Annotated in this window: 51 protein-coding genes (1 of these 51 only partly in view); 22 read left to right on the top strand and 29 right to left on the bottom strand. The window is 69.6% G+C overall.

Annotated elements, in window-relative coordinates; all coding sequences use genetic code 11:
• The 4 genes from IEX18_RS03620 to IEX18_RS03635 all read right to left on the bottom strand — a co-directional run.
• Positions 1-581: the 5' portion of a CPBP family intramembrane glutamic endopeptidase gene (locus IEX18_RS03620; protein ID WP_188657261.1), read on the bottom strand. 106 nt of this gene lie to the left of the window's left edge; only the first 581 of its 687 coding nucleotides appear in the window; the start codon lies at positions 579-581; the stop codon falls past the left edge of the window.
• The gene (glpX, locus tag IEX18_RS03625) at positions 578-1,543 is read right to left on the bottom strand and encodes a class II fructose-bisphosphatase (RefSeq protein ID WP_188657262.1); all 966 of its coding nucleotides are present in this window, start codon (positions 1,541-1,543) and stop codon (positions 578-580) included. Before glpX ends, IEX18_RS03620 begins: the two co-directional genes overlap by 4 nt.
• Positions 1,544-1,794: 251 nt before the next feature.
• On the bottom strand, positions 1,795-2,622 hold the full coding sequence (gene dapD / locus IEX18_RS03630) for a 2,3,4,5-tetrahydropyridine-2,6-dicarboxylate N-succinyltransferase (protein ID WP_188657263.1): 828 nt from the start codon (positions 2,620-2,622) through the stop codon (positions 1,795-1,797).
• Entirely contained in the window at positions 2,619-3,284 is a 666-nt protein-coding gene (locus IEX18_RS03635) for a pyrimidine 5'-nucleotidase (protein WP_188657264.1), read from the bottom strand. Before IEX18_RS03635 ends, dapD begins: the two co-directional genes overlap by 4 nt.
• A gap of 117 nt (positions 3,285-3,401) precedes the next feature.
• Between IEX18_RS03635 and IEX18_RS03640 the strand changes: the two genes are divergently transcribed.
• Entirely contained in the window at positions 3,402-5,729 is a 2,328-nt protein-coding gene (locus tag IEX18_RS03640; RefSeq protein WP_188657265.1) for a S8 family peptidase, read from the top strand.
• 193 nt (positions 5,730-5,922) lie between these two features.
• Positions 5,923-6,918, top strand: coding sequence for an LLM class flavin-dependent oxidoreductase (locus IEX18_RS03645; protein WP_188657266.1), 996 nt, complete (start codon positions 5,923-5,925; stop codon positions 6,916-6,918).
• A gap of 163 nt (positions 6,919-7,081) precedes the next feature.
• Here IEX18_RS03645 and IEX18_RS03650 read toward each other — a convergent pair whose 3' ends face one another.
• The 4 genes from IEX18_RS03650 to IEX18_RS03665 form a co-directional block, all read right to left on the bottom strand.
• The gene (locus IEX18_RS03650) at positions 7,082-8,389 is read right to left on the bottom strand and encodes a sensor histidine kinase (RefSeq protein WP_229664404.1); all 1,308 of its coding nucleotides are present in this window, start codon (positions 8,387-8,389) and stop codon (positions 7,082-7,084) included.
• A gap of 244 nt (positions 8,390-8,633) precedes the next feature.
• A complete protein-coding gene (locus tag IEX18_RS03655) occupies positions 8,634-9,299 on the bottom strand; it encodes a response regulator transcription factor (protein ID WP_188657267.1) in 666 nt (221 codons plus the stop codon).
• A 90-nt stretch (positions 9,300-9,389) separates the two neighbouring features.
• Complete coding sequence (locus IEX18_RS03660; RefSeq protein WP_188657268.1) at positions 9,390-9,935, bottom strand: PEPxxWA-CTERM sorting domain-containing protein; 546 nt, start codon at positions 9,933-9,935, stop codon at positions 9,390-9,392.
• Positions 9,936-10,317: 382 nt separating this feature from the next.
• Complete coding sequence (locus IEX18_RS03665; RefSeq protein ID WP_188657269.1) at positions 10,318-10,623, bottom strand: hypothetical protein; 306 nt, start codon at positions 10,621-10,623, stop codon at positions 10,318-10,320.
• 73 nt (positions 10,624-10,696) lie between these two features.
• Between IEX18_RS03665 and IEX18_RS03670 the strand changes: the two genes are divergently transcribed.
• A complete protein-coding gene (locus IEX18_RS03670; RefSeq protein ID WP_188657270.1) occupies positions 10,697-12,475 on the top strand; it encodes an ABC-F family ATP-binding cassette domain-containing protein in 1,779 nt (592 codons plus the stop codon).
• A 156-nt stretch (positions 12,476-12,631) separates the two neighbouring features.
• Here IEX18_RS03670 and IEX18_RS03675 read toward each other — a convergent pair whose 3' ends face one another.
• From IEX18_RS03675 to prsK, 3 genes are all read right to left on the bottom strand, one after another.
• Positions 12,632-13,432, bottom strand: coding sequence for a DUF815 domain-containing protein (locus IEX18_RS03675; protein WP_188657271.1), 801 nt, complete (start codon positions 13,430-13,432; stop codon positions 12,632-12,634).
• Between the two features lie 73 nt (positions 13,433-13,505).
• Complete coding sequence (gene prsR / locus IEX18_RS03680) at positions 13,506-14,855, bottom strand: PEP-CTERM-box response regulator transcription factor (RefSeq protein ID WP_188657272.1); 1,350 nt, start codon at positions 14,853-14,855, stop codon at positions 13,506-13,508.
• The gene (prsK, locus tag IEX18_RS03685) at positions 14,852-16,915 is read right to left on the bottom strand and encodes an XrtA/PEP-CTERM system histidine kinase PrsK (protein ID WP_188657273.1); all 2,064 of its coding nucleotides are present in this window, start codon (positions 16,913-16,915) and stop codon (positions 14,852-14,854) included. Before prsK ends, prsR begins: the two co-directional genes overlap by 4 nt.
• 150 nt (positions 16,916-17,065) lie before the next feature.
• Here prsK and IEX18_RS03690 point away from each other — a divergent pair, with 150 nt between their 5' ends.
• Complete coding sequence (locus IEX18_RS03690) at positions 17,066-18,115, top strand: mannose-1-phosphate guanylyltransferase/mannose-6-phosphate isomerase (RefSeq protein ID WP_188657274.1); 1,050 nt, start codon at positions 17,066-17,068, stop codon at positions 18,113-18,115.
• Positions 18,116-18,317: 202 nt separating this feature from the next.
• Here the strand turns inward: IEX18_RS03690 and IEX18_RS03695 are convergent, their stop codons facing one another.
• The 5 genes from IEX18_RS03695 to IEX18_RS03715 all read right to left on the bottom strand — a co-directional run bounded on the left by IEX18_RS03695 (position 18,318) and on the right by IEX18_RS03715 (position 23,028).
• Positions 18,318-18,767 (bottom strand): DUF3429 domain-containing protein, encoded by a 450-nt coding sequence (locus IEX18_RS03695; RefSeq protein WP_188657275.1) that lies wholly within the window; start codon positions 18,765-18,767, stop codon positions 18,318-18,320.
• Positions 18,768-18,803: 36 nt separating this feature from the next.
• Positions 18,804-19,364, bottom strand: coding sequence for a Uma2 family endonuclease (locus tag IEX18_RS03700; RefSeq protein ID WP_188657276.1), 561 nt, complete (start codon positions 19,362-19,364; stop codon positions 18,804-18,806).
• A gap of 155 nt (positions 19,365-19,519) precedes the next feature.
• Positions 19,520-21,163: a chaperonin GroEL gene (gene groL / locus IEX18_RS03705; RefSeq protein WP_188657277.1), complete on the bottom strand. Its 1,644-nt coding sequence runs from the start codon at positions 21,161-21,163 to the stop codon at positions 19,520-19,522.
• Between the two features lie 69 nt (positions 21,164-21,232).
• Positions 21,233-21,520 carry a co-chaperone GroES gene (gene groES / locus IEX18_RS03710; RefSeq protein ID WP_188657278.1) on the bottom strand — a complete coding sequence of 96 codons (288 nt, stop codon included), beginning with the start codon at positions 21,518-21,520 and terminating at the stop codon, positions 21,233-21,235.
• A 110-nt stretch (positions 21,521-21,630) separates the two neighbouring features.
• Positions 21,631-23,028, bottom strand: a complete 1,398-nt coding sequence (locus tag IEX18_RS03715) for an MATE family efflux transporter (RefSeq protein ID WP_188657279.1) — start codon at positions 23,026-23,028, stop codon at positions 21,631-21,633.
• Positions 23,029-23,434: 406 nt separating this feature from the next.
• Here IEX18_RS03715 and sppA point away from each other — a divergent pair, with 406 nt between their 5' ends.
• Positions 23,435-25,387: a signal peptide peptidase SppA gene (gene sppA, locus IEX18_RS03720; protein WP_188657280.1), complete on the top strand. Its 1,953-nt coding sequence runs from the start codon at positions 23,435-23,437 to the stop codon at positions 25,385-25,387.
• The gene (locus IEX18_RS03725; RefSeq protein ID WP_188657281.1) at positions 25,384-25,944 is read left to right on the top strand and encodes a GNAT family N-acetyltransferase; all 561 of its coding nucleotides are present in this window, start codon (positions 25,384-25,386) and stop codon (positions 25,942-25,944) included. Before sppA ends, IEX18_RS03725 begins: the two co-directional genes overlap by 4 nt.
• A gap of 105 nt (positions 25,945-26,049) precedes the next feature.
• Here IEX18_RS03725 and IEX18_RS03730 read toward each other — a convergent pair whose 3' ends face one another.
• The gene (locus IEX18_RS03730; RefSeq protein ID WP_188657282.1) at positions 26,050-27,432 is read right to left on the bottom strand and encodes a helix-turn-helix domain-containing protein; all 1,383 of its coding nucleotides are present in this window, start codon (positions 27,430-27,432) and stop codon (positions 26,050-26,052) included.
• Between the two features lie 156 nt (positions 27,433-27,588).
• On the opposite strand from IEX18_RS03730, the gene IEX18_RS03735 reads away from it, so the two are divergent.
• Complete coding sequence (locus tag IEX18_RS03735) at positions 27,589-27,744, top strand: hypothetical protein (RefSeq protein WP_188657283.1); 156 nt, start codon at positions 27,589-27,591, stop codon at positions 27,742-27,744.
• A 252-nt stretch (positions 27,745-27,996) separates the two neighbouring features.
• Complete coding sequence (locus IEX18_RS03740) at positions 27,997-29,595, top strand: isocitrate lyase (RefSeq protein ID WP_188657284.1); 1,599 nt, start codon at positions 27,997-27,999, stop codon at positions 29,593-29,595.
• Positions 29,596-30,102: 507 nt separating this feature from the next.
• Here IEX18_RS03740 and IEX18_RS03745 read toward each other — a convergent pair.
• Positions 30,103-30,465, bottom strand: coding sequence for a response regulator (locus IEX18_RS03745; protein ID WP_188657285.1), 363 nt, complete (start codon positions 30,463-30,465; stop codon positions 30,103-30,105).
• A gap of 37 nt (positions 30,466-30,502) precedes the next feature.
• Here IEX18_RS03745 and IEX18_RS03750 point away from each other — a divergent pair, with 37 nt between their 5' ends.
• The 4 genes from IEX18_RS03750 (at position 30,503) to IEX18_RS03765 (ending at position 33,233) form a co-directional block, all read left to right on the top strand.
• Complete coding sequence (locus IEX18_RS03750) at positions 30,503-30,778, top strand: DUF3572 family protein (RefSeq protein WP_188657286.1); 276 nt, start codon at positions 30,503-30,505, stop codon at positions 30,776-30,778.
• On the top strand, positions 30,775-31,386 hold the full coding sequence (locus IEX18_RS03755) for an HAD family hydrolase (RefSeq protein ID WP_188657287.1): 612 nt from the start codon (positions 30,775-30,777) through the stop codon (positions 31,384-31,386). The genes IEX18_RS03750 and IEX18_RS03755 overlap by 4 nt, the downstream gene beginning before the upstream one ends.
• A gap of 213 nt (positions 31,387-31,599) precedes the next feature.
• Positions 31,600-32,076: a RidA family protein gene (locus IEX18_RS03760; RefSeq protein WP_188657288.1), complete on the top strand. Its 477-nt coding sequence runs from the start codon at positions 31,600-31,602 to the stop codon at positions 32,074-32,076.
• Positions 32,077-32,102: 26 nt separating this feature from the next.
• Positions 32,103-33,233 (top strand): GNAT family N-acetyltransferase, encoded by a 1,131-nt coding sequence (locus IEX18_RS03765; RefSeq protein ID WP_188657289.1) that lies wholly within the window; start codon positions 32,103-32,105, stop codon positions 33,231-33,233.
• Here IEX18_RS03765 and IEX18_RS03770 read toward each other — a convergent pair.
• Positions 33,197-34,834 (bottom strand): hypothetical protein, encoded by a 1,638-nt coding sequence (locus IEX18_RS03770; RefSeq protein WP_229664343.1) that lies wholly within the window; start codon positions 34,832-34,834, stop codon positions 33,197-33,199. The genes IEX18_RS03765 and IEX18_RS03770 overlap by 37 nt on opposite strands.
• Before the next feature lie 644 nt (positions 34,835-35,478).
• Between IEX18_RS03770 and IEX18_RS03775 the strand changes: the two genes are divergently transcribed.
• On the top strand, positions 35,479-36,672 hold the full coding sequence (locus IEX18_RS03775; RefSeq protein WP_188657290.1) for a glycosyltransferase family 87 protein: 1,194 nt from the start codon (positions 35,479-35,481) through the stop codon (positions 36,670-36,672).
• Here IEX18_RS03775 and IEX18_RS03780 read toward each other — a convergent pair.
• Positions 36,620-37,843 carry an argininosuccinate synthase gene (locus IEX18_RS03780; RefSeq protein ID WP_188657291.1) on the bottom strand — a complete coding sequence of 408 codons (1,224 nt, stop codon included), beginning with the start codon at positions 37,841-37,843 and terminating at the stop codon, positions 36,620-36,622. The genes IEX18_RS03775 and IEX18_RS03780 overlap by 53 nt on opposite strands.
• Before the next feature lie 90 nt (positions 37,844-37,933).
• Between IEX18_RS03780 and IEX18_RS03785 the strand changes: the two genes are divergently transcribed.
• Positions 37,934-38,329, top strand: a complete 396-nt coding sequence (locus tag IEX18_RS03785; RefSeq protein WP_188657292.1) for an EF-hand domain-containing protein — start codon at positions 37,934-37,936, stop codon at positions 38,327-38,329.
• Positions 38,330-38,344: 15 nt separating this feature from the next.
• Here the strand turns inward: IEX18_RS03785 and IEX18_RS03790 are convergent, their stop codons facing one another.
• The 6 genes from IEX18_RS03790 to IEX18_RS03815 form a co-directional block, all read right to left on the bottom strand.
• A complete protein-coding gene (locus tag IEX18_RS03790) occupies positions 38,345-39,598 on the bottom strand; it encodes an SAM-dependent methyltransferase (RefSeq protein WP_188657293.1) in 1,254 nt (417 codons plus the stop codon).
• 33 nt (positions 39,599-39,631) lie between these two features.
• Positions 39,632-40,375, bottom strand: coding sequence for a molybdopterin-dependent oxidoreductase (locus tag IEX18_RS03795; RefSeq protein ID WP_188657294.1), 744 nt, complete (start codon positions 40,373-40,375; stop codon positions 39,632-39,634).
• Entirely contained in the window at positions 40,372-41,079 is a 708-nt protein-coding gene (locus tag IEX18_RS03800; RefSeq protein WP_188657295.1) for a cytochrome b/b6 domain-containing protein, read from the bottom strand. The genes IEX18_RS03795 and IEX18_RS03800 overlap by 4 nt, the downstream gene beginning before the upstream one ends.
• 156 nt (positions 41,080-41,235) lie before the next feature.
• Positions 41,236-41,994 carry a sulfite exporter TauE/SafE family protein gene (locus IEX18_RS03805; protein WP_188657296.1) on the bottom strand — a complete coding sequence of 253 codons (759 nt, stop codon included), beginning with the start codon at positions 41,992-41,994 and terminating at the stop codon, positions 41,236-41,238.
• Between the two features lie 82 nt (positions 41,995-42,076).
• Positions 42,077-43,285 (bottom strand): dual-specificity RNA methyltransferase RlmN, encoded by a 1,209-nt coding sequence (rlmN, locus tag IEX18_RS03810; RefSeq protein ID WP_188657297.1) that lies wholly within the window; start codon positions 43,283-43,285, stop codon positions 42,077-42,079.
• A 53-nt stretch (positions 43,286-43,338) separates the two neighbouring features.
• Positions 43,339-43,845, bottom strand: coding sequence for a hypothetical protein (locus tag IEX18_RS03815; protein WP_188657298.1), 507 nt, complete (start codon positions 43,843-43,845; stop codon positions 43,339-43,341).
• A gap of 147 nt (positions 43,846-43,992) precedes the next feature.
• Here IEX18_RS03815 and IEX18_RS03820 point away from each other — a divergent pair, with 147 nt between their 5' ends.
• From IEX18_RS03820 to recF, 5 genes are all read left to right on the top strand, one after another.
• Positions 43,993-44,649 (top strand): outer membrane protein, encoded by a 657-nt coding sequence (locus IEX18_RS03820; RefSeq protein WP_188657299.1) that lies wholly within the window; start codon positions 43,993-43,995, stop codon positions 44,647-44,649.
• A 276-nt stretch (positions 44,650-44,925) separates the two neighbouring features.
• Positions 44,926-46,044, top strand: a complete 1,119-nt coding sequence (gene dnaN, locus IEX18_RS03825; protein ID WP_188657300.1) for a DNA polymerase III subunit beta — start codon at positions 44,926-44,928, stop codon at positions 46,042-46,044.
• Positions 46,045-46,047: 3 nt separating this feature from the next.
• Positions 46,048-46,302 carry an AbrB/MazE/SpoVT family DNA-binding domain-containing protein gene (locus IEX18_RS03830; RefSeq protein WP_188657301.1) on the top strand — a complete coding sequence of 85 codons (255 nt, stop codon included), beginning with the start codon at positions 46,048-46,050 and terminating at the stop codon, positions 46,300-46,302.
• A complete protein-coding gene (locus IEX18_RS03835; RefSeq protein WP_188657302.1) occupies positions 46,289-46,636 on the top strand; it encodes a type II toxin-antitoxin system PemK/MazF family toxin in 348 nt (115 codons plus the stop codon). Before IEX18_RS03830 ends, IEX18_RS03835 begins: the two co-directional genes overlap by 14 nt.
• A 56-nt stretch (positions 46,637-46,692) precedes the next feature.
• On the top strand, positions 46,693-47,736 hold the full coding sequence (gene recF / locus IEX18_RS03840; protein ID WP_188657303.1) for a DNA replication/repair protein RecF: 1,044 nt from the start codon (positions 46,693-46,695) through the stop codon (positions 47,734-47,736).
• Between the two features lie 314 nt (positions 47,737-48,050).
• On the opposite strand, the gene IEX18_RS03845 is transcribed toward recF, so the two are convergent.
• Entirely contained in the window at positions 48,051-48,473 is a 423-nt protein-coding gene (locus tag IEX18_RS03845; protein WP_188657304.1) for a YMGG-like glycine zipper-containing protein, read from the bottom strand.
• Positions 48,474-48,641: 168 nt separating this feature from the next.
• Here IEX18_RS03845 and gyrB point away from each other — a divergent pair, with 168 nt between their 5' ends.
• The 3 genes from gyrB (at position 48,642) to IEX18_RS03860 (ending at position 53,286) form a co-directional block, all read left to right on the top strand.
• On the top strand, positions 48,642-51,173 hold the full coding sequence (gene gyrB / locus IEX18_RS03850) for a DNA topoisomerase (ATP-hydrolyzing) subunit B (RefSeq protein ID WP_188657305.1): 2,532 nt from the start codon (positions 48,642-48,644) through the stop codon (positions 51,171-51,173).
• A gap of 311 nt (positions 51,174-51,484) precedes the next feature.
• Positions 51,485-52,522 carry an LLM class flavin-dependent oxidoreductase gene (locus IEX18_RS03855; protein ID WP_188657306.1) on the top strand — a complete coding sequence of 346 codons (1,038 nt, stop codon included), beginning with the start codon at positions 51,485-51,487 and terminating at the stop codon, positions 52,520-52,522.
• Positions 52,519-53,286 (top strand): class I SAM-dependent methyltransferase, encoded by a 768-nt coding sequence (locus IEX18_RS03860; RefSeq protein ID WP_188657307.1) that lies wholly within the window; start codon positions 52,519-52,521, stop codon positions 53,284-53,286. Before IEX18_RS03855 ends, IEX18_RS03860 begins: the two co-directional genes overlap by 4 nt.
• A 579-nt stretch (positions 53,287-53,865) precedes the next feature.
• On the opposite strand, the gene IEX18_RS03865 is transcribed toward IEX18_RS03860, so the two are convergent.
• Both IEX18_RS03865 and ftsH read right to left on the bottom strand, forming a co-directional pair.
• On the bottom strand, positions 53,866-54,246 hold the full coding sequence (locus tag IEX18_RS03865) for a hypothetical protein (RefSeq protein ID WP_229664344.1): 381 nt from the start codon (positions 54,244-54,246) through the stop codon (positions 53,866-53,868).
• 81 nt (positions 54,247-54,327) lie between these two features.
• Positions 54,328-56,292: an ATP-dependent zinc metalloprotease FtsH gene (ftsH, locus tag IEX18_RS03870; protein ID WP_188657308.1), complete on the bottom strand. Its 1,965-nt coding sequence runs from the start codon at positions 56,290-56,292 to the stop codon at positions 54,328-54,330.
• Positions 56,293-56,351: the final 59 nt, after the last annotated feature.

Genomic DNA, 56,351 nt, shown 5'->3' on the forward strand with positions numbered 1-56,351 from the left:
AGATATACCGCCGCCATCACCCCGCCGAACACCGTCGTCGCGATCATGCCCCGCCATCCCTGATACCGGTGCATCGCCCCGAACAGCAGCGTCGCCAGTACGAACCCCGCCGTCGCGCTCCCCGTCACCTCGGCGATCAGCAGCGGCAATAGCAGGCGGAAGAACGGCTCCTCGGTCCCGCCGGCCACCAGCGCCACCGCCGCGCCCCAGCCGAGCTCGCCGCGATGCCGCGGCATCAGCGCGCCCGGCCGTCCGATCGGCCGCCCGCCCCGCCGCGCCCGGATCGCCGCCGCGGCCAGACCGAGCAGCACGCCCGCCAGGGCTCCCTCGATCAGATCGGGCGGCGCCATCGCCGGCAGCCACGCCCGCGCATCTGCGAAGTCGGGCGGCAGGATCCAGAGCGCCTCGATCCGGCCCAGCAGCGCCAGCGCGACCAGCGTCGGCAGCAGGAACGCACCCGCCGCCCGCGCCATCCACCGGCGATAGCGCGCCGTACCGGCCGCCTCGCCGCGCCCGCCGAACAGGAACCAGCCGGCCGCCGCCAGCGCCGCGATCAGCAGCAGCGGCGCGGCCGCGCTCACCCCAGCCGGTGCTCGCCCTTTACCCAGCGCACCGTGCCGGACGAGGCGCGCATCACCACGCTCTCGGTCGTCATCTTGCGACCCTGCCGCTTCACGCCGGCGAGCAGCGAGCCGTCGGTGACGCCGGTGGCGGCGAAGATGCAGTCGCCCCGCGCCAGGTCGGTCAGGTCGTACTGGCGGTCGAGGTCGGTCACGCCCCATTTCGCCGCCCGGGCGCGCTCGTCATCGTTGCGGAACAGCAGCCGCCCCTTGAACTGCCCGCCGACGCAGCGCAGCGCCGCGCAGGCCAGCACCCCCTCGGGCGCGCCGCCCGAGCCCATATAGACGTCGATCGTCGTGTCCGGGTCGGTGGTCGCGATCACGCCGGCCACGTCGCCGTCGCCGATCAGCACCACGCCGCAGCCGAGCGAGCGCAGCTCGGCGATCAGCGCCTCGTGCCGCGGCCGGTCGAGCACGCAGGCGATGATCTCGGCCGGCTCGACGCCCTTCGCCGCGGCGATCGCGCGGACATTCTCCGACGGCGACCGGTCGAGGTCGATCACCCCGGCCGGATAGCCGGGGCCGACTGCGATCTTGTCCATATAGACGTCGGGCGCGTTGAGCAGGCCACCCTTCTCCGCGATCGCCAGCACGGCGAGGCTGTTCGGCCCCGCCTTGGCGCAGATTGTCGTGCCCTCCAGCGGATCGAGCGCGATGTCGATCTCCGGGCCCTTGCCGGTGCCGACCTTCTCGCCGATGAACAGCATCGGCGCCTCGTCGCGCTCGCCCTCGCCGATCACGACGGTGCCGTCCATGTACAGCTCGTTGAGCGCCGCGCGCATCGCCTCCACGGCGGCGGCATCGGCCGCCTTCTCGTCGCCGCGCCCGACGAGCGTCGACGCCGCGATCGCCGCCGCCTCGGTCACGCGCACCATTTCGAGGACGAGAACCCGGTCGAGGACGTTGCTGACGGTCATGGCCATGGAACTCTCCGAAGCGTTGAACATGTTAAACGCCGGGATAGGCGCGGTTGGCGGCCGGGGCAAGCGAAGAGGTAATCTCTCCGCGAGACAATGGTGTGACCAAAGATCCTCCCCGCTCCGCGGGGAGGGGGACCGCCGGGCGCAGCCCGGTGGTGGAGGGGGAGCGCCACAGGCGCTGCACTCGCGGCCATCCCCCCTCCACCACGACCTTCGGTCGCGGTCCCCCTCCCCACCTTGTGGGGAGGATCTATTCAATCCCGCAGCAGCTCGTTGATGCTGGTCTTCGACCGCGTCTGCGCGTCGACGCGTTTGACGATCACCGCGCAGTACAGCGCCGGCTTGCCCTCACCGCCGCCGGTCGAGCCCGGCACCACCACGCTGTAGGGCGGCACGTGCCCGCGGAAGACCTCGCCGGTCTCGCGATCGATGATCTTGGTCGACGCGCCCAGATACACGCCCATCGACAGCACCGCGCCCTCGCCGACGCGCACGCCCTCCGCCACCTCGGCCCGCGCACCGATGAACGCGCCGTCGCCGATGATGACCGGGTCCGCCTGCAACGGCTCCAGCACCCCGCCGATGCCGGCCCCGCCGGAGAGATGGACGTTCTTCCCGATCTGCGCGCAGCTGCCGACCGTCGCCCAGGTGTCGACCATCGTCCCCTCGCCGACATGGGCCCCGATATTGACGAAGCTCGGCATCAGGATCGCGCCCTTGCCGATGAACGCCCCGCGCCGCACGACGCTGCCCGGCACCGCGCGGAAGCCGGCGGCGCGGAACGCGTCCTCGCTCCAGCCGGCGAATTTGGACGGCACCTTGTCGAACCAGTGGCCGCCGCCCGGACCATTGTCGATCAGGGCATTGTCGTTGAGGCGGAAGGACAGCAGCACCGCCTTTTTCAGCCACTGGTTGACGCGCCAGCCCTCGCCGTCCGGCTCGGCCACCCGCGCCTCGCCGGCGTCGAGCAGCGCCAGCGCGCGGTCGACGGCGTCGCGCACCGCGCCTCGCGTATCGAAGGACAGGCTCGCCCGGTCTTCCCAGGCGGCATCGATGGTCGCGGCGAGGTCGGTGGTGGTCATACGGTCTCCCAGATCGATTCGAGCCACGGCGCAAGGTCGCGCACATGGAAATCCACATAGTCGCGGGTCGTGTCGGGATCCTGTTCGGACCCGTTGTCGACCCAGACGGTCGTCATGCCGATCGCCTTGGCGGGCTTCAGGTTGCGCGCCATGTCCTCGACGAACAGCGCCCGCATGGGGTCGATGCCGAAGGCGCGGCACAGCCCGTCATAGGCGGCGGGATGCGGCTTGGGCACCAGGTCCATCGCATGGATGTCGTGCACCGCCTCGAAGCTGCCGCCCAGCCCCAGCCGGTCGAGCACCTTCAGCGCATAGGGCTTGTCGCCATTGGTGAAGACCAGCTTGCGTCCCGGCAGCCGCGCGATCGCGGCGGCCAGCGGCGCATCCTCCTCCAGCACGTCCATCTCGATATCGTGGACATAGGCCAGGAACGCCTGCGGATCGACGTCATGCTCGGCCATCAGCCCCGCCAGCGTCGTGCCATGGCCGATGAAATAGGCCTTCTGCACCCGATGCGCCTCCTGCGCATCGACGCCCAGCAGGTCGGCGATATAGGCGGTCATCCGCGCATCGATTCGCGCGAACAGATTGGCCCGCGCCGGGTAGAGCGTGTTGTCCAGATCGAAGATCCAGGTGTCGATATGGGCCAGGCGCGCGATCATCGGCCGCGGGCTGTAGGATGCGGCGCGCGCACGGGCAACGGGGCTTGCGCAAGCCCGCTTGGGTCCGCGGCGATTTGACGCTAAACCCGGCCTAAAGGGTGGATGAGTAGCGCGTAGATGACAGCGGTTCCTTTCTCACGCACGCTGCTGCGCGGCGCGGCCTTCACCCTTCCGCTGATCCTCATGGCCTGCGGCGGCAGCGGCGGCGGCGGGGTCAACAGCACGCCCGTGCCCACGCCGACGCCCACCCCGCCCGCGGCCCAGATCCCGGAACCGGTCGCCACCCCGGCGCCCGCCCCCACCCCCGCGCCGACCCCCGCGCCGACGCCCTCGACAAACTACGACACCACCGAATATCGCGCGACGGTGGGCGCGGTGTCGATGAACGCGCTGGCCGCCTATAATCGCGGCGCGACCGGCAACGGCATCCGGATCGGCATCATCGACACCGGCATCGACCAGCAGAGCGAGGAGTTCACCGGCCGCGTCTCGTCCGCCTCGCAGGACGTGGCCGGCAATACCGGCTATGACGACGAGGACGGCCACGGCACCGCGGTCGCCTTCACCGCCGCCGGGCGGCGCAACGGCGCGGGAAGCCACGGCGTCGCCTTCGACGCTACGGTGATCGCCCTGCGCGCCGATCGTCCCGGCAGCTGCGCGACCGAGACCGCGAGCGACCCGGACAGCGGGTGCAAGTTCGGGTCCGACGCGATCGCCCGCGGCGTCGATGCCGCGCGCGTGGCCGGCGCGCGGGTGATCAACATGTCGCTCGGCGGCACCGCCATGCCGCTGCAGCTCCAGAACGCGATCGCCCGCGCCACCGCGGCGGGAATCGTGATCGTCATCTCGGCCGGCAACGACGCGGCCGAGAACCCCGACAGCTTCGCGGCAGTGGCGACCAATACCGCGGTCTCGCGCGGGCTGGTGGTGATCGCCGGCTCGGTCGGCAGCGGCGATGCGATCTCCTCGTTCAGCGACCGGGCGGGCAACGCCGCCGCCTACTTCCTGACGGCGGTCGGCGAGCGGGTGCGCGCGCCCGACGAGAACAACACGCCCTATCTCTGGTCGGGCACCTCCTTCGCGGCGCCGCAGATATCGGGCGCGGTGGCGCTGCTGGCGCAGGCCTTTCCCAACCTGTCGGGCGCGCAGATCGTCGACCTGCTCTTCCGAACCGCCCGCGATGCGGGCGCGGCGGGCGTCGACGGCGTCTACGGCAATGGCGTGCTCGACATCACCCGCGCCTTCCAGCCGGTCGGCACGATGCGCGCCGCGGGCAGCGATGCGACCATATCCGCGATCACCAACGCGACGCTGTCGGCGCCGATGGGCGATGCGCGCAGCAGCGGCCTCGGCGCCGTCATCCTCGATGGCTATGACCGCGCCTTCGCGATCGATCTCGCCACCACCATCGCCCGCGCCCGGCCGACGCCGATGCTGGCCGGCGCACTGCGCATGGGCGCGCGGCAGGTCGGCATGGCGACCGGCGACACCAGCGTCTCGGTCACTCTTGCCCCGCGAGACGGCCGGCTCGACACCGAACCGACCCGGCTCAGCATGGCGCAGGGCCAGGCCGCGCGGGCGATCGCCGGCATGGTGACCCAGCGGCTGGGCAGCAGCCTGTCCTTCGGCCTCGGCTTCGCGCAGGGCTCCGGCGCGCTCACGGCGCAGCTCGCCGGCCGCCGCGATCCCGCCTTCCTGATCGCCGATCCACGCGGCAACGGCTTCGTCTCCTCGGCCCGCGGCGCGGGCGCGATCCGGCAACAGTTCGGCGCGACGGGCGTAACGATGGCGGTCGAGGACGGCGCGATCCTGCACCGGATCGGCGACCCGCTCCGCCGCGACGCACGCTTCACCCGCATGGCGATGACGCTCGACCGCCGCATCGGCGCGCTCGGCCTGTGGCTGTCGGGCGAACGGCTGGCGGAGCAGGACACGGTGCTCGGCGCCAGCTTCGGCAGCGGCCTCGGCGCGGCGCGCGCGACCAGCTGGTTCGCGGTCGGCGAGGCGCGGCTCGATGCCGGCGATGGCTGGTCGCTCGGCGGCAGCTGGCGGCGCGGCTGGACGACGGCGCAGGTTCGCGCCGGCCTGAACGGCACCGGGCTGATCCGCACCAGCGCCTTCGCCGTCGATCTCGGCAAGGACGGGATCTTCGGCGGCGACGGTTTCGGTCTGCGCCTCGCCCAGCCGCTGCGCGTCGCCGCCGGCGGCCTCGACCTCGCCCTGCCGACGCTGTGGGACTATGATCGCCGCGCCGTCGCGCAGTGGACGACCCAGCGCCTCAACCTCGCACCCGACGGCCGCGAGCTGGATGTCGAGGCCCGCTATGCCCGCCCGCTCTGGCTGGGCACGGTCCAGACCAATCTCTACTGGCGGCGCGATCCCGGCAACGTCCAGGCGCTGCCGGACGATTACGGCATGGCCTTGAGGTGGTCGCTGGGCTTTTGAGGGCTCGGTTTCGATGCAACTTCTCCCCTCCCCTTCAGGGGAGGGCCGGGGGTGGGGCGCTTCCACAAGCGAGGCGTTGACGGACACGCCCCACCCCAACCCCTCCCCTGAAGGGGAGGGGCTCGACCGCCGACACCACCCCCAAGTTTTCCTTCACTGGCGCGTCCCCGGTCCCGCCCCCATCTCCGTTGGCATGACCCGTCTTTCCTTTCTCGATCTCGTCCCCGTGGTGGAGGGCGGCAGCGTCGCCCAGGCGCTGGCCCGCGCCGCGGACCTCGCCGCCCATGCGGAGCGGGTGGGCTTCTCCCGCTACTGGGTGGCCGAGCATCACGGCATGACCGGCATTGCCTCCGCCGCGACCGCGGTGGTGATCGCGCATGTCGCCGCCGCGACGCGCACGATCCGCGTCGGTGCGGGTGGCATCATGCTGCCCAACCACGCCCCGCTGGTGATCGCCGAGCAGTTCGGCACGCTCGACGCCCTGTATCCGGGCCGCGTCGACCTGGGCCTCGGCCGGGCGCCGGGCAGCGACCAGCGCGTCGCCCGCGCGCTGCGCCGCCTGCTCGACACCGATCCCAACGCCTTCCCGCAGGACGTGATGGAGCTGCAGTCCTATTTTGCGGGAGAGGCCGCCGGCGGCATCGTAGCGACGCCCGGCGCGGGCGCGAAGCCGGAGCTGTGGATCCTCGGCTCCAGCCTCTACGGCGCGCAGGTCGCTGCCGCGCTCGGTCTGCCCTATGCCTTCGCCTCGCATTTCGCGCCCGACGCGCTCGACCAGGCGCTCGACGTCTATCGTAGCCATTTCCGCCCATCGGCGGTGCTCGACAAGCCCTATGCCATGGCCGGCTTCAACGTCTTCGCCGCGGACACCGATGCGGAGGCGGAACTGCTCGCCTCCTCCCAGCAACAGTCGTTCGTCGCGCTGCGCACCGGCAATCCGCGCCAGCTCCCCCCGCCCGTGCCGGGCTACCGCGCCTCGCTCGGACCGCAGGGTGCCGCGATCCTCGACCATGTCCTGTCCTGCTCGGCGATCGGCAGCCCCGACACGGTGGCGCGCGGCATCGACGCCTTCGTCCGTCGCACGGGCGTCGACGAGGTCATGGTCACGAGCGCGATCTACGATCAGGAGGCGCGCAAGCGCAGCCTGACGCTGACGATGGAGGCGGTGCGCGCGCCGGTCGCCGCCTAGTCCACTCCCGTCATCCCGGCGTAGGCCGGGATCTGTCTCGATCGTGAGTAATTCATTCGCGAGAGGCCCCAGCCTGCGCTGGGGCGACGAACCGCGAGTGAACGGTCATCCCGACGCAGCCCCCAATGCTTCGCGATCGCAGGCCGGGCGCTTCTCCGCGGCTCTATCCCGCGACCGGCAGCCTCAGCCGCACCAGCAGCCCGCCGAGATCCTCGCTCTCCTCGAGCGACACCGTACCCTCGTAGATCTCCGCCACGTCGCGCACGATGGCGAGGCCCAGCCCGGTACCAGGCTTGCCGGTGTCGAGCCGCACCCCGCGGTCGAAGATCCGCACCCGATCGGCTTCCGGAATCCCGGTGCCGTCGTCCTCCACCATGATCTCGACGAAGCCGGCCTGCGACGAGACGGTGACGAAGACGCTGCCCCCGCCATATTTCGCCGCATTCTCGATCAGGTTGCCGAGCATCTCGTCGAGATCCTGCCGCTCGACATGGACCGACAGATCCTTGGGGCCGGTCACGTCGATGCGGACATGGCGATAGAGGCGGCCGACCGCACGCTCGACCGACTCGAGGCTCGGCCACACCTCCGCCCGGCTGTGCGCCGATCCGCGCCGCCCGACCGCCCGCGCGCGGGCGAGATGATGGTCGACCTGGCGCCGCATCGTCCGCGCCTCGCGGATCACCGTGTCGGCCAGATCGTCGGCCTGCGCGGTCGCCGCGTTCATGATCACGGTCAGCGGCGTCTTCAGCGCATGGGCGAGGTTGCCGGCGTGCCGTCGCGCCTCCTCCGCCTGCTTCTCGTTATGCTCGACCAGCGCGTTGAGCTCGTCCACCATCGGCCGCACCTCGTCGGGCATCGCGGTCGAGACGCGCGTCGACTGGCCCGCCCGCATCCGCGCGATCTCCGCCCGCACCCGGCGCAGCGGCCACAGGCCGTAGAAGGTCTGGAGCGCGGCCAGCGCGATCAGGCCGAGCGCGAGCAGCGCGAAGGAGCGGACGAGCGTCCGCCGCAGCACCGCGATCTGCCCGTCCAGCCCGTCGCGGCTCTGCGCGACCTGGAAGCGCCAGCGCACCGGCGATCCGGGCAGCCGCACGTCGCGCTCGACGATGCGCAGCTTCTCGCCGGGAAACTGGTTGCTGTCATAGGCATGGACCGCGCGGTCGGAATGGGCGGTGCCATAGGCGAGCCGCCGGTCCCAGAGCGAGCGCGACGGGAACGGCTCGCGGCCGGGCGCCGAGACCTGCCAGTAGAGGCCGGAATTGGGCTCGAGGAACTGCTGGTCGGCCGCCTCTCGGGTAAAGATCACCTCGCCCTCCGGCGCGATCTCGGCCGACAGGATCAGTGCCTTCATGACATATTCGAGCTGGTCGTCGAAGTTGCGCGTCACCGCGTCCTTCAGCACCTTGTCGAGCGCGAAGCCGCCGCCGAGGAGCAGCACCCCGATCCAGCCCGCCGCGATCAGGATCATGCGACGCGACAGCGATCCCGTCGAATGGCCCGACAGCCGATAGGCGCGTGTCTCCGTCACCACCCGGCCCAGCGCCCAGGCCAGCATCAGCCCGCCCGCCAGCATCAGGAACGAACCGGCCAGCCACACGCCCTGCATCGCCTGCACCCCGCCAAAGGCGAGCAGGGCCATACCCGCCAGCGCCACGAGGGCGCCGAAGCCGCGGCGGGTGACGGTCATCGCTGTGTCGGCCGCAGCCGCCCGTTCACGCCGCCGGATCCTCCAGGCTATAGCCCAGGCCGCGGATGGTGGTGATCACGTCCTGCCCCAGCTTCTTGCGGATGCGCGTCACGAACACCTCGATCGTGTTCGAATCCCGGTCGAAATCCTGGTCGTAGATATGTTCGATCAGCTCGGTGCGGCTCACCACCTTGCCCTTGTGGTGCAGAAGATAGCTGAGCAGCTTGTATTCCTGCGCGGTCAGCTTCACCGGCTCGCCCGCCTTGGTGACCTTGCCCGAGCGCGTGTCGAGCCGCACGTCCCCGGCGGTCAGCTCCGACGAGGCATTGCCGGAGGCGCGGCGGATCAGCGCGCGCAGCCGGGCGATCAGCTCCTCGGTCTGGAAGGGCTTGGCGACATAGTCGTCCGCGCCCGCGTCGAGCCCCGCCACCTTGTCCGACCAGCTGTCGCGCGCGGTCAGCACCAGCACGGGCGTGGTGCGGCCTTCCTTGCGCCAGCGGTCGAGCACGGTCAGCCCGTCCACCTCGGGCAGGCCCAGGTCGAGCACGATCGCGTCATAGCTTTCGGTGGAGCCGAGATAATGCCCCTCCTCGCCATCGGTGGCGAGATCGATGGCATAGCCCGCCCCCTCCAGCGTGTTGCGCAGCTGCTGGCCCAGATTGGGTTCGTCCTCGACGATCAGTACGCGCATGGTCTCTCCTCAAACCAACGAAAAACGGCCGGCATCCGCTACCACGGAGCCGGCCGGTACGGAAACGCCGCTGTCCCGCGGCTTAACGGATCAGGCGAAGGCCGCCGCGCGGCGACGGCGCATCGCTCCGCCGACCAGGCCGAAGCCCAGGATCAGGAGCGCCCAGGTCGCCGGCTCCGGCACGGCCGTCACCGTCACGTCGCCCGCGGTCGCGATCAGGTCGCCGACCGAGATGAAGTAGCCGACGTCCGCCAGCGACAGCACCAGCGGCGCGTTGCTGTTGGTCAGGCCGAGCGCGACTTCCAGCAGGGCGGCGCTGTCATCGAAAGTGACCAGCTGGTTGAGCGCCAGATCTCCGCCGACGGTGCCCAGCGATCCGTCCAGCGTGTAGGTCAGGACGCCGCCGACCGACACGGTGCCGGTTCCGCCGGTGATCCCGTACACCCGAAAGGCCTGACCGGTGTCGGCATCGACACCATCCACGCCGTCGTCGGTGAAGAACACGCCCGACCCTTCGAGCGTCTGGTTCGATCCCGTCGTGCCCGAGAAGGAGAAGCTGAAACTGGTCGCCGCCGACGCGACCTGAGCGGTCATCGCCATCGCCAGTGCCATCACGGCCGTTACGAGCTTGTTCATGTCATCCCCTTTTTACCCGTTCGCGCAGATGGTTAGCCGAAATCGTTACGCGAACAGCTTAATCGTGGATTAACAGGATTCGATCCCGCAGGAAACGCAAAAGCGCGAAAAATCCTTGTCCCGGAATGACTCAAAACCGGACGGCAACGACTCGGCACAGGAGCCGCAGCGTCGCTAGTTCCGCCGACATGGGAGAGATCGTCGCCCCAGCGCTGCCTGGGACATCGGGCGGTTCCAGCCCTGCGCCGTCATTGATAATTCCCGGCCCTCGCTGGGTTGACGACCGTTTCAGCTCAATATCAAGGGCCTTGCGCCAACGAGAGTCGCCGCAGCGGCGCAGGATCGTCGCGGCGCGTGGCGAGACCACGAACGGCGACGATCCCTACCGCCCCGTGCGCCCTACGATCTGGCCCGACCGGCCATCGACATCCACCCAGATGACATTGCCGTTGCGCAGGAATTTCAGGGTATAGATCCCGGTTTCCCCGTCGAAGTCCGATCCGAGATATTCGGCGCCGCCCATGTTCGGCACGATCCGCCGCTCGATGTCGCGCAGGCTCATCAGCTTGCCTTGGCGCCGACCGTCGAACGCCTGCATCTGGTCGTTGCGCCGCTGCGCCACGGCCTCGGCGGGACCCATCGCAGGGGCGGCGGCGGCAAGCAGCGCGAGGAGGGCGGGGCTCTTCATGGACAGACGCCGTAGCTAATGGGCTTTGAACCGGTTGTGAATGACGGCCGGGCCGCCTAGTTCCCGCCCTGTCATGGCCGCACCCATTTTATCCTATGAAGACCTCGGCCTCATCCAGGGCTCGGGCTGGCTGTTCCGCCACCTCGACATCCAGGTCGGGGCTCGCGACCGGCTGGCGCTGATCGGGCGCAACGGCGCGGGCAAGTCGACGCTGCTGCGGCTGCTCGCCGGCGCGGTCGAGCCCGACGAGGGGCGTCGCACCGTGGTGCCCGGCACCCGCGTGGTGATGCTGGAACAGGATCCGGACGTCTCGCGCTTCGCGACGCTGCTCGACTATGTCCTGTCCGGCAACGATGCCCCGGCCGCGCACGAGGCCGCGGCGATCGCCGACCAGCTCGGCATCGACCTGGCGCGCGAGGCGCAGTCGGCATCGGGCGGCGAGCGGCGGCGCGCCGCGATCGTCCGCGCGCTGGCGCTGGAGCCCGACGTGCTGCTGCTCGACGAGCCGACCAACCATCTTGACATCGCCGCGATCGACTGGCTGGAGCAGTGGCTGGGGCGCTATACGGGCGCGTTCGTGGTCATCAGCCACGACCGCACCTTCCTCACCCGTCTCACCCGACAGACCCTGTGGCTGGACCGCGGCACGGTGCGCCGCGCGGAGATCGGCTTCGGCGGCTTCGAGGCGTGGACCGAACAGGTCTATGCCGAGGAGGCGCGCAACGCCGAGCGGCTCGACGCCAAGCTGAAGATCGAGGAACACTGGCTCCAGCGCGGGGTCACCGGCCGCCGCCGCCGCAACCAGGGCCGGCTCGCCAAGCTCAAGGAGATGCGGGCCGAGCGCGCCGCGATGGAGGGGCCGCAGGGCACCGCCGCGCTGGCCATGGGGCATGAGGACGGCCGATCCAAGGTGGTGATCGACGCCGAGCATGTCAGCAAGGCCTATGGCGACCGCACGATCATCCGCGACCTCAGCCTGCGCGTCACGCGCGGCGACCGGATCGGCATCGTCGGCGCGAACGGCGCGGGCAAGACGACGCTGCTGCGGCTGCTCACCGGCGAGATCGCGCCCGATTCGGGCAGCATCCGGATCGCGAAGACGCTGGACGGCATCGTCATCGACCAGCAGCGCCGGTTGATGGCGCCCGACAAGCGGGTGCGCGACGTGCTGGCCGATGGTGGCGACTGGATCGAGGTGCTGGGCGTGCGCAAGCACATCCACGGCTATCTCAAGGAGTTCCTGTTCGATCCCGCCCTGGCGGAGGCGAAGGTCGGCACGCTGTCGGGCGGCGAGCGCTCGCGCCTGCTGCTCGCGCGCGAGTTCGCGCGGCCCTCGAACCTGATCGTGCTGGACGAGCCGACCAACGACCTCGATCTCGAGACGCTCGACCTGCTTCAGGAAGTGATCGCCGACTATAGCGGCACCGTCCTGATCGTCAGCCACGACCGCGACTTTCTCGACCGGACGGTGACGGTGACGCTGGGCCTCGACGGGTCGGGCACGATCGACGTCGTGGCCGGCGGCTATGAGGACTGGGAGCGCAAGCGCCGGCCGCGGTTCGAGGCGAAGAAGACCGCCAAGGCCCCCGCCACCCCCGCCCCGCCCCCCTCGCCGGCGCGCAAGCTCTCCTACAAGGACCAGCGCGACTACGACCTGCTCCCGAAGCGGATCGAGGAGATCGAGGCGGCGATCGCCCGCGACGAGGCGAAGCTCGCCGATCCCGACCTCTACACCCGCGATCCCGCGACCTTCGACAGGCTGATGAAGACGATCGAGGCGGCCCGGGCGGAGAAGGACGCAGCGGAGATGCGCTGGCTCGAACTCGCGGAACAGGTCGAGGCGTTGGGCTAGGCGGCACGTTTCCGGTCGCCTAGCCGCCCCTGAAGCCGGATGACGTGATCTTGATCCACCTCTGACCGTTCGCCCTGAGCGCGGTCGCAGGGCCTGAGACTCACCCCTGCTTCGGTTTCGCTCGGCACGAACGGGTCAATGTGAGGTCATCCAGCTCTAGACCGCCATTCCCGCCCGCCCGGCAACCTCCGTCACATATTGCCACGCCACCCGGCCCGACCGGCTGCCGCGCTGGGTCGCCCAGCGCACCGCCTCGTCGGGATCGAACGGCAGGCCGAGCGGCGACAGATAGCCGCGAACGATCGCCAGATACCCCTCCTGATCGAGCGCGTGGAAGCCGAGGCTCAACCCGAACCGGTCCGCCAGCGCCAGATGGTCGTCGACCGAGTCGCGCGGATTGATCGCGCTGTCCTGCTCGGCGATGTCGCGCGGCTGGAGGTGGCGACGATTGGCCGTGACCAGCAGGCGCACGTTCGCGGGCCGCGGCTCCGCCCCGCCTTCCAGCACCGACCGGAGCGCCCGTGCCTCGGCCGGGGCATCGACCCCCAGATCGTCGAGGAAGACGGCAAAGCCACGCCGCACCGGCGCCAGCGCGGTGAACAGCGCCGGCAGTTCGGCGAGCGCCGCCACCTCGACCAGCGCGAGGTCACCGCCCGTCGCCTGCACCGCCGCGACCGCGCTCTTCACCAGCGCCGACTTGCCCGTGCCCCGCGCGCCCCACAGCAGCACGTCGTGCGCGGCGTGGCCCTTGGCGAGGCGCGCCAGATTGTCGGTCAGCGCCGCCTTCTGCCGGTCGATCCCGACCAGCCGGTCGAGCGGCTGGGCGACGAAGCCGCGCGCCGCCGCCAGCGTCCCCGCGCTCCAGCGATAGGCGGGATGCGCCGACGGATCGGCGGCCGGGGCGGGCGGCGGCGACAGGCGTTCGAGCGCGGCGGCGATACGGTCGAGCGGGTCCATCGCCGCTCCATGAGCAAGCGCCGCGGACGGCGCAAGCGAGGACGCGGGTGAGGCGAAGCGGCTTGGTTCCCCCTCACCCCTGCATGTCATAGGCCTTGAGCAGGTCGTACAGCGTCGGCCGGCTGATCCCCAGCAGCCGCGCCGCGCCGGAGATGTTACCCTCCGCCTGGGCCAGTGCGCGGCCGATCTCCCGCCGGTCGGCCGCCTCGCGCGCCGCGCGAAGGTTGAGCGGCCCCGCCGCCTCGGCGCCGGCGGGCAGGTCGAGATCGGCTGCGGTTACCAGCCGCCCCTCCGCCATGATGACGGCGCGCTTCACCCGGTTCTCCAACTCGCGGACGTTGCCCGGCCAGCGCCAGCTGTCGATCGCCGCGCGGGCATCCGCCGACAGGCCGGTCACCGCCGGGTTGAGGCTGCGGGCATATTCGCTCACGAAATGCCTGGCGAGCAGCGCCGCATCCCCTGTCCGCGCCGCCAGCGCCGGGATGCGCACCACGATCTCGGCAAGCCGGTAATAGAGGTCCTCGCGGAACCGCCCCTCGGCGACCATCGCATCGACATCCTGATGCGTCGCGCAGACGATCCGGGTGTCCACCGGGATGGGGCGCCGCCCGCCGATCCGCTCGATCACCCGCTCCTGCAGGAAGCGCAGCAGCTTGACCTGAAGGGGCAGCGGCACATCCCCGATCTCGTCGAGGAACAGCGTACCGCCCGCGGCCTGCTCGATCTTCCCCTCGGTCGTCTTGACCGCGCCGGTAAAGGCGCCCTTCTCATAGCCGAACAGCTCGGCCTCGAGCAGCGTCTCGGGAATGGCGGCGCAGTTGATCGCGACGAACGACCCGCTTGCGCGCGGGGAAGCGCGGTGCAGCCCGCGCGCCAGCAGCTCCTTGCCCGTGCCGCTCGCGCCGAGCAGCATCACCGACACGTCGGCAGGCGCCACCCGCTCCAGCGTCCGGGCGACCTGCGCCATTTCGGGCGAAGCATAGACGAGGCCGCCGAACCCGCCCGGCCCGCTCCGCGCCGCGAGCCGCCGGTTCTCCGCCTCCAGCGCATGGACGTGAAAGGCGCGCGCGACGATCAGGCCCAGCGCATCGATGTCGATCGGCTTGGCATAGAAGTCCCAGGCCCCGTCCCCGATCGCCGCCAGCGCGCTGTCGCGGGCGCCATGGCCCGATGCGACGATCACCTTGGTGGCCGGCGCCATCTCCAGCACCGCGCGCAGCGTCGCGAAACCCTCTGCCGTGCCGTCCGGATCGGGCGGCAGCCCGAGATCGAGCGTGACCACCGCCGGTTCGTGCAGCCGCATCGCGTCGATCGCCGCGGCACGGTCCCCCGCCACGACGACGTCATAGGCGTCGTAGGCCCAGCGGAGCTGGCGGGCGAGCCCCTCGTCGTCCTCGACCACGAGCAGGACGGGGCGGGTCATGCGGCATTCTCCAGTGAACCTGTATCGGCGGGCGCGGCGGGCAGCAGGATGGTGAAGCAGCTCCCCGCGCCTTCGCGGCTGTCGACCTCCAGCGTGCCGCCCATCGCCTGCACCAGCTGGCGCGCCTCATAGGCACCGATTCCGAAGCCGGCGGGTTTGGACGAGGCGAAGGGGCGGAACAGCTGGTCGCGCACGAACGCCGCCGACATGCCGCAGCCCGTGTCGCGCACCGCGATGCGGGGCCGCCCGTCGTCGCCGCCGCCGACCAGCAGCGTCACCGGCGCGCCGGGCGCGCTCGCCTCCGCGGCGTTCTGGAGCAGGTGCCCGAGCGCCTGTTCGAGCCGCTGCGGCTGGGCAAGCGCGAAGGCCCTACCCTGGTCGATGATCTCGACTGGATGCTGCGCGCGGCGGACCGTAGCCAGCCGCAAGGCGAGTTCCGCCAGATCCACCGGGCGCGCCGTCTCCGGCCGGGCACCGTCATGCTGACCCAGCCGGGCGAGGAGCGTCGTCATCCGCCCCGCCGAATCGCGCAGCGTCGCGACCATGTCGGCACGGAATGCGGGATTGTCGGCATGCCGCTCCGCGTTGCGGGCGACGAGCGTCAGCTGGCTCGCGACATTCTTGATGTCGTGGATCAGGAAGGCGAAGCGGCGGTTGAACTCGTCGAAGCGGCGGGCCTCCGCCAGGGCCGCGTGGGCGCGATCCTCGGCCAGATAGCTCGCCGCCTGCCGCCCGGCGATCCGCAGCAGATCGAAATCCTCCCAGTCGAGCGCGCGGTCGACCGGCGGGCGCGACAGGATGATCGCGCCGGTCAGTCGCTCGCCGTGCGGCAGCGGCACCACGGCCCAGGCATCGGGATCGCCCGCCAGCCAGTGCGGCACCACCTGCCACTCGGGCGCCCCGGCATCGCCGCGCAGTTCGTCGAGCGACAGGATGCGCCCGGTCTGCGCCAGATGCCGGGCGAAGGCGGCCTCGGCGCCCCGCTCCTTCGGCTCGCCCGGCCAGCGCCACGCGGCGGCCTCGGCCAGCCCCTCGCCCGCGCAGGTGAGAAGCAGGCCGGCGGGCGAATCGGTGATATCCGCCAGCGCCTTGACGATGCGCGTGCCGAGCGGATCGGCCCCCTCGCCCGGCACGCCCAGCGTCGCCGTGAAGCGTTGCCACTCGCTGCGATAGTCGTAGCGGTGGCCGAACAGATGCTTGGCGACCTTGACCCGCATCCAGGCCCGAAGCCATGGCGTGGAGACGAAGGCGAGCAGCGCCGCGGTGGCGCCGAACACCACCGCGGTCTGCGCCGCGCGGGCATGGACGCCTGCCAGGACCGCCGCGCCGCTCGCCAGCAGCACGATGAAGCCGGCATAGGCGATGACGGCGCTGAGCACGATCAGCCGCATGGCGAGCGGACGCGACAGGGCCGGCCCGCTCACGCCCCGATCGGCGCCCGCCGCCGCCAGCAGCAGCGCGACGGCGACCATCACCGGCCCGCGCAGCGCGATCACCTCGCCCAGCATCGCGGGCTGCAGCACGGTGGCGGCGGCGGCGATCAGGTCGCCGCCCCAGATCAGGGCGAGGCCGAGCGTCAAAAGCCGCAGCGCTCCGGTGTCGCGGCCCCGCTGTCCGGCGACATGGCTGAGCAGCAGGCACGCTCCGGCAGCGCCCACCGCCGCCAGCAGCGCCCGCGTCACCGCCAGAGCGCGGCCGGGCTCGCTCCCGCCGAGCACCGCCAGCACCATGTCGCCGAGCAGGACCAGCGCCGCGAGCAGCGCGAGCGCCGTCATCGACCGCCCCGCCCCGCCGCGGGCCCTGGCGAGCAGCACGATGACGTGCAGCCATGCGAGGCTGCGCGCCGCCCTGGCGATCTGCGTGCTGACATCGTCGGGCTCGATCCCGGCGACCGCCAGGGCCCAGAGCGCCGTCAGCGCCAGCGCCGTGGCGAGCGCGGCGTGCGGCACCGCCGACACGCGTCGCAGCGGCGCGGCATCCTGCCGCCACGATGCCAGCGCCAGCGCGCCGAACAACAGCGCGGCAAGGGCATGGCCCCAAAGAATGATCGTGGCCGTCATGGTGATCCGCCGCGCGCCGCCACTGTAAAATCGTCCGACAGTGCGAATAGAAGCCAAAGTGCTGACAAATCTTGAACACGAATGCCGCGATGATCGTTACGGGGTTAACCTGTGTCGCGTTAAGGGGGCGGCCAGGCTTCAGGAGGATCCATGCGCGTCAACACCATCGTTCCCGTCATCCTGTCCGGCGGGTCGGGCACCCGGCTGTGGCCGATGTCCCGGCCGGAGCGGCCCAAGCAGTTCCTGCCGCTGACGGCGGACGAAACGATGCTGCAGCTGACCGCGCGCCGGGCGGCGGGCGAACGCTTCGCCGCGCCGATCGTCGTCGCCAATGCCGCCCATGCCGGCGAGGTCGAGGAGCAGCTCGGCGGGATCGGCGTCACCGCCCAGGCGCTGGTGCTGGAGCCGGCCGGCCGGAACACCGCGCCCGCCATCGCGCTGGCCGCGCTGGTCGCCGAGGATCCCGAGGCGGCGCTGCTGGTGATGCCGTCGGACCATGTCATCGCCGATGTCGACGCCTTCCACGCGGCTATCGGCCGCGCGCTGCCGCTGGTCAACGACGGCTGGCTCGTGACCTTCGGCATCGAGCCGGATGCGCCCGAGACGGGCTATGGCTGGATCCAGACCGGCGAGGAGATCGCGCCCGGCGTTCATCGCGTCGCCCGGTTCGTCGAGAAGCCGAAGCTCGACCGGGCGCAGGCGATGCTGGCGCAGGGCGGCCATGCCTGGAACGGCGGCATCTTCCTGTTCCGCGCCGACATGTATCTCGGCGCGCTCGCCGCGCATGCGCCCGAGATGCTGACCGCCGTCAGGACCTCGATCGAGCAGGGCCGCCGCGACGGCGCACGCATCCATCCCGATGCCGCCGCCTTCGCGACGTCGCCGTCCGACTCGATCGACTATGCGGTGATGGAAAAGGCCGATCGCGTCGCGGTCGTGCCGGTCGCGATGGGGTGGAGCGACGTCGGCAGCTGGGACGCGCTGCACGCGATCAGCCAGACCGACCCGCACGGCAACGTCCATGGCGGCGAGGTGATCGCGGTCGACACCCAGAACTGCCTCGTCCGCTCGGACGGCGTCCGCATCGCGATGGTCGGCGTCAGCGACCTCGTCGTCGTGGCGAGTGGCAACGACATCCTCGTCCTGCCGCGGGGCCGCAGCCAGGAGGTCAGAAAGCTGATCGACGCGATGAAGAAGTAAGGCTCTTCCGTCATTCCGACCCCGGCGCAGGCCGGGGTCGGAATGAGGGTGACAACTCAGAGCCGGATGACATCGTATAGACCCGTTCGTGCTGAGCGAAGTCAAAGCGCAGGTGAGTCTCACGCCCTTCGACTACGCTCAGGGCGAACGGTGTGAGGGGCGGGTGAACCGCAAATCATCGTGCTCCAGCCTTAGGCCCCTCTCAAACCCGCAGCATCATCGCGACCAGCGCCACCAGCGCGATCGCGATCTGGGGCGGGCGGAGCCTGGCGAAATGCGCCGGCGCATCCCCATGCCGCGCCGCGCGGGTATCGAGCAGCACCACCGCGGCGAAGCCGATGAACAACAGGATCAGCCGTGCGGTCGCATCCGGCACGATCAGCGCCAGCCCGGCGATGACGAAATAGACCAGCATCGTCGCGATCTCGGCGAAGGTCGACGCGGCGTTGCTGCCGAAGCCGAACCCCCGCCGGACCCCGGCGAGAAAGGCGAGGATCAGCGCGCCCCAGACGATTCCGAGCTGCAGCGCCAGCGCCGCCCAGTGCGGCGGCAGGGCCCACAGGCCGATCGCCGCGGCGACGAAGGGGAGCATGGGGCCATAGCCGAAGATCAGGCTGTCGGCGGGTATGCGGCTGTCGGCGGCGCGATCCATCCCCGCCCGAACGGCGAACGCCCGCCAAGGTTGCGCTCAGTCGCGCGCGAAGATCTCGGCATGGGGGATGGTCAGCGAGAGGGCGGGCAGTTCGACGTCGGCCGCAGCGAACAGCGTGTCGACCCATGTGCCGCCTCGCCGCTGGCTGGTCGCGACCGTCTCCGCCTCCGGGTCGACGAACACGATCGTATCGACCGACGCGATGGCGCGATACTCGTCCTTCTTCACCCGCAGATCGAGTTCGCGCGTGGACGGCGACAGGACCTCGAAGATGACGCGCGGCGCGGCCAGCTCGGTATCGGCCCCCGACCCGCCCGCGCTGCCACATTCGATGGTGACGTCGGGATAGCGGACCGACAGGCCATGCGGCCGGACCGCCATGTCCGAGCCATAGGGCCGGCAACCGGAGCCCCTGAGCCTTGGTCCTAAAGCGATGATGATATTCGCCTGCACCCGCGCATGATCGCGCGAGCCGCCCGCCATCATGCGGATATAGCCGTTATCGAGCTCCGCCTTCAGATCGGGACCGAAGTCGATCTGGAGGAACTCGTCCGCAGTCAGCAGCCGCGGGGTGGTCAGGCTCAGGATGCTGGCCATAGGTGATGGACTATAGTCGAATGCCACCGACACGAGAAGGGCCGGCGGATCGCTCCGCCGGCCCTTCCATATCGAGCGAACGGTTCGGCTTTGCGCCGACCCGCCGGCCGTTCCGAGTTCGGAGCGGGAGCAGCTCTCGCTGCCCCCGCCTGAAATCAGAAGTCCATGCCGCCCATGCCGCCCATGCCGCCACCGCCGGGCATGGCCGGAGCCTTGTCCTCGGGCAGCTCGGCCACGGTCGCCTCGGTGGTGATGAGGAGACCCGCCACCGACGCGGCGTTCTGGAGCGCGGTGCGCACGACCTTGGTCGGGTCGATCACGCCGGCCGACACCAGGTTCTCGTAGGTGTCGGTCGCGGCGTTGAAGCCGAACGACGTGTCGCCCTGGTCGAGCAGCTTGCCGGAGACGACGGCGCCGTCCTGACCGGCGTTCTGCGCGATCTGGCGCACGAGCGCGGTCAGCGACTTGCGGACGATGTCGATGCCGCGGGTCTGGTCGTCGTTCGCACCGGTCACGCCCTCGAGCGCCTTGGTGCCGTACAGCAGCGCGGTGCCGCCGCCCGGAACGATGCCTTCCTCGACCGCGGCGCGGGTCGCGTGCAGCGCGTCGTCGACGCGATCCTTGCGCTCCTTCACCTCGACCTCGGTCGAACCGCCGACCTTGATCACCGCCACGCCGCCGGCGAGCTTCGCAAGGCGCTCCTGGAGCTTCTCGCGGTCATAGTCGCTGGTGGTGTTCTCGATCTGCGCACGGATCGCCTCGGTGCGGGCCTTGATCGCATCGGCAGCACCGGCGCCATCGACGATGGTGGTGTTGTCCTTGTCGATCGTGACGCGCTTGGCGGTGCCGAGCATGCCGACGGTGACGCTCTCGAGCTTGATGCCGAGATCCTCGCTGATCAGCTCGCCGGCGGTGAGGATCGCGATGTCCTCCAGCATCGCCTTGCGGCGATCGCCGAAGCCCGGCGCCTTGACGGCCGCGACCTTCAGGCCGCCGCGCAGCTTGTTCACCACGAGCGTGGCCAGCGCCTCGCCCTCGATGTCCTCGGCGATGATCAGCAGCGGACGGCCCGACTGGACGACCGCTTCCAGGATCGGGAGCATCGCCTGCAGGTTCGACAGCTTCTTCTCGTGGATCAGGATGTACGGATCGTTGAGCTCGACCGTCATCTTCTCCGGGTTGGTGATGAAGTAGGGCGACAGATAGCCGCGGTCGAACTGCATGCCCTCGACGACGTCCAGCTCGAACTCGAGGCCCTTGGCCTCCTCGACGGTGATGACGCCTTCCTTGCCGACCTTCTCCATCGCCTCGGCGATCTTCTCGCCGACCTCACGGTCGCCGTTCGCGGAGATGATGCCGACCTGCGCGACTTCCTGCGAGCCCGACACGGGCTTGGAGCGCGCCTGCACGTCCTGGACCACCTTGGCGACGGCGAGATCGATGCCGCGCTTCAGGTCCATCGGATTCATGCCGGCCGCGACCGACTTCATGCCCTCGCGCACGATCGCCTGGGCGAGCACGGTGGCGGTGGTGGTGCCGTCGCCGGCGACGTCGTTGGTCTTCGAGGCCACTTCGCGCACCATCTGCGCGCCCATGTTCTCGAACTTGTCCTTCAGCTCGATCTCCTTGGCGACGGTGACGCCGTCCTTGGTGATGCGGGGCGCGCCGAAGCTCTTGTCGATCACGACGTTGCGGCCCTTCGGCCCCAGCGTGACCTTGACCGCATCGGCGAGGATGTCGACGCCGCGCAGGATGCGCTCGCGCGCGTCGCGCGAAAACTTAACGTCCTTGGCTGCCATGGGACTGCCCTTTCAAATTATGTGAAAAGTCTCGAGAGTCTCGCCCCGGATGGGGCGCTGGCGAGAAGGTTAGCCGACGATCCCCAGGATGTCGGATTCCTTCATGATGAGGAGATCCTCGCCGTTCACCTTCACCTCGGTGCCCGACCACTTGCCGAACAGGATGCGATCGCCGGCCTTGACGTCGAGCGGGGTGATCGCACCGCTCTCGGCACGCGCGCCGGTGCCGGCAGCGACGACCTCGCCCTCCTGCGGCTTTTCCTTGGCGGTGTCGGGGATGATGATCCCGCCGGCCGTCTTCTCCTCCGCCTCGACGCGGCGGACGAGAACGCGGTCGTGCAACGGACGAAAGTTCATTGCTAAGCCCTCTTCAAGGTTTGTGACACTTATCTGGCACTCCCTGCCCGAGAGTGCCAACGCCGCCCATATGCGAAGCGGCGCCGGGCTCGTCAACGGGGTCGCAGGACTTATTTCGCCGCGCCACCGAGCGGCGACAGCACCTCGCGTGCGGACCAGCGCCACAGCAGCAGGACCGAGACGACGAACAGGCCCGCCGCCAGTCCCCACCATATCCCCGTCGCTCCCATGCCGACGCCGAAGCCGAGCGCCGCGGCGGTGGCGAAGCCGATCGCCCAATAGCCGAAGATCTGGATCATCATCGGCACTCGCGTATCCTGCACGCCGCGCAGCACGCCCGCCGCCACCGCCTGCGCCCCGTCGAAAAGCTGGAACAGCGCCGCCACGCCGAGCAGTTCGACGGCGAGCGCCGCCACCGCGCCATGGCTCGCCGGATCGACATAGATCCGCACCAGCAGCGAGGGGATCGCCCAGAACAGCGCCGCGGTCAGCACCATGATGCCGATCCCGGCCAGGATCGCGACCTTCCCCGCGCGCGCCACCCAGGCGGCGTCGCCCGCGCCATAGGCGAAGCCGACCCGGATCGTCCCCGCCTGCGCGATGCCGAACGGGATCTGGAAGGCGACGGCGGCGATGTTGAGCGCGACGGCATGGGCGTCGATCGCGGTGACCGAGATCATTCCCATCAATAGCCCCGCCCCGCCGAACAGCCCGCCCTCCGCGATCCAGCCGAGCGCGATCGGCGCGCCCAGCCGCGCGATCTCGACCATCCGCGACCCTTCCGGCCGCCACCAGCGGCCGAACAGGCGAAAGCGGCGCAGCCGGCGGTCGCGCAACAGGATCAGCGCATAGGCCGCGGTCGCGGTGACCGAGACGGTGACGCTCGCCAGCGCCGATCCGGTCAGGCCGAGCGCCGGGGCGCCGAAATGCCCGAAGACGAGCGCGTAATTGGCAAGGATGCCGACGATCAGGCTGATCGCCGTCACCATCAACGCCCAGCCCGGCCGCCCCAGCGCCGCGGCGGTCAGCCGCATCAGCGCGGACGCGACCGCCGGAATCACCGCCAGCGACAGGATGCGGCAGAAGGCACCGGCCTGCGCCGCCACCTCCGCCTGCTGGCCCGCGGCGCGCAGCAGCGGCGCGGCGAGGTTCATCACCAGCATCACCACCAGCCCGCCCGCCACAGCGAGCCACAGCGCCATGCGGAACGATCGCCGCACCTCCCGCACCGCGTGCACCCGCCGGCCGAGCGCGGCCGCGATCAGCGGCTCCGCGGCGCCGACCAGCCCGACCATGCCGAAGGCGAGGATGTGGAACAGGAAGACGCCCAGCGTCGCCGCCGCGAAGGGCACCGGCCCCAGCCGCGCGACGAACACGACGTCCACCGCGAACACCGCCATCTGCAACAGGTTCGCCGCCACCAGCGGCCCCGCGAGCCGCGCCAGCGCGGCAAGCTCCGCCGCCGCCGTGGCGGGCGGCCGGGCAAGGGTCGGCACGGCATGCGACATGACGGCGCGTGTAGCGGCGCCGGGGGCGGGAAGATAGGGTGCGGTCGCGAATGCAGCGTCAGGCGGGCGAGCGCGCCGTCGAGGGAGAACCGTCGTTCCCGCACCGGCGATACCTCTGCGAAAGTCACTGCGTCATGCCGGACATGTTCCGGCATCCACCGGCACAACCAGCGCCTAGGCCGATGATTTTGCCGGACCGTGGATCCCGGAACAGGTCCGGGATGACCGGAGGAACGGCTCGCGGCCTGGCGCAGATGCCCGGGCCAGCCTGCACCGCCGGCGACCGCTCTTCACCCGCTCCACCCGAATGTTCCATGTGGAACATTCCGTGAACACCGCGTCGGCGCGTATTGCCGCTGCAACACGCCGTTGCCAGCGCGCGGGGCTTGCTCTAGCGCTAGGGGTCATGACCGACACCGCCTTTGCCGATCGTCCCGTCCCCTCATTCTCCGATGGTCGGCCGCCGCGTTCGCGTAGCGGCTGGCGGATCGTACGGGCGGTGTGGAAGCTGCTGGTCGCGATCAAGGACGGGCTGGCGCTGGTGCTGCTGCTCCTCTTCTTCGGACTGCTCTTCGCCGCGCTCAACGCGCGGCCGGGGACGAAGACGATCGGCGAGGGCGCGTTGCTCCTCGATCTCGACGGCCCGATCGTCGAGCAGCCGGAAGAGCCCGCGGCCTTCGCGGCGCTCAGCGGCCAGCCGCGCGCGCAGCAATATCGGCTGCGCGACGTCGTGCGCGCGATCGATGCGGCCCGGACCGATGCGCGGGTGAAGGTGGTGGTGCTCGACCTCGACCGGTTCGGCGGCGGCTATCCCGCGGCGCTGGGCGAGGTGGCGGATGCGCTGGCGCGGGTGCGCCAGTCGGGCAAGCCGGTGCTCGCCTATGCCACCGCCTATACCGACGGCGCCTATCGCCTCGCCGCCGCGGCCAGCGAGATCTGGGTCGATCCGATGGGCGGCACGCTGTTCGGCGGGCCCGGCGGAACCCAGCTCTATTACAAGGGTCTGATCGACAAGCTCGGCGTCAACGCACACGTCTATCGCGTCGGCCGCTACAAGTCGTTCGTCGAGCCTTATACCCGTGCCGACCAGAGCCCCGATGCGCGCGCCGCATCGCAGGCGCTGTACGGCACGCTGCTGGCCCAGTGGAGCGAGGGCGTGAAGCGGCTGCGGCCCAAGGCGCAGGTCGCCGCCTTCCTCACCCAGCCGCAACAGGCGGTGCTGGCGACGCAGGGCGACGTGGCGCAGGCGAACCTGAATGCGGGACTGGTCGACAAGCTCGGCAGCCGCGGCGCCTTCGAACAGCGGGTCGCACAGATCGCGGGAAGCGAGTCGGGCAAGCCGATCGGCAGCTATCGCACCATCCGCTACGACCAGTGGGTCGCGGCCAATCCGCTGCCGACCGCAGGCGACGCGATCGGCGTGCTGACCGTGGCGGGCGATATCGTCGACGGCGAGGGCGGACCGGGCACCGCGGCGGGCGACACGATCGCCAAGGCGATGCTGAAGGGGCTGGCCGAGAAGAATCTGAAGGCGGTCGTCGTGCGCGTCGACTCGCCGGGCGGCTCGGCGCTGGCGTCGGAAAGGATCCGGCTGGCGGTGCTGGAGGCGAAGAAGCGCGGCCTGCCGGTCGTCGTCTCGATGGGCGGCCTCGCCGCCTCGGGCGGCTATTGGGTCTCGACCTCGGGCGACGCGATCTTCGCGGAGCCGGCGACGATCACTGGCTCGATCGGCATCTTCGGCATCCTGCCGACCTTCGAGAACACGCTCGCCAAGATCGGCGTCACCACCGACGGGGTGCGCACCACCCCGCTGACCGGCCAGCCGGACATCACCGGCGGCACCAACCCGGTCCTCGATTCGATCCTGCAGGCGGGCATCGAGCATGGCTATCGCCAGTTCATCGCCCGCGTCGCCGCCGCCCGGCGGATGACGCCGGCGCGGGTCGACGCGATCGGTCAGGGCCGGGTGTGGGACGGCGGCACCGCGCACCAGCTTGGACTGGTCGACAGTTTCGGCACCCTGTCCGATGCGATCGCCGATGCCGCACGCCGCGCGAAGCTCGATCCGGCCAAGGTCCACGCCGAATATCTCGAGAAGGAGCCGGGCTGGGCGGCCAAGCTCGCCGAGAGCCTGGCGAGCCGCGACGACGACAGCGCTGCGCCCTCGGGAGACGCCTTTGCGCGCATCGCGGCGGACCGTCGCGCGATCGTGGCGCGGGCCCTCGGCGACGTCGCGCGGCTGACCGCGGGGGGATCGGTGCAGGCGCGGTGCCTCGAATGCGGCGGCCTCGGCCCCAGCGCCAGCTCGGCCCAGGATGCGCGGCTGCTCGACCTGCTGCTCGCCCGGCTCGGCCTGTGATCGCGATCCGGGCGGCCACTCCGGACGATGCCGCGGCGCTCGCCGCCATCTATGCGCCGCACGTGCTGATCGGCACCGCCTCGTTCGAGGAGGAAGCCCCCGACGCACGCACGATGCGGTCGCGCATGGCGGCGCATGACGGCCTCTATCCGTGGATCGTCGCCACCCAGGGCGAAGCGGCGGGCGGCGTGCTCGCCTATGCCTATGCGACCCCCTTCCACCCGCGGCCGGCCTATCGCTGGTCGGTCGAGACCACCGTCTATGTCGCCGATGCGGCGCAGCGCCGGGGTGCGGGGCGACTGCTCTACGAGGCGCTGGTCGACACGCTGACCGCACAGGGCTTCACCCAGGCGCTGGCGCGGATCGCCCTGCCGAACGAAGGCTCGATCGCGCTCCACGAGGCGGTCGGCTTCCGCCGCGCCGGCGTGCAGCGCGAGGTGGGGTTCAAATTCGGTCGCTGGATCGATGTCGGCCTGTGGCAGCGCGAACTCGCCGAACCCGCCAGCCCGCCCGCCGAGCCGAAGCGGTTCGCGGATATCGGCGTCGTGCGGGTCTAGAAACCCGATCGCGACGCCCGGATCGGCGCCGTGGCGCGAGCCGGGAGGACGTTCGCCGAAACCGGCCGCCCCGACCGTCGGTGACGGGTCTCTGCGGCGCCGCGGTCAGTCGCCGGCAAAGTCATAGGCGCTCGCTCGCTGCTCGCGATCGTTGACCAGCAGCGCGCGCCCGGCCGGCGGGGCGGAGCGTTGCGGGCAATCGGCGCGAAGGCACGCGCGGCATCCCAGCCCGATCGGCGTCGCCGGCCCGCCCAGGTCCAGCCCCCGCGCCGCCGCCAGTCCGCCCGCCTGCTCCACCGGCAGCGCCAGCCCGATGGCGAAGCCGGCCGCTACGCCGAGCGCGGCGCCTGCCGGCGGAGCGACGGCGCGGGACAGGGTCAGCCAGCGCGTGCCGTCCTCCAGTTCCACCCGCTGGATCAGGGTCGTACCGGGCCGGTCGAAGGCGTGGTGGATCTGCCACAAGGGGCAGCGCCCCGCCGCGGCGACCATCGGTGCGCCGGTCGGGCCGGCGAAGCGGTACGAGGCTTGCCCGGCGCGATCGATCCGGATCAGGCAGACGGGCAGCCCCCGCGCGCCGACCCGTCCCAGCGTGGTGAGCCGATGCGCCACGTCTTCGAACCCGGTACCGAACCGCGCCGTCAGCAGGTCGAGGTCGTAGCCGCTCCCCTCGCACGCGCGCAGGAAGCGGGCATAGGGCATCAGCACGGCGCGGGCGAAATACTCCGCCAGATGCCGGCGCATCAGCCGCTCCGCCACCCGGTCGGCAAAGCCCGCACCCCGCGCCAGCGCCTCGATCTCGGTACGTGCCTCCAGCCGGGCAAGCTCCACCGCGACTGCAAGGCAGCGGGCGGGATGGTCGAGCGCCTCGCTCAGCTGCAACTGGCGGGCGTGAAGATCGAGCCGGCGCAGCGTCCCCGCGAGCACGTCGACCGGGAGGATGCGCAGCGACAGGCCGTGGCGCACCCGCAGACGCTCGATCATCGCGCCGTAGAGATCGGCGGCGGCGAGGCGCAGGTCGTCGGCCAGCGACTCGGCCAGCGCGTCGAGATCGCCGAAATGGTTGCGCCAGCGCTCTACCTCGCGGCGCACCTCCGCGACCGGATCGGAGACGGCCACCCCGGCCTCGCCGCCGCCTGCCCGGTCGAAGGCGCGGGCGAAGGCTTCCGCACCGCCGGGCGCGGCCGCGAGCCATTCGTCGACCTCCGCGCGATCGACCTCCAGATCGGCGAACATCGGATCGGCGAGTCGCCGCCGGATCGCCGCAGCGCCGCCGCCCGGCTCCGCCGCGGCCAGGGTGCGGGGATCGAAGTCGAACTGCTCGGCCAGGGCGACCAGCAAGGTGGCGGACACGGGGCGATGATTGCGCTCGACGAGGTTGAGATAGCTTGGGGAAATGCCGAGCATCTCCGCCATCGCCGCCTGGCTGAGCCCGGCTCTACGACGCAGGCGGCGGATCGGCGCACCGGCGATCAGCTTGCGTTCGGCCATGCAGACACCCCTCCCCTTTGTCATCATCTTTACAGCATCACAGGCGGCGCGGCCAGTTCCGGCGACCCGCAGACCCTGCGAAGCGGCGCGGGGCAATTTGCCTAAGCATCGGAAGCGCGCACACCGGGGCATCCCGACGCAGCAAGGAGAGCTTCCATGTCCCCCGAACCGCAACGCAGCCGCGCCGTCTTCTCGACCGAGGATTTCGGCCTGATGAAAGAAGCGGTGCAGCATTATGTCCGCCAGATCGCAGACGATCCGCGATCGGTGAAGTTCTCCAACCTGTATCATCGGCTGGGGCGGCTGGGGTGATTTGAGGCGGACAGTCTGCCCTTGCCTCTCACGCCCTTCGTCCTTCGTCATGCCGGGCTTGTCCCGGCATACACCGCCCGCAAGCGCGCCGATGTTTGCGTCTGCGGAGCGGTGGACCCCGGAACAGGTCCGGGGTGACGGAAGGACCGCGACCGCTGTCACGCTTCATCATGAGCGTCCCCCAACTGGGCCACGCCCTTCGCCGGGGTGACGGACCGGGTGGATACGCCCCGACTTTGTAAAGGATCGACCATGAGCGACTATCAGGAGCGGATCGCCCGCGCCGAACAGACGATCGCCGCACACGCCAGCCGCTGGGACGGGATCGCGGCAGAGGCGGTGGCACGGATGCAGGTGCAGAACCGCTTCGACACCGGTCTCGCGATCGCCCGCCACACCGCCGCGGTCATGCGGCGGGACATGACCGCCTATGACAGGGATCCGACCGCCTATACCCAGTCGCTCGGCTGCTGGCACGGCTTCGTCGCGCAGCAGACGGTCATCAGCATCCGCAAGCATTTCGGCACGACCAAGGGCCGCTACATCTACCTGTCGGGCTGGATGGTCGCGGCGCTGCGCAGCGAATTCGGGCCGCTGCCCGACCAGTCGATGCACGAGAAGACGAGCGTACCGGCGCTGATCGAGGAGATCTATACCTTCCTCAAACAGGCGGACGCGCGCGAACTGGGCCTGATGTTCCGCGAGCTGGACGCGGCGCGCGCGGCGGGCAACGCGATCGAGGCGCAGCGGCTGATCCATGGCATCGACCAGTATGAGAGCCATGTCGTGCCGATCATCGCCGATATCGATGCCGGCTTCGGCAATGCCGAGGCGACCTATCTGCTCGCCCGCAAGATGATCGAGGCGGGCGCCTGCGCCCTCCAGATCGAGAACCAGGTGTCCGACGAGAAGCAGTGCGGGCACCAGGACGGCAAGGTCACGGTGCCGCACGAGGACTTCCTCGCCAAGATCCGCGCCTGTCGCTACGCCTTTCTCGAGCTGGGCGTGCCGGACGGGATCATCGTCGCGCGGACGGACTCGCTCGGCGCGGGTCTGACCAAGCAGATCGCCTATTCGCGCGAGGCGGGCGATCTCGGCGACCTGTATAACGGCTTTCTCGACTGCGAGCCGGTGGCGGACATCACGGCGCTCGACGGCGATGTGGTGATCGTGCGCGACGGAGCGCCGATGCGGCCGAAGCGGCTGCCATCCAACCTCTATCAGTTCCGCGCGGGGACCGGCGAGGATCGCTGCGTGCTCGACGGCATCACCAGCCTCCAGCACGGCGCCGACCTCTTGTGGATCGAGACCGAAAAGCCGCACATCGCGCAGATCGCCGGCATGGTCGATCGCATCCGCGCGGTCGTGCCGGATGCCAAGCTGATCTACAACAACTCGCCCAGCTTCAACTGGACGCTCAACTTCCGCCAGCAGGTCCATGACGGCTGGGCGGCAGACGGGCGGGACGTGTCCGGCTATGATCGCGCCCGATTGATGAGTGCGGACTATGACGGGAGCGAGCTCGCCATCGAGGCGGATGCCCGCATCCGCAGCTTCCAGCGCGACGCGAGCGCGCGGGCGGGGATCTTCCACCACCTCATCACCCTACCAACCTACCACACCGCGGCGCTGTCCACCGACGAACTGGCGCGGGAGTATTTCGGCGAGGCGGGGATGCTCGGCTATGTCGCCGGGGTCCAGCGCCGCGAGATCCGCCAGGGCATCGCCTGTGTACGGCACCAGAATATGTCGGGGAGCGACATCGGCGACGACCATAAGGACTATTTTTCGGGCGACGCCGCCCTGAAGGCGGCCGGAGCGGCCAATACGATGAACCAGTTCGCGGCGTGAGGGGGCGGGATCCGTGCCGATGGATTGAAGGGGTTCGCGCGGAGGCGCGGAGGCGCGGAGTGGTTGCGCGTGGGGCGGGTGCTGCGATTTGTCTCAAGCACCCGACGCCGGTGTAGCGGCGGGCCGCGGTGGCGAGCGATGCGAAGCCATCCAGAGCCGGACCCGGACACTCTGGATTGCTTCGCTCCGCTCGCCATGGCGGAAGGTGCCTTCCGAGGTGACGCATCGGGGCCCAGCGCCTGGATCGGACGCGACCCCTTCGCGCCTCCGCATGAGCATCGTTTCCACGAGCCCAAAAGCGGCTTTGTCATGCCGGACGTGTTCCGGCATCCACCGTGCCACGAGCGCACGACCCTTTGCTTTTGCGGAACCGTGGATCCCGGAACACGTCCGGGATGACGAGTGGAAGGGATTGCCGTCGCGGTTATCGCGCAAGTCTCGCCTTTACAGGGATAGTGGAGGAGTGGGGAAACGTCACGCTCTCAACGCCGCGGCGTCGCCTACCCCTCAGGCCAGCGCGTGCACCGCGTCCATGAAGCGGGCGAGGCTGATCGGCTTCGACACATAGGCGTCGGCGCCGGCGCCGCGGATGCGCTCCTCGTCGTCGCGGCCGGCATAGGCGGTGACGGCCATGATCGGGATCGCGCGGAGCCGCTCGTCGGCCTTGATCGCCAGGATCAGCTCGTAGCCGGTGACATGCGGCATCTGGATGTCCATCACGATCAGGTCGGGCATCTCGGCCAGCGCGCGCGCCACCGCCTCGCGTCCGTCGCGCACCGGCTCGGCCACCCAGCCATGCGCGCGCAGCAGGTCGCAGAACAGCTTCAGGTTGAGTTCGTTGTCCTCGACAACGAGCACCTTTTTCGCCACGCGCTTGATCTTCCTTTCCTTGTGCCGACGATAGGCAATGACCGACAACGTTACAAACGCCAAAGCGGCCGATCTGGCCCTGCATGCGCTCGTCTGGACGCTCGCTGAACCGGCGCGGGCCGAGCGGTTGCTGGCGACGACCGGGCTCGACGCCGACGGCCTGCGCGCGCGGATCGGCGAGCCCGCGCTGCTCGCCGCGGTGCTGGGGTTTCTGGAGGCGCACGAGCCGGACCTGATCGCCGCGGCCGAGGCGGTCGAGGCCAGCCCCGCCGACCTGGTCGCCGCGCGGCGCGCGCTGGAGGCCGCCGCATGAGGCCGCTCCTGATCACAGATTGCGACGAGGTGCTGGTCCATATGGTCCGGCACTTCCGCGATTGGCTGGACGAGCGGCACGCGATCGACTTCGTGATCGGCGCGGGCGGCTTCGCCGACAGCATGCGCCGGCGCGACGGCGCGCCGCCGCCGAGCGAGGCGGAGATGTGGCGACTGCTCGACGGCTTCTTCCCGGCCGAAATGGGCCGGCAGACGCTGGTGCCCGGCGCCGGCGAGGCGCTGGCCGCGCTGGCGGAGCAGGCGGAGATCGTGATCCTGACCAACCTGACCGATGCCTGCCACGCGGCGCGGGTCGAGCAGCTGGCCGCCTTCGGCATCCCGCATCGGGTCGTCTGCAACCAGGGTGGCAAGGGCAAGCCGGTCGCGGCTTTGGTGGCGGAATATGGCGCGCCGGTGACGGTGTTCGTCGACGATCTGGCGGTCCACCATGCATCCGTCGCCGAACATGCGCCCGCGGTGCACCGGCTGCACATGGTCTCGGAGCCCGAACTCGCCGCGGCGATGCCGCCCGCCCCCGCGGCGCACGCCCGGATCGACGACTGGGGCGCGGCGCGGGCCTGGATCGAGGCGCGGTTCCGGGGGGAGTAGCGGTTCGACAGGGCGCCGCCGCCCTCCCCCTCCGACAGCGCTGCCGCACTGCCACCTCTCCCTGGCGGGGGAGGATGAAACGGCTTTCCTCCCCCGCCTGGGGGAGGCGGCCGGCATCAGACGGACGTAGGAGGAGGATGGAGGGGGACTCGGCCACAGCGCGCCGACCCTTCCCCCTTGACCCGCCCCGCCCGCCTTGGCACCCCGCGCGGCATGACCGAACAGATCGATCGCGCCCTCGCCGACCTCGGCCTCTCGCTGCCGGAGGCCGCCGCGCCCGTCGCCGCCTATGTCCCCGTCGTCGAGGCGGGCGGGCTCCTCCACCTGTCGGGGCAGCTGCCGTTCCGCGACGGCAAGCTCGTCACCGGCCGGCTCGGTGAGGACGTCTCGGTCGAGGACGGGCAAGCCGCAGCCCAGGCCTGCGGGCTGATGATCGTCGCCCAGCTGAAAAAGTATCTCGGCGACCTGTCGCGGGTCCGTCAGATCGTGAAGCTCGGCGTGTTCGTCAATTCGGCCGCCGACTTCACCGACCAGCCCAAGGTCGCCAATGGCGCGTCGGAGCTGATGGTCGCGCTGTTCGGCGAGGCCGGCAAGCATGCCCGCTCGGCGGTCGGCGTGCCGGTGCTGCCGCTCGGCGCGGCGGTGGAGGTCGATGCGGTCGTTGCGATCGGCGAACCGCTGGCGGGCTGAGGCGGCGCACCCTATCTGACGGGGCGATGACCGCCCTCACCGCCCGTCTGCTCGACGGTGTCCGCGCCGTTCCCGCCGATCAGTGGGACGCCTGTGCCGGCACCGGCAACCCGTTCGTCTCCCACGCCTTCCTGTCCGCGCTGGAGGACTCCGGCTCGGTCGGCGGGCGATCGGGCTGGCAGCCGCTGCCGATCGTGGTGGACGGCGCGGACGGCGCCCCGGTCGCGATCGCGCCCGCCTATGGCAAGAGCCACAGCCAGGGCGAATATGTCTTCGACCATGGCTGGGCCGATGCCTGGGAACGGGCGGGCGGCAGCTATTACCTGAAGCTCCAGATCGCCGCGCCGTTCAGCCCTGTGCCCGGCCCGCGCCTGTTGCTGCGCGACCCCGCCGCAGCCCCCGCCCTGATCGCGGCGCTGGAGGCGGTGGTGGACCAGAACGGCCTGTCCTCCGCCCATGCCACCTTCGTGACCGACGAGCAGCTGCCGGCGTTCGAGGCGGCGGGCTGGCTGATCCGGCAGGGCGTGCAGTTCCACTGGGCGAATGACGGCTATGGCAGCTTCGACGACTTCCTCGCCGCGCTCGCCAGCCGCAAGCGCAAGGCGATCCGCAAGGAACGCGCCGCGGCGGTCGAGGGGCTGACGATCCGCCACCTGACCGGCGCCGCGATAGAGCCGCGGCACTGGGAGGCCTTCTGGCGCTTCTATCAGGATACCGGCAACCGCAAATGGGGGCGGCCCTACCTCACCCGCGCCTTCTTCCCACTGCTGGGCGAGCGGCTGGGCGAACGGGTGCTGCTGATCCTGGCCGAGCGCGAGGGCGTGCCGATCGCGGGGGCGCTCAACCTGATCGGTGACGATACGCTCTACGGCCGCTATTGGGGCGCGACCGAAGAGGTGCCGTTCCTCCATTTCGAGCTATGCTATTATCAGGCGATCGACGCGGCGATTTCGCGCGGGCTGGCGCGGGTGGAGGCGGGAGCGCAGGGCGAACACAAGCTGGCGCGCGGCTATGCGCCGGTGCCGACCTGGTCGGCGCATTACCTGCCCGATCCGAACTTCCGCCGTGCCGTCGCCGAGTTCCTCGCGCGCGAGCGGGAGGGGATGGCGGCGGAGACGAGCTATCTGGCGGAGCTGACGCCCTTCAAACGCTGCTGAGCGATGATCCGCAGCAGATAATCGGGCAGCGGCGGCGGGGGCGGCTGGGTGCGGTCGTCGACCCGGAGGAGCACGTCGCGCCCGCTGCGCCACACCGGGGTCAGCCCCTTGATCAGCGACGGATCGTAGGGCGGCGGGTTGAGCAGCCAGACATAGTCGAACGCGTCGCGCGGAAAGGCCGCGAGCGAATAGGTCAGCGGCCGCCAGAACTGGCCGCGGCACCAGCGATCGGTCACCACCTCCGACGGATCATGCGCGAAGCCGCGCGCCGCCCGATAGCGCACCGTCAATTGCTGCGCGCCGGCCATCGACCATTGGTCGTTGGTGTAGGCCATGCGGCGGACCAGCATCATCGCCGGGATATGCTCCAGCCTGGTATACGCCCAGGCATCGCCGCAGCGCCGCCCGACGAAGCTGACCACCCGCGCGCGCGGCGGCACGTGCGGCAGGGCGGTGAGCACCCGATCGTACTCGCGGTCGTAGAGCCAGTAGCTCCACGTCGTTCCCGCCAGCCGCGCACCGTAGAAGACGAGGCCGAGCATCGCCAGCGTCGCCGCGCTGCGCGGGGTGATGCCGGGCCGCGGCCGCAGTGCGATCAGCGCGATCGCGAGGACGAAGGGCGCCAGCCGCATATCGGCATAGGCCGAGCCGAAGACGATGCGCGGCAGCAGCAGATAGACGGCGAGCAGGAACAGCGCCGACAGGACGAGGTTGCGCGAATAGGTGATCCGCCGGTCGCGCACCCCCTTCACCAAGATGGCGAACAGGACGAGCAGCGAGGCGATGTCCCAGACCTTCCACCGGTCGCGCAGGATCATCTTGACCCAGTTGTACTTCGCCCACCAGTTGAACCAGTCGGTCGTCTTGCCGGTGACGTGGTCGCCCGACCGCCAGAAGATCATGAACACCATGGGCAGCGCCAGCGGCAGGCAGCCCAGCCCGGCGCGAACCCAGGATTCGATCCAGTGCCCGCCGCGCCCGTCCTTACGCAGGTCGTGCTGGCGGATCATCTCCGCCGAGAAGGCGAGCACGCCGAGCACGCCCCAGCCGAAGGTGTGGCAGAGCCAGAGCGCGCTCGACAGCGGCACGAACAGGACGGTGCGCAGGTCGAACCGCCCCAGCCGCGCCAGCCGCAGCCACAGCGCGAACAGGTTGAGCGCGAGCGCCATCGACAGAAGGAAGTTCACGAAGCCGAAGTTGAACGCGTAGTTGTAGGCCAGCGGCAAGGCGAACAGCGCCGTCGCGGGAATGCGGCCATGCACCTCGCGCGCGATCCACAACAGGCCGGTGACGGTCAGCACCGGGATGCTCATCACGATCAGCTTGACCGCCAGCTCGAGCCCGAACAGGTGCGAGAGCGGGATGACGAGCAGGTCGATGCCGAGATTGCCGATCAGCGACCAGCGAAAGTCATACCATTGGCGGATCCAGGGCTGATCGTCATAGACGAGCGAGACGCGATAGCGCGCCATGTGCCCGGGTAGATCGACGAGCGGCGGAATCTCGGGCCAGATCAGCGGGATGGCAGCAGCGAGCGCCATCGCCACGACGAACCACCGCGTCTGCCACCAAGCGTTGCGCGTCCCGCCGCCCCTGTCCATCCGCCATCCCTAGGAGCAAGTCGCGCAAGGCTGCAAGCGCGCAGATAAGGGACGCGGCGAGTGGTGCGATGCCTGGCGGGAAAGTGGCTGTGGAGGGGGAGGTTTTGCCGTTCGGGGTGGCCTGCTTCGGGCCTTGGGTGAGCTGGAGATACCAAGATGGTTCGCGCGGAGGCGCAGAGGGCGCGGAGAAGTGAAAGCGCGGACGCCAGATCATTGAGACGCTCTGCCGTACCGATGCTCCGTGATTTCCGTGAAGGCGAAACCTCTGCGAAAGGTCGCGGCGGTAGCATCTTCCAATCGTCATGCCGGACTTGTTCCGGCATCTACGGTTCCGCAAGAATCAAACGGCTTGTGCGCTTGTGGCGCGGTGGATGCCGGAACAAGTCCGGCATGACGGGGGTGATTTTCGCAGAGGTCTCGCGAAGGCGGGGACGCAGACGCGCGGCGTCCCGCATTACCCGCAAGCGTCAGAGGTTCTGGATCGCCGCCTTCGCGGGGATGACGGGAAAAGCCGGGTCAGCGAGCCCACGTATCGCGCCAGCAGCAGCGACCGCGCCATGCCGATCGACCCGCCTGACCGCGCGTCCGCCACGCTGCCCCCGCGCTAACCTCTTCTAAAGCATTAACCATTATCCCGGCACGCCATGGATGACACCGAGCGCGCCACGGGCCGTTTGCCCTCCCCCATCATCTGGGTCGTGGGGAGCGTCCTGATCGCCGCGCTGTTCTTCGCCGACTATCGCGCGCTGCATGACGGCATCATCGGCAAATCCGAGATCTGGGGCCGCGATTTTGCGAATGTCTGGACGGGGGGCAAGCTGGCGCTGTCGGGGCAACTCGACCGCCTCTACGATCTCGACCGCTATCGCGCCTTCGAGAGCGCGTTGTACGGGCATCGCGGCGTCCACAATTATTCCTACCCGCCCTTTGCGCTGTTCCTGAACGTGCCGTTTGCGCTGCTGCCCTATGGCGTCGCCCTGGCGCTGTGGCTGGCGGGAACGGGCTATCTGTTCGTGCGCGCCGCGCGGCCGTGGCTGTCGGGGCGAGCGAGCTGGCTGCTGCTGGTCACACCCGCGGCGATGATGAACATCTGGGCGGGGCATTACGGATTCCTGATCGGCGCACTGTTCCTGGCGGGGTGGCACTGGCTGCCGAACCGCCCGCGGCTCGCGGGGGTCGCCTTCGGGCTGATGGCGCTGAAGCCGCATGTCGCGATCCTGATCCCCGTCATCCTGCTACTGCGGAGCGAGTGGCGGACGATCGCGGTCGCCGCGCTGACCGTGGGCCTGCTGGTGCTGGTCAGCGCGCTCGCCTTCGGCCCCGATCTGTGGCTGCAATATCTGACCGTCACCTCGGGCGTGCAGGCGCGGATGATCGATCCGGGCAAGGAATTCTACGGCCTGATGTCGACCTCGCTGGCGAGCGGCCTGCTGCGCCAGCATGTCCCCGCCGCGATTGCCTATGGCGCGCAGGGGCTGGCGATGGCGGGCGTCGCGGTCGCGGTGACGATCGCGACGGTGCGCGGCGCGCCGCCCAAGACGCTGGCGCTGCTGGCGGCGACGGGCACCTTCGTGATGCTGCCCTATGCCTTCAACTACGACCTGACCGTGGTCGCGCTGGCGGCGCTGGTCACCTATGGCCGGGCGGACGCCGCTCCGCTGGAGCGGGCGGTGGCGCTGGTCGCCTTTCTGTCGCCGCAATGGGGAATGCTGCTCAGCGCGACCGGCATGCCGCTGACGCCGGTCGCGCTGATCGCGCTGTTCTGGGTGCAGGCGCGGCCGCTGGTCAGCCGCGGTCGCGACGTCCCAGCAGGCGCAGGCGCAATGCGTTCAGCTTGATGAAGCCGGCCGCGTCGCGCTGGTCGTATGCGCCCTGATCGTCCTCGAAGGTGACGACCTTTTCCGAATAGAGGCTGTGCGGCGACTTGCGGCCCGTCACGATGACATTGCCCTTGTAGAGCTTGAGCCGGACGGTGCCGGCCACCTTCTCCTGGCTGTAGTCGACCGCCGCCTGCAGCATCTCGCGCTCGGGCGAGAACCAGAAGCCGTTATAGACCAGCTCGGCATAGCGCGGCGCCAGCTCGTCCTTCAGATGCGCCGCGCCGCGGTCGAGCGTGATCTGCTCGATGCCGCGATGGGCGAGCGCATAGATGGTGCCGCCCGGCGTCTCGTACATGCCGCGGCTCTTCATGCCGACGAAGCGGTTCTCGACCAGATCGAGCCGGCCGATGCCGTGCTTGCGGCCCAGCTCGTTGAGCGCCGCGAGCAGCGTCGCCGGGCTCATCGCCTCGCCGTTCAGCGCGACGCCGTCGCCGCGTTCGAAGTCGATCGTGATCGTCTCCGGGCTGTCGGGCGCGTCCTCCGGGTTGACGGTGCGCGAATAGACGTAATCGGGCACCTCGTCCCACGGATCCTCGAGCACCTTGCCCTCGGACGAGGTGTGGAGAAGGTTGGCGTCGGTCGAGAAGGGCGCCTCGCCGCGCTTGTCCTTGCTGACCGGGATCTGGTGCGATTCGGCGAACTCGATCAGCTTCGTGCGGCTGGTCAGGTCCCACTCGCGCCACGGCGCGATGACCTTGATGTCGGGGTTGAGCGCGTAATAGCCGAGTTCGAAGCGGACCTGGTCGTTGCCCTTGCCCGTCGCGCCATGGGCGACCGCATCGGCGCCGACGGCCTTGGCGATCTCGATCTGGCGCTTGGCGATCAGCGGCCGCGCGATCGAGGTACCGAGCAGATACAGCCCCTCGTACAGGGCGTTGGCGCGCATCATCGGGAAGACGTAATCGCGCACGAACTCTTCGCGCAGATCGTCGATGAAGATGTTCTCGGGCTTCACGCCCATCAGCTCGGCCTTGGCGCGGGCCGGCTCCAGTTCCTCGCCCTGGCCGAGATCGGCGGTGAAGGTGACCACCTCGCAGCCATAATGCTGCTGCAGCCACTTCAGGATGACGCTGGTGTCGAGGCCGCCCGAATAGGCCAGCACGACCTTCTTGATGGAGGTGTCGCTCATGGCCCGCGCCCCTATGCGCTGGCGCGCGGCGGTGCAACGGGGTTCGTGCGTTCAGCCGCGGTGCAGGCGGGTTTGACTAGCCGCGGGCGCATGACCCGCCTTCTTCCCGCCGGCGCGCTGATCGTCGCCGCCCTCCTCCCCGCCGCCGCCAGCGCGCAGGAGACCCGCGCCTCCGCCGCCGCCAAGTTCAGCCGCGAATTCGCCGCCTCCGACACCAACAAGGACGGCAGCCTGTCGCGCGCCGAGGTGAAGGCGCGGATCGGGCAGATGGGGTCCGGCGCGAAGAAGATCGATCCGGTCCATGCCGAGCGGCTGGCCGGCCTGTGGTTCGACCGGGCGGACACCAACAAGGACGGCAAGGTGACCGAGGCGGAGGCGCAGGCGCTGCTCTCGGCGACCTTCGCGAAATATGACGCCGACCGGAACGGGAAGATCGGGGCTGCGGAGAAGAGCGCGGCGAAGAAGGGCGTCGCCGCGGGGCGGTAGGGTTCCGGCCTTACCTCATCCTCCCCCTTGCGGGGGCGGATAGGCTTGGCCCCGCAACCGGGCCTCGGCCTCGCCGATATAGTCCCGCGTCAGCGGCACCGCGCGGCGGCTCTTCGACAGCTGCACCTGATAGTTGCACATCCCCCCCGTCCGGAACGCCTCCGCCGCGCCGGCGAGATAGAAGGTCCAGAGCCGGTAGAAGCGCTCGTCGTAGAGCGCGACGATCGCGTCCTTCGCCGCGACGGTGCGGTCGTACCAATGGTCGATCGTCATGGCATAATGGACGCGCAACACCTCGAAATCGGTGGGGAAGAGGCGTGTGCCCTCATAGCCGCGAACGATCTCCGACAGCGCGGGGTTGTAGCCGCCGGGGAAGATATATTTGGTGGTGAAGCTGTCGGTCACCCCCGGCCCGCCCATCCGGCCGATCGTGTGGAGCAGCATCACCCCCTCGTCGGCCAGCAACTCGCGACATTTGCGAAAGAAGGTGCCGTAGTGCGCCGGCCCGACATGCTCGAACATGCCGACCGAGACGATCCGGTCGAACTGGCCCGTCACGGCGCGATAGTCGATCAGCTCGAAGCGCACCCTGTCGGCGACGCCCGCTTCCTCGGCGCGGCGGCGGGCGACCTTGAGCTGCTCTTCGGACAGGGTGACGCCCAGCACCTCCGCGCCGGTCTTGGCATGGATATAGAGCGCCATCCCGCCCCAGCCGCAGCCGATATCGAGCACGCGCATCCCCGGCTCGATCAGCAGTTTGGCGACGATATGCGCCTTCTTGTCCGCCTGCGCCTGTTCGAGGCCGTTGGCCGGATCGGTGAAATAGGCGCAGCTATATTGCCGGTCGGCGTCGAGGAAGAGGGCGTAGAGCCGGTCCGACAGGTCATAGTGATGCGCGACGTTGCGCTTGGACCGGCGCGCCATGTTGATCCGGTCGACCCGGTGGATCAGCTGGCCGGCGAGGCGGATCGGCATGGAAGGGCGCAGGCCGCCGCCCCGCTCCCACGGGCTGTTGCCCTTCAAGAGGTTGACGAGATCGCGGACGTCGCCCTGCTCGATCACCAGCTTGCCGTCCATGAACGCCTCCGCCGCACCCAATGCGGGGTGGCGGACGATGCGGCCGGCGACGCCCGGCTCGGTGAAGCGGATGGCGACGGTGGGAAAGGCCGGATCGGGGGTGCCGAAGTCTATCGTGCGGCTGTCGGCATGGGTCAGGGTGAGCCGGCCGCGGCGGACCTGGCGGGCGAGGAAGGTATCGATAAGCGCCATGCGCGCGGGTGCTACTCCGCAGCGGCGTGCGATTCAAATGCCAGCATACCAGTCATAATCGACATTATCCTCCCAATAGCCGCCGCGCCCCTTGCCGATCCCGGCAAGGCTGGCGACGGCATCGAGGCGCATCAGATATTTGGCGTGCTTGTAGCCCAGCTGCCGCTCGACGCGCAGCCGGCAGGGCGCGCCATGCGCCACGTCGAGCGGGCGGCCGTTCATCGCCCAGGCGAGGATCGTCTGCGGGTGGAAGGCGTCGACCATGTCGATCGACTCGTAATAGGGCGCGCCGCCATAGAGGTCGGCACAGGTGAAGACGATGTAGCGCGCGGCGGGGCGTACGCCGGCGGCCTTCAGCACATTGCCCAGCATCGGCCCGGTCCACTGGCCGATCGCGCTCCACCCCTCGACACAGTCATGCCGGGTGATCTGGCTGCGATTGGGCATCCCGCGCAGGTCGGCGAGCGACAGGCGCAGCGGCCGCGCGACGAGGCCGCCGACCTCCAGCCGCCAGTCGGCGAAGCGCGCGTCCGCCAGTGCGCGATAGGCGTCGGTGCCGGGATCGCGGGTGCCGTTCGAACGGAAGACGGGCGACATCTGCTCGGGCCGGAACTCGGGCGCGAGTGCGGCGCGATCGGTCAGCGCGCGTTGCAGCCCCTTCTGCATGTCCTCGCCCGCGAACAGGATGCGCCGTGCCGCGGGGATCTGCACCACCCGGTCGCAACCCGCGAGGAGCAGCCCCGCCCCGCCGGTCAGTATGCCTCGCCGGCCGATCATTCGGGCACCCGCCACCAGCCGGTCAGCATCGACCGGACCTCGTTGACCGGCCCTGCGAGGATGACCAGCGCGAGATGGACGATGGTGAAGATCGCGATGCCGGTCGCGCAGAGGAAATGGATCGACCGCGCCGACTGCCGCCCGCCCAGCACCTCCAGCACCCAGGGCCAGGCCGCGTTCATCCCCGGCGACAGCGCGATGCCGGTCAGGATCGCGAGCGGCAGCGCGACGAAGAGGATGAGGATGTAGGAGAGTTTCTGGAAGAGGTTGTACTCGCGCGGCCGCTCCGGATCGTGGAAGCGCAGGTTCCAGTGCGCCTTGAGGTCGGCAAGGAAATGCGCCCCGCTCAGCTCGCGCCGGCGCAGCCTGAGGTCGCGCGCGAAATGGCGGTTGGCGAGGCTCCAGAGCATGTAGCCGAGCAGGCCGAAGCCGAGCACCAGCGCGAAGAACAGGTGCCAGCGGCGCGAGATGGCGAGATTGTAGCTCGCCGGGATGGTGATCCAGGCGGGAAAGCGCGGCAGCTGGAGCCAGGCCGGATCGAAATTGGCGCCGTAGCGTCCCCAATAGAGCCGCGGATGCGCGTTGGAAATGCCGAGGCCGGAGCCGAGCAGCACGAAGATCGCGACCGCATTCACCCAATGCCAGATCCGCGTCGCCAGCGCGTGGCGGCGAACGGCGGTGCCGGGGGGAACGGGGCCTTCCATAAACCTGTGTTTAGCCGCGCTTTTCGGGAACGTCGATCCGGCTCGCGTGGCGCTCCCGATCCGTCATCCCGGCGCAGGCCGGGATCTTCGGCAAGTGAAGCGAATCAGCCGGGAAAGGCCCCAGCCTGCGCTGGGGCGACGATCCTTTGTAATCCCTCACCCGTAGGCCCGCACGAAGAACACGGCCGTCGTCCCCGCCGTCACCAGCAGCGTCCACCAGCGTACCGCCGCCGCGGGCAGCCGCTTGCCGACCACCGCGCCCAGCCAGCCACCGACGAGCCCGCCCGCGAGCATCGGCAGACAGGCATCCCAGCGGACCATGCCGACCGCGACGAAGACGATGGCGGCGGCGAAATTGGCGGTCGCCAGCATCAGCGTGCGCGGCGCGAACATGGTGCGCGGGGTTTCCCCGGCGAGCAGGCCATAGGTGGCGGTGGTCATGATCCCGACGCCGCCGCCGAAATAGCCGCCATAGGTGCCCAGCACCGCCTGCGCGATCATCAGCGCCGTCGGCCCGATCGTCACCCGCTCGCCGAGCCACCTCCCCAGCCGCGGGCCGACCGCGATGGCGAGGAAGGCGACCAGCAACAGCCAGGGCACGATCACGTCGAACGCCCGGCCCGGCGTCGCGACGAGCAGCACGCTGCCCGCCAGCCCGCCGATGAACGTGATCCCCGCCAGCACCCGCACGGAGACCGCGCCGACCGGGCGCAGCTCGCCGCGAAAGCTCCAGGCGCTCGCCCAGGCGCCCGGCATCAGCGCGAGGTTGGAGGTGGCGTTGGCGACATTCGCCGGCGTGCCGATCGCCAGCAGCGCCGGCATGGTCGCGAAGGTGCCGCCGCCGGCGAGCGCATTCATCGCCCCGCCGAAGACGCCGGCCGTGGCGGACAGGGCGATGGCGGCAGCGTCGGTCATCCGCGCGGCTGTAGGAGGGAATGGGCGCGAGGGGAACGAGACACTTCCTCCTCCCCCGCAAGGGGGAGGATCAATGGGGTGTCTACGCCGCCGCCACGGCCTCAGCCGCCGCAGCCTCGCGATCCCGCTCCGCCCGGCTCTTCTTCTCCGCCGCCGTCTTGAGCTGGCCGCACGCCGCGTCGATGTCGCGGCCGCGCGGGCGGCGGACCGGGGCGGAGATGCCGCCCTCGAAGACGATACGCGAGAAGGACGCGATCCGCTCCGGCGTCGAACATTCGTACGCCGCACCCGGCCAGGGATTGAACGGGATCAGGTTCACCTTCGCCGGCAGCCGGTAATGGCGCAGCAGCCGCACCAGCTCGTGCGCATCGGCGTCGGAGTCGTTCTTGTCCTTCAGCATCACATATTCGAAGGTGATGCGCCGCGCATTGTTCGCGCCGGGATAGTCGGCACAGGCCTGGAGCAGCTCGTCGATCCCGTATTTCCGGTTGAGCGGCACGATCTCGTCGCGCACCTCCTTGGTCACGGCATGGAGCGAAACGGCGAGATTGACGCCGATCTCCTCGCCCGCGCGCGCCATCATCGGCACGACGCCGCTGGTCGACAGGGTGATGCGCCGGCGCGACAGGGCTAGGCCGTCGCCGTCCATCACCAGCTTCAGCGCGTCGCGGACATGGTCGAAATTATAGAGCGGCTCGCCCATTCCCATCATCACGATGTTGGTGAGCAGCCGCCCCTCGGGCTGGCTGGGCCATTCGCCGAGGCCATCGCGCGCCAGCATCACCTGCCCCACGATCTCGCCCGGCGTGAGATTGCGGACGAGGCGCATCGTGCCGGTGTGGCAGAAGGTGCAGTTGAGCGTGCAGCCGACCTGGCTCGACACGCACAGCGTCCCGCGATCGGCATCGGGGATGAACACCATCTCGTAATCATGCCCGTCGGGCGAGCGGAGCAGCCATTTGCGCGTGCCGTCGGTCGAGACCTGCGCCTCCACCACCTCCGGCCGGCCGATGACGAAGCGCTCGGCCAGCCACGGATGCTGCGCCTTGGAGATGTCGGTCATCTGGGCGAATTCGGTGGCGCCGCGATTGTAGAGCCAGTGCCAGATCTGCTTGGCGCGCAGCTTGGCCTGTTTGGGCTCCAGCCCGGCATCGGCCAGCGTCTCGCGCAGCGCGTCCTTGGGCAGGCCGATCAGGTCGATGCGCCCGTCGGGCCGCAGGCTGGGCGCGCGCGGCACGGGCACGGGATCGACATGGCCCGGAATGGGCATCAGGTTCGCGGCTGTCTGCATCGCGCGCACATAGCGTATCCGGCCGCCTTTTTCCATGGCCCGTCCGGCGGGGATCAGCGCAGGGCGGAGCAGGCGAGCGCGGCGGCGTCCATCGCGGTGGCGGCGCCGGTCAGCGCATAGGTATCGGCAAAGGCGCGGCCGGTATTCGCCACCGTCTCCACGCTCATGCTCCGCCCGGCGCGCAGCGCGGCGGCGATCGCGCGATCGCTGGCGGCATCGGCGGCGAACGCGTCGCTCCCCTGCCCCGCCAGCCGGAACCGTCGCTCCCCGACGCTGAGCGTCACCGCCGCGCCCGGCCGCATCGGCCGGCTGAGCCGGACGTGGAGCGAGGAGCGCAGCCCCTTGGCGGGCCAGTTGGCGATGCTGGCGAAGGGCTGGCCGACCCGCGCCCCGCCGCCCGGCTCCAGATAGCGCTGCGGCTGGGCGATGGCGTAGCAGACCTCCGCATCGCGAAAGGCCGCCCAGCTCCGATAGACGCCCAGCGTGTCGCGAGCCGCCGCCGGACCCGCCGCGAGCAGCGCTGGAATTGCCAGGAACGAAGTGGCGCGGCCCCGTGTCACCCGGCGCTCCTGCGCTGCGCTGTGGCCCGCTGGCAACAGCTTTTCGCGTTTAGCTGAGGTTCATGCAGCCTCTCCGCATCCGGTTCATTGGGCGCCTGCATCATGCGGCTGCGGCCGCGGATGCGATGAAGAATCGGAGTGTTTTCTATGCGTAAGATGTTTGTCGCCCTGTCGATCGCCACCGCCGCGAGCGCGATTCCCGCCGCCGCCCAGTCGGTCGACCCCGTCTTCACCGGCCCGCGGATCGAGGGCACGATCGGCTGGGACAATCTGAAGGCCGGCAGCAGCACCGACGTGCCGAACGGCGGCGACCGCCAGTCGACCGACGGCTTCCTCTACGGCGTGGGCATCGGCTACGACCTGGCGGTCGGCGGCGTGGTGGTCGGCGCCGAGGCGGAGCTGAGCGACTCGACCGCCAAGACCGGCCGGCGCAGCTACACCCAGGATTTCGGCTACGGCCGCGTCAATGCGGGCCGCGACATCTATGTCGGCGCGCGCGCCGGTATCGAGGCGCTGCCGGGCACGCTGGTCTACGTGAAGGGCGGCTACACCAACGCGCGGCTCAACGTGCTGGCCGGCAACACCAACAACACCGAGACCGATACGAACTTCAACCTGGACGGCTGGCGGATCGGTGCGGGCGCCGAGCATGCGCTCAGCCCCAACAGCTTCGTGAAGGTCGAGTATCGCTATTCTAACTACAACCGCGCCAACATCCGGTACCCGGACGGCGCGAGCACGGGTCGCTTCGACGTCGATACCGACCGGCACCAGATCACCGCGAGCTACGGCTTCCGGTTCTGAGTGTCCCGGGCCGTACGCGCAAAGGCGCGTGCGGCATCCGGCACCAGCCCGCTCCCCCACCCGACCGCCCACAGAGTGTCCTTGATGGGCGGTCGGGTGGGGGAGCGGGCCGGTGCCGCGAACCGCGCTATAGCGCGGTTCCCAGGGAGGGCAGCTCTTCACGGTCCGTTTACCACCGGGGCCCGAGGGGGGCCGGGGCGCTTGCTCCGGCCCCTTTTCCGTGGGTAGGAACAGGCAAGACATGCCGCCGGAATCACCGGGGGCCAGGGGATTCGCATGAAGGCCACGATCGAACGCGCCACGCTGCTCAAGGGGCTCAGCCACGTCCAGTCGGTGGTGGAGCGGCGCAACACCATCCCCATCCTGTCCAACGTGCTGATCGAGGCGACCGCCGAAGGCGCGCTGAAGCTGATGGCGACCGATCTCGACCTGCAGATCAACGAGTCGGTCCAGGCCGCGGTGGACCAGCCGGGCTCGACCACCGTGTCCGCGCACACGCTGTTCGACATCGCGCGCAAGCTGCCGGAAGGCAGCCAGGTGCAGCTCACCGCCGCCGACGGGCGCATGACGATCGTTGCCGGCCGCGCGCGCTTCAGCCTCGGCACGCTGCCGCGCGACGACTTCCCGGTCATTGCCGAGGGCGAGCTGCCGACCACGTTCGAGCTGCCCGCCGAGACGCTGAAGCAGATCATCGACAAGACTCGCTTCGCCATCTCGACGGAAGAGACCCGCTATTATCTCAACGGCATCTTCCTGCACGTCGCCGGCGGCGACGGGTCGGACCCGGTGCTGAAGGCGGCGGCGACCGACGGCCATCGCCTCGCCCGCGTCACCATGCCGCGTCCCGAGGGCGCCGAGGGAATGCCCGACGTGATCGTGCCGCGCAAATGCGTCGGCGAACTCAGGAAGCTGCTCGACGAGGTGGACGGATCGGTCGGTGTGTCGCTGTCGGGCACCAAGATCCGCTTCGACCTGGGCCGCGCGATCCTGACGTCGAAGCTGATCGACGGCACCTTCCCCGATTATTCGCGGGTGATCCCGACCGGCAACGACAAGATCCTGAAGCTCGACCCCAAGAGCTTTATGGAGGGTGTCGACCGCGTCTCGACCATCGCGACCGAGAAGACCCGCGCGGTGAAGATGGCGCTGGACCGCGACCGCATCACCCTGTCGGTGACCAGCCCCGAAAACGGCACCGCCGCCGAGGAAGTGCCGGGCGAGTACACCGCCTCGGGGTTCGAGATCGGCTTCAACAGCCGCTATCTGCTCGACATCCTCGCCCAGATCGACGGCGATCTGGTGGAGGTTCACCTCGCCGACGCCAGCGCCCCGACGCTGATCCGCGAGAACGACAAGAGCCCGGCGCTCTATGTGCTGATGCCGATGCGGGTGTGACTGTTGACCGAGGTAAGGATGTTCCTTACCTCGGTCGGCATGATCGTCGGCAAGATCACATCCAAGTCGCAGACCACTGTCCCACTGGCCGTGCGGCGTGCGCTCCGGATCGAGTTGGGCGACGAGATCGCGTGGGAGATCGAGGGCGAACGGGCCTATGTCGTCAAGGCTCCGCGTCCAGCAGCGGGGTTCGCGCCCGACTTCAGCCAGTTCACCGAATGGGCGGACGAGCTGGACACGGACTATGACCGTCTTTGAGCCGGGCGCTATCGTCCACGCCCCCTTCCCGCATGTCGAGCGTGCGGTCATCGTTCGACGGCCCGCGCTGATCCTTGCGACCTTCGACACGCAGGACACCGGGATCGGCCCACTCGCCTGGGCGCTGATGATCACCAATGCTGCACGTCCGGCGTGGCGGGGCGATGTCCTGATTCCCGACGCCGAGAGCATCGGCCTTCTGATCCCATCCAAGGTGCGGACGGCAAAGGTCACGACGATCGCGACCGGCGATGCGATCAGGATCGGTCGGCTGGATGGCAGGGTCTGGACCGAGGTGCGATCCATCGTGCTCGACGCGCTCGATATCTGTTGATTTCCTATATCGCGGCCTTGCCTCGCCTTGGTCGTCCGGGCTGCTAAAGCCGAATGGTGATCGACCGCCTCACCCTCACCGATTTCCGCAACCATGCGGCGCTGACGCTCTCGCCCGGTGCGGGATTCGTGGTGCTGACGGGCGAGAATGGCGCGGGGAAGACCAATATCCTCGAAGCGGTGTCGATGCTGGCGCCCGGGCGCGGGCTGCGGCGGGCGGCGCTGTCGGCGATGGCGCGGCAGGCGGGGCCGGGCGGCTGGGGCGTCGCCGCGACGCTGGTGGACGCGGTCGACCTCGCCACCGGCACGCTCGCCAGCGCGCCCGAACGGCGCGTCGTGCGGGTGCAGGGGGCGACCGCCGGCGCGAACCAGCTGGCGGAATGGCTGACGGTGCTGTGGCTGACCCCGGCGATGGACCGGCTGTTGACCGCGGCGGCGGCGGACCGGCGGCGGTTCCTCGACCGGCTGACGCTGGCGCTGGCACCCGGCCATGCCCTTCACGCCACCCGCTACGAGGCGGCGATGCGCGAGCGCAACCGGCTGCTGGGCGGGGACCGGGCGGCGGATCCCGAATGGCTGTCGGCGCTGGAGGCGCGGATGGTCGAGCATGGCACCGCGCTCGATGCCGCGCGGATCGCCACCGTCACGGCGTTGGCCGAGCGGCTGGCGGAGCAGCCCCAAGGCCCGTTCGCGCGCGCGGCGCTGGCGCTGACCGGAGAGGCGGTCGAAGCCGAGGCGTTCGCGCGTGCCCTGTCGCTCGGGCGGCGACGCGATGCGGCGGCGGGGCGGACGCTCGATGGCCCGCACCGCGCCGATCTGGCGGTGACGCACCTCGACAAGCGGCAGGCGGCGGCACTCGCCTCGACCGGGGAGCAGAAGGCGTTGCTTCTGGGGATCGTACTGGCCCATGCCGAACTGGTCGCCGACCGGACCGGACGGGCGCCGGTGCTGCTGCTGGACGAAGTGGCGGCGCATCTCGACCCGGTGCGGCGCGCTGCGCTGTTCTCGCGGCTGGCCGGGCGGGGTCAGGTATGGATGACCGGGACAGAGGCGGAGCTGTTCGCGGAAGCGGGGGAGGCGACGCGGGTTCGGGTGGGGTGATCCCCTTCCCCGACATTCGTGCTGAGCTTGTCGAAGCCCCGTTCTTTCTTCCTCTCCGCGCGCGTGCGGCCCGGGAGAAGACTGGTGCTTCGACAAGCTTAGCACGAACGAATGGGGGGGCAGCCTAGAGTCTGATCCATTTGGCCAAACTCGTCGCCCCAGCGCAGGCTGGGGCCTTCTGCGGCTCTTGCCCCGTGATATGACCGGGAGATCCCAGCCTTCGCTGGGATGACGCCCAGCCCAGTCCTGACCGATCACGGTCTAAGACAATGAGTAGGGGCCGCCCTCCCGAAGGAAGGCAGCCCCCGCCCGCATCAGCGGCAGCTCTGGTTGCGGTCGATCTCGCGCCCGGCCAGCGCGCCCACGCCCGCACCCACGATCAGCCCGGTCGTGCTCGGCGCATTGTAGCGTCCGCCACGGCCGATCTCGCGGCCGAGCAGGCCGCCGACCACCGCACCCAGCACGCCGCCCGTGGTGCCCGAGCTGCAGCGGACGTTGTAGCGGCGACGATCATAATAGCGGCGATCGTCATAGCCGCGGCGATCGTAATTGTCGTAATAGCCGCGACGGTCGTCATAGCGGCGATCGTCGCGCCGATAGTCACCGCGATCGTAGCGATCATAGCGGTCGGCATAGTCGTAACCGCGTCCCCAGCTCTGCGCGGCCACCGGAGTGGCGGCAACACTGGTGATCGCCACGCTGGCGACCAGAGCCATCTTGGTCAGGGCCTTCATCATCGATCGTCTCCTCGTGGCGATACTGCGATGACATGGCTTATGCGCGATTCGCACTTGAACGATGCTGAACCGGTTCGGCAGCGATCGTTCAGGAAAGGACGGGGTCCGGGACGGGCGGAACGGGTCATTTCGCTTCCGTTAGCCCCCCCGAATCCCTATATCCTCGACATGGCAGACACCCCCCAGACTTCCTCCGGCGCCGGCGAATATGGCGCGTCTTCGATCAAGGTGCTCAAAGGGCTCGACGCGGTGCGCAAGCGGCCGGGCATGTATATCGGCGACACCGACGATGGCTCGGGCCTCCACCACATGGTGTTCGAGGTCAGCGACAATGCGATCGACGAGGCGCTGGCCGGCCATTGCGACCGGATCGATATCCAGCTGAACGCCGACGGTTCGGTCAGCGTCACCGACAACGGCCGCGGCATCCCCACCGGCATCCACCCCGAAGAGGGCGTGTCGGCGGCGGAGGTCATCATGACCCAGCTGCACGCCGGCGGGAAGTTCGAGAACACGTCGGACGACAACGCCTACAAGGTGTCGGGCGGGCTGCACGGCGTCGGCGTGTCCGTCGTCAACGCCCTGTCCGAATTCCTCGACCTGACGATCTGGCGCGACGGCGAAGAGCATTACATGCGCTTCCAGCATGGCGACGCGGTCGCGCCGCTCAAGGTCGTCGGCAAGGCCGAGGGCAAGAAGGGGACGCGCGTCACCTTTCTCCCCTCGCCCGCAACCTTCAAGATCACCGAGTTCGACTTCGACAAGCTCGAGCATCGCTATCGCGAGCTCGCCTTCCTCAATTCGGGCGTGCGGCTGTTCCTGACCGACGCGCGCCACGACGAGCCGAAGACGGTGGAGCTCTATTACGAGGGCGGCATCGCTGCCTTCGTGAAGTGGCTCGATCGCGCCAAGACGCCGCTGTTCCCGGAGCCGATCGCGATCTCCGGCCAGCGCGAGTCGATCGGCATGGACGTCGCGCTGGAGTGGAACGACAGCTATTACGAGAACGTCCTCGCCTTCACCAACAACATCCCCCAGCGCGACGGCGGCACGCATATCGCGGCGTTCCGCGCGGCGCTGACCCGCACGCTCAACGCCTATGCCGAACGGTCGGGCATGCTGAAGAAGGAGAAGGTGTCGCTGACAGGCGACGACATGCGCGAGGGGCTGACCGCGATCGTCTCGGTCAAGCTGCCCGATCCGAAGTTCAGCAGCCAGACCAAGGACAAGCTGGTCTCGTCCGAGGTGCGCCAGCCGCTCGAATCGCTGATCGCGGACAAGCTGGCGCAATGGCTGGAAGAAAATCCGCAGAACGCCAAGGCGATCGTCGGCAAGGTCATCGACGCCGCCGCCGCGCGCGAGGCGGCGCGCAAGGCGCGCGAGCTGACCCGGCGCAAGGGCGCGATGGACATCGCCAGCCTGCCCGGCAAGCTGGCCGACTGTCAGGAGCGCGACCCTGCCAAGTCCGAACTGTTCCTGGTCGAGGGCGACTCGGCCGGCGGATCGGCCAAGCAGGGGCGCAACCGGCATTTCCAGGCGATCCTGCCCCTGCGCGGCAAGATCCTGAACACCGAGCGCGCGCGGTTCGACCGGATGATCTCCTCCAAGGAGATCGGCACGCTGATCCAGGCGATGGGCACGGGCATCGGCCGCGAGGAGTTCAACGCCGACAAGCTGCGCTACCACAAGATCATCATCATGACGGACGCGGACGTGGACGGCGCGCATATCCGCACGCTGCTCCTCACCTTCTTCTACCGCCAGATGCCCGAGCTGATCAGCCGCGGGCACCTCTACATCGCCCAGCCGCCGCTCTACAAGGCGACCAAGGGTCGGTCGGAAGTCTACCTCAAGGACGATGCGGCGCTCGACGACTATCTGGTCGATGCCGGCGTCGGCGCGATGGTGTTCGAGACTTCGGGCGGCACCCGTACGGGCAAGGATCTGCGCGACCTGACCGACCACGCGCGGCGGATGCGCACGCTGATGCGCTACGTCCCGCGCCGCTACGATCCTGCAATCATCGAGGTCCTCGCGCTGGGCGGCGCGCTCGATCCCGCACTTGATCGCGAGGGGCGGCAGGCGCGCGTGGCGGAGGTCACCCGGCGCCTCGATGCCGGCGACGGCGAGGGCCGGTGGAGCGCGCGGCTGACCGAGGATGGCGGCGTGCATTTCGAGCGCCTGTGGCGCGGGGTGACCGACCACCATATCGTCGAGGCGAGCTTCATCTCCTCGGCCGAGGCGCGCAAGCTGCACGTGCTCGCCGCCGAACAGGCCGACAGCTTTGCCGAGGCAGGCCGGCTGATCCGCGCCGGTGCGGCGCAGGCCGAGGTCGAGGAGGAGCCGGCGGCGGATACGGCAGAGGACGAGGGCGCAGAGGGTGCCCCCGGCGCCGCAACCCGCGTCGTGACGGTCAAGGGCGAGACCCGCGTGGCGCGTCCCTCGCAGTTGCTCGACGCGATCCTGGCGGCGGGGCGCAAGGGCCTGTCGATCCAGCGCTACAAGGGGCTGGGCGAGATGAACGCCGAGCAGCTGTGGGAGACGACGCTCGATCCCGCCGTCCGCTCGATGCTGCGCGTGACCAGCGAGGATGTCTCGGCGGCGGACATGATCTTCACCCAGCTGATGGGCGAAGTGGTCGAACCGCGGCGCGAGTTCATCCAGGACAATGCGCTGAACGTGGCCAATCTGGACGTTTGAGGGGCGCCGGGGACGATTGTTCGCGCGGAGGCGCGGAGACGCGGAGGTGTTCCGTACCGGGTGATGGCGCGCTTCACAGCGATCCACATTGTCACCCCGGCGAAGGCCGGGGCCCAGTTGGGCGAGCGGTGGTGAGTCATCGCGGAGCTTCACCCAGCTGGGCCCCGGCCTTCGCCGGGGACGCGTGAAAGGTTGGAACGTCCTGGGTCCCACGATATCGGGACGATCGCTCAGCCACCTTTGCACCTGTGCGCGAACACACCCCCGATCGCCGGCCGCTACGGGCGCCGGATAAAGGACCACCCAGCACCATGACCCTGCAACTCGGCCTCGACACGTTCGGCGACGTCACCGAGCAGGACGGCGTCGCCGTCCACCCCGCACAGGCGATCCGCGACGTGGTCGAGCAGGGCGTCGCCGCCGAGCAAGCCGGCCTCGATTTCTTCGGGGTCGGCGAGCATCACCGCGCCGACTTCGCCGTCTCCTCCCCCGAAATGGTGCTCGCCGCGATTGCCGCACGAACACAGCGCATCCGGCTGGGCTCGGCGGTGACCGTCCTGTCCTCCGACGATCCGGTTCGCGTCTTCCAGCGCTTCGCCACGCTCGACGCGGTATCGTCGGGCCGGGCGGAAGTGATCCTAGGTCGCGGCTCGTTCACCGAGAGCTTTCCGCTCTTCGGCTATCCGCTCGACCAGTATGAGCGGCTGTTCGACGAGAAACTCGACCTGTTCGCCACCCTGCGCGGCACCGAGGGGCCGGTGACGTGGCGGGGCAGCGTGCGACCATCGCTGACGGAGCAGAGCGTCTTCCCGCCCGTCGAGCACGCGCCGCTCACCACATGGATCGGCGTCGGCGGCAGCCCGCAATCGGTCGTCCGCGCCGCGCATTACGGGCTGCCGATGCTGCTGGCGATCATCGGCGGCGATCCGGCGCGCTTTCGGCCCTATGTCGACCTCTACGCCCGCGCGCTGGCGGAGGGGCAGCGGCCCCTCCTGCCGGTAGGCGTCCACTCCCCCGGCTATGTCGGCCGCGACGACGCAACGGCGCGCGAGGAGTTCTTTCCCGACTATAAGCGGATGCACGACCGCATCGGCAGCACGCGCGGCTGGCCGCCGCTGTCGCGCGCGCAGTTCGATGCGGAGGTCGAGGGCGGCTCTCTCTATGTCGGCGGGCCCGAGACGGTGGCGCAGAAGATCGCGCGCACCGTACGCACGCTGGACCTGTCGCGCTTCCAGCTGAAATATAGTGCGGGTCCGCTGTCGCATGCCCGGCTGATGGGCTGTATCGAACGTTACGGGCGCGAGGTTGCCCCCCGCGTGCGGGCATTGCTGGAGGAGAAGGACGCATGAAGCCGATCTGGACGCTGACCCTGATGCTCGCCGCCGCGCCCGTCGCCGCGCAGCAGGCCCCTGCCCCCGCACGCCCGGCCGCAACGCCGGTGCCGGCGACGATCGCCAAGGCGCTGGCCGATCCCGCCCGTGCCGACCAGCAGGGCGACGACGAGCGCCGGCAGGCGGCGGCGGTGATCGCCTTTTCGGGCGTGAAGCCCGGCGACACCGTGATCGATTATCTGCCGGGCAGCGGCTATTGGAGCCGCATCTTTTCCGGCGTGGTCGGCCCCAAGGGCAAGGTGATCGCGGCCTGGCCGGCGCGCGCCGGCACGTCCGATCGGGGCAAGGCCGGCGTGCAGGCGCTGGCCGATCGCAAGCTGCCCAATGTCACGGCACAGATCCAGCCGGGCGACCTGCCCTCAAGCCCCGTCCCCGCCGATCTGTTCTGGACCGTCCAGAACTATCACGACATTCCCAATCGCGGCGCAGGCGAACCGGCCCTGCGCGCCTTCGACGCGGCGGTGTTCAACCTGCTGAAGAAGGGCGGCACCTATGTGGTGATCGACCATGCCGATGCAGCGGGCAAGGGGATGGCCAATACCGAGACCACCCACCGTATCGATCCGGCCGCGGTGCGCCGTCAGGTCGAGGCCGCCGGCTTCCGCTTCGTCGGCGAGAGCCGCGTCCTGCACAATCCGGAGGATGACCACAGCAAGAACGTGTTCGATCCGGCGATCCGCGGGCGGACGGATCAGTTCGTGTACAAGTTCCGGAAGCCTTGAAAGGGGGCTGAGGTCCAGGGCTGGATGACAACACCCCGACCCGTTCGAGCTGGATGAAGTCGAAGCGCAGGTGAGTCTCAGGCCCTTCACTGCGCTCAGAGCGACCGGTCGGAAGGTGGGGCGACCCCACGGGGCCATCACCCCTCCCCTTCAGGGGAGGGGTCGGGGGTGGGGCGCTTCCACAAGCGGCACGGCCGGGAAGAGGTCCCACTGCCATCCCCCCTGAAGAGGATTGCGGCATGATCCATACGTCATCCCCGCGAAGGCGGGGATCCAGACGCGCGGGAGCGTGCCGCATTACTCAGAATCGTCAGAGGATATGGATCCCCGCCTTCGCGGGGATGACGGTAGCGGGACAAGCCTGGGCTTTTGGAAAACGCCCATGAACGGCACCGGCTTGAGGTAAAACCTCTCGCCGTTTCATGCATGAGCAACCGCCGACCTCATCCCCCGATCGTCGCCCCGGCGCAGGCCGGGGCCTTTGGCGGCTGGAGCGGGACGACCGCGCAAGATCCCAGCTGGCGCCGGGATGGACGAACAGGGAAAGGCGCGGCCACGCCACCCCGTCAGTCGCCCCCCTCACCGGCACGGGAACTTCCGGCCCAGCACCTTCGCGTATCCATCGCGCAGCGGCCGCTTCTGGTCCGCGGCCGGCAGGGCGGCGAGGCTGTCGATCATCTCCTCGATCCCGACCGACTCGCCCTCGGGCACGCAGGCGATGCCGGGCTTGTGCGCGGCGAGGCGGCGGGCATTCTCGGCCTTGAGCTCGACGCGCGCCTGCCGCGCCTCTTCCTTCAGCACCTGGAAATCGGGGGAGAGCATTGCGGCGAAGCCCATGCTGCGCAGCGCATCGGCCCGTTCGACGAAGGTGCCGGTCGTCATCGCCGCGCCGGCCGGGGCGGCGACCGCCGCGAGGCCCAGCCCCGCGGCACACAGAAGAGATAAGGACCTGAACGACATGGGCCGACCTTTCCGATGTGGGAAAGGCCGGCCCATGCCGTATGTGGTCTTGCCCGGCGCTGAACACGCCGGACGGGGGACTCACGCGCCGAGCGGCGTCGCGCTACCGAACGGGCCCGGGTTGCGCCGGGTCTTCGGGATCGACGTGCCGGTGACCGGCACGGTCGGCGTCTTCGGCCCCTGATCGACCCGGCCGATATCCTCGCCCGCGATCAGCTTCTTGATCTCCTCGCCCGACAGCGTCTCATATTCCAGCAGCGCGCCGGCGAGCAGGTGGAGCTGGTCGACATGGTCGGTCAGCAGCTGCTTCGCACGATGCAGGCCGCCCTCGACAATCGCCTTGATCTCGTCGTCGATCAGCTGCGCGGTCTGGTTCGACATGCGCACCGGCTGCGAAGACGAATAGCCGAGGAAGCTCTCGCCCTCCGGCTGGGCATATTCGACCGGACCGACCTTGTCCGACATGCCCCATTTGGTGACCATGTCGCGCGCCAGACCCGTGGCGTACTGGATGTCGCCGCTCGCGCCCGACGAGACCTTGTCATAGCCGAAGATGATCTCCTCGGCGACGCGCCCGCCCATCGCCACGGCGAGGTTCGCGTACATCTTGTCGCGGTGATAGCTGTAGCTGTCCCGCTCCGGCAGGCGCATCACCATGCCCAGCGCACGACCGCGCGGGATGATCGTCGCCTTATGGATCGGGTCGGACGCCGGCTCGTGGACCGAGACGATCGCATGGCCCGCCTCGTGATAGGCGGTCATCCGCTTCTCATCCTCGGTCATGACCATGGAGCGGCGCTCGGCGCCCATCATCACCTTGTCCTTGGCCTCCTCGAACTCGGCCATGGCGACGAGCCGCTTGGACTTGCGCGCCGCCATCAGCGCCGCCTCGTTGACGAGGTTGGCGAGGTCCGCGCCCGAGAAGCCGGGCGTACCGCGCGCGATCACGCGGGCGTCGACGTCGGGCGCCAGCGGCACCTTCTTCATATGCACTTCGAGGATCTTGATGCGGCCCTCGATGTCCGGCCGCGGCACCACGACCTGGCGGTCGAAACGGCCCGGACGCAGCAGCGCGGGATCGAGCACGTCGGGGCGGTTGGTCGCCGCGACGATGATGATGCCCTCGTTCGCCTCGAACCCGTCCATCTCGACGAGGAGCTGGTTCAGCGTCTGCTCGCGCTCGTCGTTACCGTTGCCGAGGCCGGCGCCGCGATGGCGGCCGACCGCGTCGATCTCGTCGATGAAGACGATGCACGGCGCGCTCTTCTTGGCCTGTTCGAACATGTCGCGCACGCGGCTGGCGCCGACGCCAACGAACATCTCGACGAAGTCGGAGCCCGAGATGGTGAAGAAGGGCACGCCCGCCTCACCCGCGATCGCGCGGGCGAGCAGGGTCTTGCCGGTGCCGGGCGAGCCGACCAGCAGCGCGCCCTTCGGAATCTTGCCGCCGAGGCGCGCGAACTTGGACGGATCCTTCAGGAAGTCGACGATCTCGGTCAGCTCGGCCCGCGCCTCGTCGATGCCGGCGACATCGTCGAAGGTGACCTTGCCTTCCTTCTGGGTCAGCATCCGCGCGCGGCTCTTGCCGAAGCCCATCGCGCCGTTCGCGCCGCCGCCCTTCTGCATCTGGCGCAGCACGAAGAAGGCGATGCCGAGGAACAGCAGGAACGGCAGCGACTGGTAGAGCAGCACCATCCAGACCGAGGGGCCATCCTCGGGCTTGGCGGTGATCGCCACGCCCTTTTCGCGCAGCTTGCCGACCAGCGTCGAATCAGGGAGCGGATAGGCGCGGAACTTCTCGCCGTTGCTCATCGTGCCGGTGATGATGTCACGGCTGATGTTGACGTCCTTGACCGTCCCCTCGTCGACCTTGTCGAGGAAGGTCGAATAGGCGATCTGGTTGCCGCTGCCGGCACCCGGCGAGCGACCGTCCACCATCGTGACGAACAGCGCGAGACCCAGGAGAATCGCTACCCAGATCAGGAGGCTCTTCATCCAGGGGTTGCCCCCGCCATTCTCCGGAGAGGGCTTATTGTTGTCGTTCATGGCCACCGCGATACCTTTCCCCGACAAGATAGGCTCACAGGGGTTAATGGCAATGGAAC

The organism is Sphingomonas metalli (assembly GCF_014641735.1).
In the GTDB taxonomy this organism is placed as follows: Bacteria; Pseudomonadota; Alphaproteobacteria; order Sphingomonadales; family Sphingomonadaceae; genus Sphingomonas; species Sphingomonas metalli.

Bases quoted from the DNA above. Each gene is read 5' to 3' on its own strand.
- glpX (WP_188657262.1), bottom strand. From the start codon at position 1,543: ATGGCCATGACCGTCAGCAACGTCCTCGACCGGGTTCTCGTCCTCGAA.
- dapD (WP_188657263.1), bottom strand. From the start codon at position 2,622: ATGACCACCACCGACCTCGCCGCGACCATCGATGCCGCCTGGGAAGAC.
- IEX18_RS03635 (WP_188657264.1), bottom strand. From the start codon at position 3,284: ATGATCGCGCGCCTGGCCCATATCGACACCTGGATCTTCGATCTGGAC.
- IEX18_RS03640 (WP_188657265.1), top strand. From the start codon at position 3,402: ATGACAGCGGTTCCTTTCTCACGCACGCTGCTGCGCGGCGCGGCCTTC.
- IEX18_RS03645 (WP_188657266.1), top strand. From the start codon at position 5,923: ATGACCCGTCTTTCCTTTCTCGATCTCGTCCCCGTGGTGGAGGGCGGC.
- IEX18_RS03650 (WP_229664404.1), bottom strand. From the start codon at position 8,389: ATGATCCTGATCGCGGCGGGCTGGATCGGGGTGCTGCTCCTCGGCGGC.
- IEX18_RS03655 (WP_188657267.1), bottom strand. From the start codon at position 9,299: ATGCGCGTACTGATCGTCGAGGACGAACCCAATCTGGGCCAGCAGCTG.
- IEX18_RS03660 (WP_188657268.1), bottom strand. From the start codon at position 9,935: ATGAACAAGCTCGTAACGGCCGTGATGGCACTGGCGATGGCGATGACC.
- IEX18_RS03665 (WP_188657269.1), bottom strand. From the start codon at position 10,623: ATGAAGAGCCCCGCCCTCCTCGCGCTGCTTGCCGCCGCCGCCCCTGCG.
- IEX18_RS03670 (WP_188657270.1), top strand. From the start codon at position 10,697: ATGGCCGCACCCATTTTATCCTATGAAGACCTCGGCCTCATCCAGGGC.
- IEX18_RS03675 (WP_188657271.1), bottom strand. From the start codon at position 13,432: ATGGACCCGCTCGACCGTATCGCCGCCGCGCTCGAACGCCTGTCGCCG.
- prsR (WP_188657272.1), bottom strand. From the start codon at position 14,855: ATGACCCGCCCCGTCCTGCTCGTGGTCGAGGACGACGAGGGGCTCGCC.
- prsK (WP_188657273.1), bottom strand. From the start codon at position 16,915: ATGACGGCCACGATCATTCTTTGGGGCCATGCCCTTGCCGCGCTGTTG.
- IEX18_RS03690 (WP_188657274.1), top strand. From the start codon at position 17,066: ATGCGCGTCAACACCATCGTTCCCGTCATCCTGTCCGGCGGGTCGGGC.
- IEX18_RS03695 (WP_188657275.1), bottom strand. From the start codon at position 18,767: ATGGATCGCGCCGCCGACAGCCGCATACCCGCCGACAGCCTGATCTTC.
- IEX18_RS03700 (WP_188657276.1), bottom strand. From the start codon at position 19,364: ATGGCCAGCATCCTGAGCCTGACCACCCCGCGGCTGCTGACTGCGGAC.
- groL (WP_188657277.1), bottom strand. From the start codon at position 21,163: ATGGCAGCCAAGGACGTTAAGTTTTCGCGCGACGCGCGCGAGCGCATC.
- groES (WP_188657278.1), bottom strand. From the start codon at position 21,520: ATGAACTTTCGTCCGTTGCACGACCGCGTTCTCGTCCGCCGCGTCGAG.
- IEX18_RS03715 (WP_188657279.1), bottom strand. From the start codon at position 23,028: ATGTCGCATGCCGTGCCGACCCTTGCCCGGCCGCCCGCCACGGCGGCG.
- sppA (WP_188657280.1), top strand. From the start codon at position 23,435: ATGACCGACACCGCCTTTGCCGATCGTCCCGTCCCCTCATTCTCCGAT.
- IEX18_RS03730 (WP_188657282.1), bottom strand. From the start codon at position 27,432: ATGGCCGAACGCAAGCTGATCGCCGGTGCGCCGATCCGCCGCCTGCGT.
- IEX18_RS03735 (WP_188657283.1), top strand. From the start codon at position 27,589: ATGTCCCCCGAACCGCAACGCAGCCGCGCCGTCTTCTCGACCGAGGAT.
- IEX18_RS03740 (WP_188657284.1), top strand. From the start codon at position 27,997: ATGAGCGACTATCAGGAGCGGATCGCCCGCGCCGAACAGACGATCGCC.
- IEX18_RS03750 (WP_188657286.1), top strand. From the start codon at position 30,503: ATGACCGACAACGTTACAAACGCCAAAGCGGCCGATCTGGCCCTGCAT.
- IEX18_RS03755 (WP_188657287.1), top strand. From the start codon at position 30,775: ATGAGGCCGCTCCTGATCACAGATTGCGACGAGGTGCTGGTCCATATG.
- IEX18_RS03760 (WP_188657288.1), top strand. From the start codon at position 31,600: ATGACCGAACAGATCGATCGCGCCCTCGCCGACCTCGGCCTCTCGCTG.
- IEX18_RS03765 (WP_188657289.1), top strand. From the start codon at position 32,103: ATGACCGCCCTCACCGCCCGTCTGCTCGACGGTGTCCGCGCCGTTCCC.
- IEX18_RS03770 (WP_229664343.1), bottom strand. From the start codon at position 34,834: ATGGACAGGGGCGGCGGGACGCGCAACGCTTGGTGGCAGACGCGGTGG.
- IEX18_RS03775 (WP_188657290.1), top strand. From the start codon at position 35,479: ATGGATGACACCGAGCGCGCCACGGGCCGTTTGCCCTCCCCCATCATC.
- IEX18_RS03780 (WP_188657291.1), bottom strand. From the start codon at position 37,843: ATGAGCGACACCTCCATCAAGAAGGTCGTGCTGGCCTATTCGGGCGGC.
- IEX18_RS03785 (WP_188657292.1), top strand. From the start codon at position 37,934: ATGACCCGCCTTCTTCCCGCCGGCGCGCTGATCGTCGCCGCCCTCCTC.
- IEX18_RS03790 (WP_188657293.1), bottom strand. From the start codon at position 39,598: ATGGCGCTTATCGATACCTTCCTCGCCCGCCAGGTCCGCCGCGGCCGG.
- IEX18_RS03795 (WP_188657294.1), bottom strand. From the start codon at position 40,375: ATGATCGGCCGGCGAGGCATACTGACCGGCGGGGCGGGGCTGCTCCTC.
- IEX18_RS03800 (WP_188657295.1), bottom strand. From the start codon at position 41,079: ATGGAAGGCCCCGTTCCCCCCGGCACCGCCGTTCGCCGCCACGCGCTG.
- IEX18_RS03805 (WP_188657296.1), bottom strand. From the start codon at position 41,994: ATGACCGACGCTGCCGCCATCGCCCTGTCCGCCACGGCCGGCGTCTTC.
- rlmN (WP_188657297.1), bottom strand. From the start codon at position 43,285: ATGCAGACAGCCGCGAACCTGATGCCCATTCCGGGCCATGTCGATCCC.
- IEX18_RS03820 (WP_188657299.1), top strand. From the start codon at position 43,993: ATGCGTAAGATGTTTGTCGCCCTGTCGATCGCCACCGCCGCGAGCGCG.
- dnaN (WP_188657300.1), top strand. From the start codon at position 44,926: ATGAAGGCCACGATCGAACGCGCCACGCTGCTCAAGGGGCTCAGCCAC.
- IEX18_RS03835 (WP_188657302.1), top strand. From the start codon at position 46,289: ATGACCGTCTTTGAGCCGGGCGCTATCGTCCACGCCCCCTTCCCGCAT.
- IEX18_RS03845 (WP_188657304.1), bottom strand. From the start codon at position 48,473: ATGATGAAGGCCCTGACCAAGATGGCTCTGGTCGCCAGCGTGGCGATC.
- gyrB (WP_188657305.1), top strand. From the start codon at position 48,642: ATGGCAGACACCCCCCAGACTTCCTCCGGCGCCGGCGAATATGGCGCG.
- IEX18_RS03855 (WP_188657306.1), top strand. From the start codon at position 51,485: ATGACCCTGCAACTCGGCCTCGACACGTTCGGCGACGTCACCGAGCAG.
- IEX18_RS03860 (WP_188657307.1), top strand. From the start codon at position 52,519: ATGAAGCCGATCTGGACGCTGACCCTGATGCTCGCCGCCGCGCCCGTC.
- IEX18_RS03865 (WP_229664344.1), bottom strand. From the start codon at position 54,246: ATGTCGTTCAGGTCCTTATCTCTTCTGTGTGCCGCGGGGCTGGGCCTC.
- ftsH (WP_188657308.1), bottom strand. From the start codon at position 56,292: ATGAACGACAACAATAAGCCCTCTCCGGAGAATGGCGGGGGCAACCCC.